Annotated in this window: 40 protein-coding genes (1 of these 40 only partly in view); 33 read left to right on the top strand and 7 right to left on the bottom strand. The window is 65.6% G+C overall.

Going from position 1 to position 48,926, the window contains the following annotated elements:
* Positions 1 to 157 precede the first annotated feature (157 nt).
* From EJV47_RS14445 to EJV47_RS28900, 20 genes are all read left to right on the top strand, one after another.
* A complete protein-coding gene (locus EJV47_RS14445) occupies positions 158 to 640 on the top strand; it encodes a DinB family protein (protein WP_126693864.1) in 483 nt (160 codons plus the stop codon).
* Between the two features lie 21 nt (positions 641 to 661).
* The gene (dapF, locus tag EJV47_RS14440; protein ID WP_126693863.1) at positions 662 to 1,450 is read left to right on the top strand and encodes a diaminopimelate epimerase; all 789 of its coding nucleotides are present in this window, start codon (positions 662 to 664) and stop codon (positions 1,448 to 1,450) included.
* 3 nt (positions 1,451 to 1,453) lie between these two features.
* Positions 1,454 to 1,981 carry a GNAT family N-acetyltransferase gene (locus tag EJV47_RS14435; RefSeq protein ID WP_126693862.1) on the top strand — a complete coding sequence of 176 codons (528 nt, stop codon included), beginning with the start codon at positions 1,454 to 1,456 and terminating at the stop codon, positions 1,979 to 1,981.
* A 176-nt stretch (positions 1,982 to 2,157) separates the two neighbouring features.
* A complete protein-coding gene (locus EJV47_RS14430) occupies positions 2,158 to 3,369 on the top strand; it encodes a glycosyltransferase family 1 protein (RefSeq protein WP_126693861.1) in 1,212 nt (403 codons plus the stop codon).
* A gap of 97 nt (positions 3,370 to 3,466) precedes the next feature.
* Complete coding sequence (gene glf, locus EJV47_RS14425) at positions 3,467 to 4,651, top strand: UDP-galactopyranose mutase (protein ID WP_126693860.1); 1,185 nt, start codon at positions 3,467 to 3,469, stop codon at positions 4,649 to 4,651.
* 67 nt (positions 4,652 to 4,718) lie between these two features.
* Complete coding sequence (locus EJV47_RS28435; RefSeq protein ID WP_207895895.1) at positions 4,719 to 6,008, top strand: family 1 glycosylhydrolase; 1,290 nt, start codon at positions 4,719 to 4,721, stop codon at positions 6,006 to 6,008.
* Positions 6,009 to 6,021: 13 nt separating this feature from the next.
* Positions 6,022 to 6,933: an SDR family oxidoreductase gene (locus EJV47_RS28430; RefSeq protein WP_207895893.1), complete on the top strand. Its 912-nt coding sequence runs from the start codon at positions 6,022 to 6,024 to the stop codon at positions 6,931 to 6,933.
* 357 nt (positions 6,934 to 7,290) lie between these two features.
* Positions 7,291 to 10,692 (top strand): preprotein translocase subunit SecA, encoded by a 3,402-nt coding sequence (gene secA, locus EJV47_RS14415; protein ID WP_126693859.1) that lies wholly within the window; start codon positions 7,291 to 7,293, stop codon positions 10,690 to 10,692.
* 248 nt (positions 10,693 to 10,940) lie between these two features.
* Positions 10,941 to 11,654 (top strand): deoxyribose-phosphate aldolase, encoded by a 714-nt coding sequence (gene deoC, locus EJV47_RS14410; RefSeq protein ID WP_126693858.1) that lies wholly within the window; start codon positions 10,941 to 10,943, stop codon positions 11,652 to 11,654.
* Entirely contained in the window at positions 11,635 to 12,198 is a 564-nt protein-coding gene (locus EJV47_RS14405) for a sporulation protein (protein WP_126693857.1), read from the top strand. The genes deoC and EJV47_RS14405 overlap by 20 nt, the downstream gene beginning before the upstream one ends.
* 4 nt (positions 12,199 to 12,202) lie before the next feature.
* On the top strand, positions 12,203 to 12,598 hold the full coding sequence (locus EJV47_RS14400) for a hypothetical protein (protein ID WP_126693856.1): 396 nt from the start codon (positions 12,203 to 12,205) through the stop codon (positions 12,596 to 12,598).
* 202 nt (positions 12,599 to 12,800) lie between these two features.
* The gene (locus tag EJV47_RS14395) at positions 12,801 to 13,400 is read left to right on the top strand and encodes a macro domain-containing protein (RefSeq protein WP_126693855.1); all 600 of its coding nucleotides are present in this window, start codon (positions 12,801 to 12,803) and stop codon (positions 13,398 to 13,400) included.
* A gap of 160 nt (positions 13,401 to 13,560) precedes the next feature.
* Positions 13,561 to 14,754: a M20 metallopeptidase family protein gene (locus tag EJV47_RS14390; RefSeq protein WP_126693854.1), complete on the top strand. Its 1,194-nt coding sequence runs from the start codon at positions 13,561 to 13,563 to the stop codon at positions 14,752 to 14,754.
* A 28-nt stretch (positions 14,755 to 14,782) separates the two neighbouring features.
* On the top strand, positions 14,783 to 15,601 hold the full coding sequence (locus EJV47_RS14385) for a hypothetical protein (protein ID WP_126693853.1): 819 nt from the start codon (positions 14,783 to 14,785) through the stop codon (positions 15,599 to 15,601).
* A gap of 222 nt (positions 15,602 to 15,823) precedes the next feature.
* Positions 15,824 to 16,264, top strand: coding sequence for an Hsp20/alpha crystallin family protein (locus EJV47_RS14380; RefSeq protein ID WP_165903763.1), 441 nt, complete (start codon positions 15,824 to 15,826; stop codon positions 16,262 to 16,264).
* A gap of 202 nt (positions 16,265 to 16,466) precedes the next feature.
* Complete coding sequence (locus EJV47_RS14375) at positions 16,467 to 17,975, top strand: S1C family serine protease (protein ID WP_243651163.1); 1,509 nt, start codon at positions 16,467 to 16,469, stop codon at positions 17,973 to 17,975.
* A 386-nt stretch (positions 17,976 to 18,361) separates the two neighbouring features.
* A complete protein-coding gene (locus EJV47_RS14370) occupies positions 18,362 to 20,107 on the top strand; it encodes a T9SS type A sorting domain-containing protein (RefSeq protein ID WP_126693851.1) in 1,746 nt (581 codons plus the stop codon).
* A 193-nt stretch (positions 20,108 to 20,300) separates the two neighbouring features.
* Positions 20,301 to 23,378, top strand: coding sequence for a pectinesterase family protein (locus EJV47_RS14365; RefSeq protein WP_126693850.1), 3,078 nt, complete (start codon positions 20,301 to 20,303; stop codon positions 23,376 to 23,378).
* A 303-nt stretch (positions 23,379 to 23,681) separates the two neighbouring features.
* On the top strand, positions 23,682 to 25,280 hold the full coding sequence (gene amaB / locus EJV47_RS14360) for an L-piperidine-6-carboxylate dehydrogenase (protein WP_207895892.1): 1,599 nt from the start codon (positions 23,682 to 23,684) through the stop codon (positions 25,278 to 25,280).
* 242 nt (positions 25,281 to 25,522) lie between these two features.
* On the top strand, positions 25,523 to 25,654 hold the full coding sequence (locus EJV47_RS28900; protein WP_279389062.1) for a hypothetical protein: 132 nt from the start codon (positions 25,523 to 25,525) through the stop codon (positions 25,652 to 25,654).
* A gap of 64 nt (positions 25,655 to 25,718) precedes the next feature.
* Here the strand turns inward: EJV47_RS28900 and EJV47_RS14355 are convergent, their stop codons facing one another.
* A complete protein-coding gene (locus EJV47_RS14355) occupies positions 25,719 to 26,291 on the bottom strand; it encodes a hypothetical protein (protein WP_126693849.1) in 573 nt (190 codons plus the stop codon).
* Positions 26,292 to 26,385: 94 nt separating this feature from the next.
* Positions 26,386 to 27,111 carry an FkbM family methyltransferase gene (locus EJV47_RS14350; RefSeq protein ID WP_126693848.1) on the bottom strand — a complete coding sequence of 242 codons (726 nt, stop codon included), beginning with the start codon at positions 27,109 to 27,111 and terminating at the stop codon, positions 26,386 to 26,388.
* Between the two features lie 212 nt (positions 27,112 to 27,323).
* Between EJV47_RS14350 and EJV47_RS14345 the strand changes: the two genes are divergently transcribed.
* From EJV47_RS14345 to EJV47_RS14315, 7 genes are all read left to right on the top strand, one after another.
* Positions 27,324 to 27,890 (top strand): RNA polymerase sigma factor, encoded by a 567-nt coding sequence (locus EJV47_RS14345; RefSeq protein WP_126693847.1) that lies wholly within the window; start codon positions 27,324 to 27,326, stop codon positions 27,888 to 27,890.
* Between the two features lie 89 nt (positions 27,891 to 27,979).
* Positions 27,980 to 28,729 carry a hypothetical protein gene (locus EJV47_RS14340; RefSeq protein ID WP_126693846.1) on the top strand — a complete coding sequence of 250 codons (750 nt, stop codon included), beginning with the start codon at positions 27,980 to 27,982 and terminating at the stop codon, positions 28,727 to 28,729.
* Between the two features lie 31 nt (positions 28,730 to 28,760).
* Positions 28,761 to 30,011 carry a DUF4097 family beta strand repeat-containing protein gene (locus tag EJV47_RS14335; protein WP_126693845.1) on the top strand — a complete coding sequence of 417 codons (1,251 nt, stop codon included), beginning with the start codon at positions 28,761 to 28,763 and terminating at the stop codon, positions 30,009 to 30,011.
* 357 nt (positions 30,012 to 30,368) lie between these two features.
* A complete protein-coding gene (locus EJV47_RS14330) occupies positions 30,369 to 30,926 on the top strand; it encodes a PPC domain-containing DNA-binding protein (protein WP_126693844.1) in 558 nt (185 codons plus the stop codon).
* Between the two features lie 114 nt (positions 30,927 to 31,040).
* A complete protein-coding gene (locus tag EJV47_RS14325; protein WP_126693843.1) occupies positions 31,041 to 34,400 on the top strand; it encodes a toxin-antitoxin system YwqK family antitoxin in 3,360 nt (1,119 codons plus the stop codon).
* 55 nt (positions 34,401 to 34,455) lie between these two features.
* Entirely contained in the window at positions 34,456 to 36,408 is a 1,953-nt protein-coding gene (locus EJV47_RS14320) for a DUF3857 domain-containing protein (RefSeq protein WP_126693842.1), read from the top strand.
* Positions 36,409 to 36,452: 44 nt separating this feature from the next.
* Complete coding sequence (locus tag EJV47_RS14315; RefSeq protein ID WP_165903762.1) at positions 36,453 to 38,438, top strand: DUF3857 domain-containing protein; 1,986 nt, start codon at positions 36,453 to 36,455, stop codon at positions 38,436 to 38,438.
* A gap of 266 nt (positions 38,439 to 38,704) precedes the next feature.
* Here the strand turns inward: EJV47_RS14315 and EJV47_RS14310 are convergent, their stop codons facing one another.
* Positions 38,705 to 39,214, bottom strand: a complete 510-nt coding sequence (locus EJV47_RS14310; RefSeq protein WP_126693840.1) for a hypothetical protein — start codon at positions 39,212 to 39,214, stop codon at positions 38,705 to 38,707.
* Between the two features lie 132 nt (positions 39,215 to 39,346).
* Between EJV47_RS14310 and EJV47_RS14305 the strand changes: the two genes are divergently transcribed.
* The 3 genes from EJV47_RS14305 (at position 39,347) to EJV47_RS14295 (ending at position 43,053) form a co-directional block, all read left to right on the top strand.
* On the top strand, positions 39,347 to 39,859 hold the full coding sequence (locus EJV47_RS14305; RefSeq protein WP_126693839.1) for a DUF4442 domain-containing protein: 513 nt from the start codon (positions 39,347 to 39,349) through the stop codon (positions 39,857 to 39,859).
* 268 nt (positions 39,860 to 40,127) lie between these two features.
* A complete protein-coding gene (locus EJV47_RS14300; protein ID WP_126693838.1) occupies positions 40,128 to 41,144 on the top strand; it encodes an MBL fold metallo-hydrolase in 1,017 nt (338 codons plus the stop codon).
* A gap of 85 nt (positions 41,145 to 41,229) precedes the next feature.
* A complete protein-coding gene (locus tag EJV47_RS14295; protein ID WP_126693837.1) occupies positions 41,230 to 43,053 on the top strand; it encodes a WG repeat-containing protein in 1,824 nt (607 codons plus the stop codon).
* 10 nt (positions 43,054 to 43,063) lie between these two features.
* Here EJV47_RS14295 and EJV47_RS14290 read toward each other — a convergent pair whose 3' ends face one another.
* Both EJV47_RS14290 and EJV47_RS14285 read right to left on the bottom strand, forming a co-directional pair.
* Positions 43,064 to 44,608, bottom strand: a complete 1,545-nt coding sequence (locus EJV47_RS14290; RefSeq protein ID WP_126693836.1) for a DNA integrity scanning protein DisA nucleotide-binding domain protein — start codon at positions 44,606 to 44,608, stop codon at positions 43,064 to 43,066.
* Between the two features lie 83 nt (positions 44,609 to 44,691).
* Positions 44,692 to 45,501, bottom strand: coding sequence for an energy transducer TonB (locus EJV47_RS14285; protein WP_165903761.1), 810 nt, complete (start codon positions 45,499 to 45,501; stop codon positions 44,692 to 44,694).
* 192 nt (positions 45,502 to 45,693) lie between these two features.
* Here EJV47_RS14285 and EJV47_RS14280 point away from each other — a divergent pair, with 192 nt between their 5' ends.
* A complete protein-coding gene (locus tag EJV47_RS14280) occupies positions 45,694 to 46,146 on the top strand; it encodes a RidA family protein (protein ID WP_126693834.1) in 453 nt (150 codons plus the stop codon).
* Positions 46,147 to 46,578: 432 nt separating this feature from the next.
* Positions 46,579 to 47,466, top strand: coding sequence for a cyanophycinase (locus EJV47_RS14275; RefSeq protein ID WP_126693833.1), 888 nt, complete (start codon positions 46,579 to 46,581; stop codon positions 47,464 to 47,466).
* Positions 47,467 to 47,585: 119 nt separating this feature from the next.
* Here EJV47_RS14275 and EJV47_RS14270 read toward each other — a convergent pair whose 3' ends face one another.
* Together EJV47_RS14270 and EJV47_RS14265 are read right to left on the bottom strand one after the other, a co-directional pair.
* A complete protein-coding gene (locus EJV47_RS14270) occupies positions 47,586 to 47,888 on the bottom strand; it encodes a KGG domain-containing protein (RefSeq protein ID WP_126693832.1) in 303 nt (100 codons plus the stop codon).
* A 183-nt stretch (positions 47,889 to 48,071) separates the two neighbouring features.
* Positions 48,072 to 48,416, bottom strand: coding sequence for a hypothetical protein (locus EJV47_RS14265; RefSeq protein WP_126693831.1), 345 nt, complete (start codon positions 48,414 to 48,416; stop codon positions 48,072 to 48,074).
* 288 nt (positions 48,417 to 48,704) lie between these two features.
* Between EJV47_RS14265 and EJV47_RS14260 the strand changes: the two genes are divergently transcribed.
* A protein-coding gene (locus EJV47_RS14260; protein WP_126693830.1) for a response regulator crosses the window boundary here: on the top strand, positions 48,705 to 48,926 show its beginning. 429 nt of this gene lie beyond the right edge of the window; the window shows 222 of its 651 coding nt (coding positions 1-222); the start codon lies at positions 48,705 to 48,707; the stop codon falls past the right edge of the window.

Here is a 48,926-nt window from a genome sequence, read left to right as displayed (position 1 = left end):
CATTGCCACGGTCTGTTCCGTCATGGTCGGGGAAGGAGTGAAGCGTCAGATACTTCAAACCTACCCTGTTCCGGGCGGAACAGATTTCTTTTTGCCCCAGCTTTAGTACCCCGCAACTTGGGTTAGCTAGATTAAGCGGTGCTGTACCTTTAGCCTCATGCCCGAACTACCCCGCCTGCTCGACCAGCTCGACCGCGCCTTCCACGGCGACGCCTGGTCCGGTCCCTCGCTGCTGGCCAATCTGATCGGCTTGTCCGGCGCTCAGGCGGCGGCCTTGCCGCTGCCCACGGCCCACAGCATCTGGGAGCTGGTGCTGCACCTGCGCACCTGGACGGACACCGTGCGCGTGCGCATCGAGCAGCGCTACTGCGTGGCCATCGAGGGCGAGGACTGGCCCGCCGTGCCCTTCCCGCCCGACGAAGCCGCCTGGCAGGCCGCCCAGACCGAACTTTCCAAGGCCCACGAGCAGTTGGTGGCGGCGGCCGGGGCGCTGACGGAACAGGATTTAGACCAGCTGCTCGGCGCCGAGCGCAACCGGCCCGACGGTTCGGGTGTTTCCATTTACGTATTGTTGCACGGCACCGCGCAGCACTACCTCTACCACGCCGGCCAGGTGGCGCTGCTGCGCAAGCTGGTCTGAGCGCCTTTTCTTCGCTTTCTCATGCACTTTCATAAGTACCAGGGTACCGGCAACGACTTCGTGATGATTGACGACCGGAGCCGCACGTTTCCCGCCGACGACTACGCCCTGGTGCGCCGCCTCTGCGAGCGGCGCCGCGGCATCGGGGCCGACGGCCTCATCCTGCTGCGCACCCTGCCCGGCTACGACTTCGAAATGGTGTACTACAACGCCGACGGCTACCTGGGCTCGATGTGCGGCAACGGCGGCCGCTGCACCGTGGCCTTTGCCCGCCAGCTCGGCGTCATCAGCGACAAAGCCCATTTCCTGGCCGCCGACGGCCCGCACGAGGCCACCGTGGATGCCGACGGTACCGTGCGCCTGCGGATGATGGACGTGGCCGGCCAGCAGGAAATGCCCGACGGCATTTTCCTCAACACCGGTTCGCCCCACATCGTCCGCTTCCTGCCCGCCAGCACCCTGGCCGAGCACAACGTGTACGCCGAAGGCCGGGCCATCCGCTTCGGCGAGTTTTTCGGCAGCAAGGGCGGCACCAACGTCAACTTCGTGGAGGAACCCCAGCAGGCCGACCAGCCCTGGCAGGTGCGTACTTACGAGCGGGGCGTGGAGGACGAAACCCATTCCTGCGGCACCGGCGTGACGGCCGTGGCCCTGGCTGCCGCCCGCCGTGGCGCCCTCAGCCCCGTGCCCCTGCGCACCATCGGCGGCGACTTGTCGGTGAGCTTCCGGCAGCACCCGGATGGCTCGTTTACCGAGGTGTACCTGAACGGCCCGGCCGAGTTCGTGTTCGAGGGCGAGATTCTCCTCTAGCCCATGCTGCGCGGCGACACCGTTTTTCTGCGCGCCCTCGAAGCGGAAGATTTACGCTTCCTCTACGACATCGAAAACGACGCGAGCGTGTGGGGGCTGGCCTCCGACACGCTCACGCCGATTTCGCACTACTCCCTGCAGCGCTACCTCGACGCCGCCGCGGCCGATTTCTACGAGGTGCGGCAGCTGCGCCTGGTCATCTGCACGCAGGCCGATGGGGGCGCCGTGGGCACGGTCGATGTATTCAATTTCGAGCCCCACCACCGCCGCGCGGCCGTGGGCATTATGGTGCAGCAGGCCCACCGCCGCGCCGGCTACGCCGCCGAAGCCCTGCGGCTGCTGCTGGATTATGCCCGCCGCACCCTGCGCCTGCACCAGCTCTACTGCACCGTGGCGGCCAGCAACCAGCCCAGCCTGCGGCTATTCCGGCGGGCGGGCTTCCGGCGCGTAGGCCTGCGCCAGCAGTGGCTCAATACGGACTCGGGCTGGCAGGATGCAGTGGAAATGCAATGTGTGTTAACGGGCGAATAGGCTCGTTTTTTGTGTGTTATCCTGCTATTTTATTGTTGAGTTAGCCGGATAGTATCCTTTTATGGTGGGGCTGCGTATGCTATCCTGCCGCGCTTGGTTGAGAGAGGCCGTCGTGACCGAGCCGACCAAACATTTACTACTGCACCGATCCGCCAAATTTTTTGACGCTCTCTCGCATGTCCTTACTCGACGCCCCGACCTACGCCTCGGCGCCTTCCGCCACGCCTGATTCCGCGGCTCCGAAAACTACCAGCAGCAACGAGCAGCTGCCCGACTTGGTCTGCTTCGCGCACCTGCACTGGGACTTCGTATGGCAGCGCCCGCAGCATTTGCTTTCCCGTTTTGCCAAGCACACCCGCGTGTTCTACGTGGAGGAGCCCTGCACGCACTGGGGCGACAAAACCATGGCGCCCTGGCTGGAAATCAAGGACCGCGAAGAGGGCAAGCTGAAAATCGTGGTGGTGCACCTGCCCGAGGGCATGGCGGAAGAAGCGGCTGACAAGGCGCAGGCCGACATCCTGGCCGAGTATTTCCAGAAGGAAAACATCAAGGACTTCATTGCTTGGTACTACTCGCCCATGTTCGTGGCCAAGACGCGGCAGCTGAAGCCGGCGCTGACCATTTACGACTGCATGGACGAGCTGGCCAACTTCAAGGGCGCCCACCCCGAGCTGCGCAGCCGTGAGCAGGAGCTGTTCCAAAAGACTCAGCTGGTGTTTACCGGCGGCCAGAGCCTGTACGAGGCCAAAACCAAGCAGCACCCCAGCGCCCACGCCTTCCCCAGCAGCATCGACAAGGCCCACTTCGGCCAGGCCCGCCAGGCGGCGGCCGACCCCGCCGACCAGGCCTCGATTCCGCACCCGCGCATCGGCTTCTTCGGGGTGGTGGATGAGCGCCTCGACATCGAGCTGGTGCGTGAGCTGGCCGAAGCCCGCCCCGAGTGGCAGTTCGTCATCATTGGCCCGGTGGCGAAAATCGACCCGGCCACGCTGCCCAAGTCGAGCAACATTCACTACCTCGGCGGCAAGGACTACAAGGAGCTGCCGCATTACCTGCGCGGCTGGGACGTGGCCACCCTGCTCTTCGCCGACAACGAAAGCACCAAGTTCATTTCGCCCACCAAAACGCCGGAATACCTGGCCGCCGGCCGCCCCGTGGTCAGCACGCCCATCCGCGATGTGGTGCGCCCCTACGGCGAGCTGGGGCTGGTACACATTGCCGCCACCGCGCCGGAGTTTGAGGCCGCCGTGGAGCAGGCACTGCAGGACGAATCCGACCCTACCTGGCTGAAACGCGTAGACGAATACCTGGCCACCATTTCCTGGGACCAGACCTGGCAGGGCATGGTGGACCTGATGCAGGCTGAATTGCAAAAGGCCCGCCGCTAATGAAGCCGCGGCGCCCCTACCGTGACCGTGAGAAGTATCCCGCCGCTTACCACACCAGTCCTTCCCCCCAACCAATCACCTAACCGTCCCCCGAGCTATGTTTGATTACCTCATCGTCGGAGCCGGCTTCGCTGGCAGCGTGCTGGCCGAACGCCTCGCCACGCGCTCCAACAAGAAAGTGCTCATCATCGACAAGCGCAACCACATTGCGGGCAACGCTTACGACCACTACAACGAGGAGGGCATCCTCGTGCACAAGTACGGCCCGCACATCTTCCATACCAACTCGAAGGACGTATTCGAGTACCTCTCCAACTTCACCGAGTGGCGCCCCTACGAGCACTGGGTACTGGCCTCGGTGGACGGGCAGCACGTGCCGATTCCGATCAACCTGGACACCATCAACAAGCTCTACGGCACGAACATGACCTCCTTCGAGGTTGATGCCTTCTTCGAGTCGCAGGCCGAGGCCGTGCCGGTTATCCGCACCTCGGAGGACGTGGTGGTGAGCAAAGTCGGCCGCGAGCTGTACGAGAAGTTCTTCCGCAACTACACCCGCAAGCAGTGGGGCCTCGACCCCTCGGAGCTGGATAAGTCGGTGACGTCGCGCGTGCCTACCCGCACCAACCGCGACCGGCGCTACTTCACCGACACCTACCAGGCCATGCCCCTGCACGGCTACACCAAGATGTTCGAGAAGATGCTCGACCACCCCAACATCAAGGTGATGCTGAACGTGGACTACCACGAAATCATCAACGTCATTCCCTTCAAGGAAATGATTTTCACCGGCCCGGTGGACGAGTACTTCGACTACAAGTTCGGCAAGCTGCCCTACCGCTCCCTGGAGTTCAAGCACGAAACGCTGAACAAGGAGCAGCACCTGGAAGCGCCGGTGGTCAACTACCCGAACGAGCACCTCTACACGCGCATCACCGAGTTCAAGGCCCTCACCGGCCAGCAACACCCGAAGACCAGCCTCGTGTATGAGTTCCCGCGCGCCGAGGGCGACCCGTACTACCCGATTCCGAAGCCCGAAAACGCCGAGCTGTACAACAAGTACAAGAAGCTGGCCGACGAGACGCCCAACGTGCACTTCGTAGGCCGCCTGGCTACCTACAAGTACTACAACATGGACCAGGTGGTGGCCCAGGCGCTGACGCTGTACAAGAAGCTCACCGAGAAATCGGAGGAGGCCCAGCCGAAAAAGCCCGCCATTACCGGCTCGGCCACGCTGATGGAGAAGCTGCTTCCCCGCGACCCGGACAAGCAGCAAGCTTAGGTTTTCCACTGCCCGCGGGGCGTAGCAACTTGCCGTGCCTGCTACGCCCCGCGGCTTTTTTTCGCGCATGGCAACTGTTGACCTGTGGGGCGGCGTCGAATGCAGCATTCGACGCGTGCATGATGATTTTTCGGACCAGACGCGCCTGAGCGGCCACCGCCAGCGCCTGTCCGACCTTGACGAAATAGCCGAGCTGGGCCTGCGCAAGCTGCGCTACCCCGTGCTCTGGGAAAACGTAGCGCCCGACAGCCTCGACCGGCCCGACTGGTCGTGGACCGACGAGCGGCTGAACCGCCTGCGCGAGCTGGGCATAGCCCCCATCGTGGGCTTGGTGCACCACGGCAGCGGCCCGCGCTACACGGCCATGGACCAGCCCAGCTTCGTGACGGGCCTGGCGCGCTTTGCCCGCATGGTGGCCGAGCGCTACCCCTGGGTGACGGACTACACGCCCGTCAACGAGCCGCTGACCACTGCCCGCTTCAGCGGCCTCTACGGCCTGTGGTACCCGCACAGCCACGATTCCGCGGCCTTTGTGCGCATGCTCCTGCACCAGGTACAGGCCACCAAGGCGGCTATGCTGGCCATTCGGGAGGTAAACCCGGCGGCCCGGCTGGTGCAGACGGAGGATTTGGGCAAGATTTACAGCACGCCGCGGCTGACCTACCAGGCCGACTTCGAGAACCAGCGCCGCTGGCTGACCTTCGATTTGCTCTGCGGCCGCGTGACGCCCCGGCACCTGCTCTACGGCTACCTCCGGGAACACGGCGCCACCGCGGAGGAGCTGGCCGCGCTGGAAGAAGCCCCGCTGCCGCCCGATGTGCTGGGTATCAACTACTACGTGACCAGTGAGCGGTTTCTCGACGAGCGGCTGGAGCACTACCCCTCGCACAGCGTGGGCAGCAACGAGCTCGAGCACTACGCCGATGTGGAAGCCGTGCGCGTGGCGCCGCTGGAGCTGGCGGGCCTGCGCAACCTGCTGCTGGAAGCCTGGCAGCGCTACCAGCTGCCGGTAGCCGTGACGGAGGTGCAGCTGGCCTGCACCCGCGAGGAGCAGATGCGCTGGCTGCAGCAGGCCTGGGACGCCGCCAACGCCGCCGCCGACGCCGGGGCCGACGTGCGCGCCGTTACCGTCTGGGCCCTGTTCGGGGCCTACAACTGGGATACCCTGCTCACCCGCGACGGCACCTACGAAAGCGGCGTGTTTGACGTGCGCAGCGGGCAGCCGCGCCGCACGGCCTTGTTCCGCATGGTGCAGCAGCTGGCCCGTCACCATTCGTACCACCACCCGGTGCTGCACGGCGCGGGCTGGTGGCAGCGCCCGGGCCGCTTTGCCTACCGCCACTTCCAATCTGCCTAACCCTTACCTAGCCATGAACGCATTTCAGCTATCCGCAACGGCCGCGCCGCCGCTGCTGATTACCGGTGCCCAAGGCACCCTGGGCCGGGCGTTTCAGCGCATCTGCGACATCCGCAACCTGCCCACCGTCTGCCTCAGCCGCCACGAGCTGGACATCACCGACCCCGTGGCCGTGGAGCTGGCCCTGCAGCGCCACCAACCCTGGGCCGTCGTCAACGCCGCCGGCTACGTGCGCGTCGACGAGGCGGAGAAGGATGCCGCCCTGTGCTACCGCGTCAATGCTACCGGGCCCAAGGTGCTGGCCCGGGCCTGCGCCCACCGCGGCGTGCAGCTGCTGGCCTTTTCCTCCGATCTGGTGTTCGATGGGCAGCAGTCGGTGCCCTATACCGAGGGCGACGCCAAGCGGCCGCTGAACGTGTACGGGCACAGCAAGAGCCTGGCCGAGCGCGACGTGCTGGCGGCCCTGCCCCGGGCCCTGGTGGTGCGCACCAGCGCCTTTTTCGGCCCCTGGGACGAGTACAACTTCGTGCACTACGCCCTGCAGGCCCTGCGCGGCGGCCGCGTGTTCGAGGCCGCCGACGATTTGCAGGTGTCGCCCACCTACGTGCCCGATCTGGTCAATACCGCGCTGGACCTGCTCATCGACGAGGAAAGCGGCATCTGGCACGTGGCCAACCACGGCACCTACACCTGGGCCCGGCTGGCGCAGCTGGCCGCCGAAGGCGCCGAGCTGAATACTGCTCTGGTGCGTCCGCGCCCCGCCGCCGCTTTCGGCTGGGCGGCCCCGCGGCCGGCTTTCAGTGCCCTCAGCAGCAACCGCGGCATCGTACTGCCTTCGGTGGAAGACGGCCTCGGACGTTACCTGCGCGACGTCAGCGTTGCCAGTCCCGACGAGTGCACGCTGAAAGGGGAGGCAGTGGCATAAGCGTCAGCTTGTGCTGCGGCCAACGGCCGCAATTCGGATCTGCGTAGCTTGGATTGTCTGAAGCCACGCCGGCCGCCTGAAGTGACCCTGACTGCGCATATCTGCCTTGGCGCTTTCAGCGCCAGCACAAGCTGAACCGAAGGTCGACGTAGTCAAGCTTATGCCACTTGGGCACCCGCGCCGCCCGGCCGCCCATTCAAACCTGACAATAATGCTTTCTGACTCAACCCCGCACTCTTTTTGAGGGAGCGGGGTTGTTCATTTCTGGGGCATCTGATAACGCGTCGGGGGCTTTTCCCTCAGAAAACGTATTTTTGAGGTGCGCCCCAGCGCATTCAGTACATTTTCCTCTACAGCATGTTCGATTTTATCGGGAAGGCCGTCACGAAAGTCTTCGGCACCAAGTCGGAGCGGGACTTGAAAGGCATCATCCCCTACGTGGCGACCATCAACGCCGAATACGCCAAACTGGCAGGCATCTCCGATGACGAGCTGCGCGGCCAGTCCGACGAGCTGCGCGGCATCATCGATGAGCGCCTGCAGGCCGTGGATGCCCAGATTGCCGGCTTGCACGCGCGGATCAACGACCAGCCCAACCTCGACATTCAGGAAAAGGAACAGATCTTCGACCAGATCGACGCGCTGGAAAAGCAGCGCAACGTGCAGCTGGAAGAAGTGCTGATGGAAATTGCGCCGCGCTCCTTCGCCATCGTGAAGGAAACCGCCCGCCGCTACAAGGAAAACGGCCAGCTGGTGGTAACGGCCACTGAGCACGACCGTAGCCTGGCGCGCGTCCGTCCGCACATCCGCTTCGAGGGCGACAAAGCCATCTGGCCGAACAAGTGGATGGCCGGCGGCGCCGAAATGACCTGGGAGATGGTGCACTACGACGTGCAGCTCATCGGCGGCCTGGTGCTGCACCAGGGCAAGATTTCGGAAATGGCCACCGGTGAAGGTAAGACGCTGGTGGCTACGCTGCCCGCCTTCCTCAACGCCCTGGCCCGCCGCGGCGTGCACGTGGTAACCGTCAACGACTACCTGGCCAAGCGTGACTCGGAGTGGATGGCCCCGCTGTACGAGTTTCACAACATGCGGTGTGACTGCATCGACAAGCACCAGCCCAACACCGACGCCCGCCGCCAGGCCTACCTCGCCGACATTACCTACGGCACCAACAACGAGTTCGGCTTCGACTACCTGCGCGACAACATGGCGCGCGACCCGGAAGAGCTGGTGCAGCGCAAGCACCACTACGCCATGGTCGACGAAGTGGACTCCGTGCTCATCGACGACGCCCGGACCCCGCTTATCATCAGCGGCCCGGTGCCCCGCGGCGACGTGCACGAATTCCAGATTCTGAAGCCGCGCATTCAGCGCCTGGTGGAAGAGCAGAAAAAGCTGGTGCAGCAGTACCTGCTCGACGCCAAGCGCCAGCTCAAGGAAGGCAAAGACGGGCCCAAGGAAGGGGAGGGCGGCCTCGCGCTGTTCCGCGCCTACCGCGGCCTGCCCAAGAGCAAGCCGCTCATCAAATTCCTCTCGGAAACCGGCAACCGCGCCATCCTGCAGAAGGTGGAAAACCACTACCTGCAGGACAACTCGCGCCAGATGCCCCAGGCCGACCAGCCGCTGTTCTTCACCATCGACGAGAAGAACAACCAGATTGAGCTGACCGAGCGCGGCATCGACCTGATTACCGGCCAGGGGGAAGACCCCAACTTCTTCATCATGCCCGATATCGGCACCGACCTGGCCGCCATCGAGAACAACAAGGCCCTGACGGCCGAGGAGCGCCTGCAGCAGAAGGAGCACCTGATGCAGGACTTCCAGGAGAAGTCGGAGCGTATTCACACGGTGAACCAGCTGCTGAAAGCCTACACCCTGTTCGAGCTGAACGATCAGTACATCATCAGCGAGGACAACAAGGTGAAGATTGTGGACGAGCAGACCGGCCGCGTGATGGAAGGCCGCCGCTACTCCGACGGCCTGCACCAGGCCATCGAGGCCAAGGAAAACGTGCGCATCGAAGACGCCACGCAGACCTACGCCACGGTGACCTTGCAGAACTACTTCCGCATGTACCACAAGCTGGCCGGCATGACCGGTACGGCCGAAACGGAAGCGGGCGAATTCTGGCAGATCTACAAGCTGGATGTGGTGGTCATCCCGACCAACCGCGGCATTCAGCGCAAGGACCAGCACGACAAGGTGTACAAGACCACGCGCGAGAAGTACAACGCCGTGGCCGAGGAAATCCAGGAGCTGGTGAAGGCCGGCCGCCCGGTGCTGGTGGGTACCACCACGGTGGAAAACTCGGAAATCATCAGCCGCCTGCTGCAGCTGCGCAAGATTCCGCACCAGGTGCTGAACGCCAAGCAGAACCAGCGCGAAGCCGAAATCGTGTCGAATGCCGGCTACCCCGGCACCGTCACCATTGCCACCAACATGGCCGGCCGCGGTACCGACATCAAGCTGCGTGAAACCTCGCGCGAGGCGGGCGGTCTGGCCATCATCGGCACGGAGCGCCACGAAAGCCGCCGCGTCGACCGGCAGCTGCGCGGCCGCTCGGGCCGCCAGGGCGACCCGGGTACCTCGCAGTTCTTCGTCTCGCTCGAAGACAACCTGATGCGCCTGTTCGGCTCCGACCGTATTGCCCGCCTGATGGACCGCATGGGTCTGGAAGAGGGCGAGGTGATTCAGCACTCGATGATTACTTCGTCGATTGAGCGCGCCCAGAAGAAGGTGGAGGAAAACAACTTCGGTATGCGCAAGCGCCTGCTGGAGTACGACGACGTGATGAACGCCCAGCGCGAGGTGGTGTACCGCCGCCGCCGCAACGCCCTGTTCGGGGAGCGTCTGGAGCTGGACGTGTGGAACATGATCTACGAGGTGTCCGAAGACATCGTAGCGGGCCACAAGGCCAGCGGCGACTTTGAGGACTTCAAGCTGGCCATCATCCGCGTGTTTGGCTACGACACCCACATTGCGGCCGGCGAGTTTGCCGCCCAGCCGGCCCCGGCCCTGGTGCAGAAGCTCTACGACGAAGCCTTGGGCTACTACCACTCCAAGAACGAGGTCATCGGCGAGTCGGCCCTGCCGCTGGTGAATGACCTGCTGGCCCAGAACGCCCCGTTCGAAAACATTGCCGTGCCCTTCAGCGACCAGCGCAAGCAGGTGACGGCCGTGGCCAGCCTGCGCAAGGCCCAGCAGACCAACGGGCAGGAGCTGATCCGCGCCATGGAGAAAGTGGTGGTGCTGTCGCTCATCGACGAGGCCTGGACCCAGCACCTGCGCCAGATGGACGACCTGAAACAGGTGGTGCAGAACGCCGTGTACGAGCAGAAAGACCCGCTGCTGGTGTACAAGTTCGAGTCGTTCGAGCTGTTCAAGCGCATGATCAGCAAGGTGAACGAGGACACCGTCACCTTCCTGTTCCACGCCGACATTCCGGCTACCACGCAGGGCCCGGGCCAGGAGCCGGAAATCTTCTTCGAGGAGGCCGACACCGTGCCGCGCATCCCGCAGCCCCGCGTGAAGGCCGAGAAGGAGCAGGTGCACTCCCAGCTCGAATCGGGCTACGCGGCCGAGGACGACAACGCCGAGGGCATCGTGGAGCGGCAGGAGCCGGTTCGTTCGCAGAAAATTGCCAACCGCAACGACAAGGTGAGCGTGCAGTACATGGACGGCCGCATCGTGCGCGACGTGAAGTTCAAGAGCGTGGAAGAAGACGTGCTCAGCAACCGCGCCGTGATTATCGACTAAATCACGGATTTCTGCGGATTCGACGGATTTCGCGGATTTTGTGGACGATTGTCGTTCAGTGAATCGGAGCCACGGCTACAAGCCGTGGCTCCGGCTTTTTGGGACTACTTTTGTCCTCTGATTTCAGCGTTGACTATATTGAATGGGGCAAGTATATACCTGCCGCGAATTGTTCATGTAATCCGTTTCATCCGGATGAATCCGCAGAAATCCGTGATTTAATCGTCCACAAAATCCGCGAAATCCGGATGAATCCGCAAGAATCCGTGATGCTGGCTTCCCGCATCGACCACACGCTGCTGAAGCCCGACGCTACCCGCGCCCAGATTGAGCAGCTCTGCGCCGAGGCGCGGGCGGCGCACTTCGCCAGCGTGTGCGTGCCGCCCTGCTACGTGGCCGTGGCCGCCAACGAGCTGTACGACTCCGGGGTGAAGGTGTGCACGGTGGTGGGCTTTCCGCTGGGCTACCAGCTCACCAAGGTGAAGTTTTTCGAGGCGCACCAGGCCCTGAGCGAGGGCGCCACCGAAATCGACGTGGTGATGAACGTGGCCGCGTTCAAATCTGGCCGCGACGCGGAGGTGGAGGACGAGCTGGGGCAGCTGGCCGAGCTGTGCCACTTCCGCGGCGGCATTCTGAAGGTCATCATCGAAACGGCTTTGCTGGACGAGGCCGAAATCCGCCGGGCCTGCGACCTGTGCGCGGCGGCCGGCGCCGACTTCGTGAAAACCTCCACCGGCTTTGCCAGCCGCGGCGCCTCGGTGGCGGATATTCAAATCATGCGCGACCAGCTGCCCGCTCATATCCGTATCAAGGCTTCGGGCGGCATCCGCACGCACGCGCAGGCCGTGGCCCTGGTGCAGGCCGGGGCCGACCGCCTCGGGGCCTCCGCCGGCCTGGCCCTGCTCGCCCCGCCCGATTCCGACCAAGCCGCCGCCTCCACCCATGAACCGACTGCTTACTAACGTGCCCGCTCTGCTTGCCACGCTGGCGCTGGCCGGCTGCGCCGCCTCCGGGCCGGCCACTTCCGCCGCTACCACCGCCGCCCCCGACACCACCCGGCCCGCCGCGGCCACCGGCACCGCCAAGGCCAGCCAGCCGGCCGAGGACCTGAGCCGCTACCGGCCCAAGTTCAGCGCCCCGCCCGCGCCCAAGCCGCTGACCGCCAAAACCGCCGCCACGCCCACGGCCCACGTCAACGCCCTGATTGACCAGCGCCTGCGCGACCAGGCCTACACCAACCAGAACGTGAAGTACACCGCGGGCTTCCGCATTCAGGCCTACGTGGGGCTCGACCGGGAGCAGGTCATGGCCATTCGCCGGGCCGTCATCAGCCGCTACCCGGAGGAGACGGACTACATGACCTTCAAGAACCCGGTGTACCGCCTCCACATCGGCGACTACCCGACGCGCCTGGAGGCCGAGCGGGCCATGCTGCGCATCCGGCCGCTGGCGCCCAAGGCGGAGCTGCAGCCGGCCCAGGTGCTCATCAACAAAACCCGCTTCTAGCCCTATGCCGCTCATTCGTCAGCTGCAGTGGCAGGAGCTGGATGTGTTGCAGGGCCTGGAAGGCGTGCCGGTGGAGGACGCCAACGGCGGCCTGCACTTCCGCGTGCGCCACGAGGGGTTGATGCTGCTCGTCTCGCTGTGGTCGGAGCTGGGCATGGTGGACCTCACGCTGGTGCAAACCACCACCGAGGCCATTCTGCTGGACCTCACGGTGGCCGTGCGGGGCCGCATCCGCTACAACAACGACAAGCGCGGGCAGTACCTGGAGTTTGCCGACTGCGTGCTGGTCAACCGCCTCACCCTCTCCGACGAGCAGCTCGACGCCGCTTTCAGTCCCAACCTATTGGGCCGCACCCTGCTGCTGTCGGTGAAGCCGCACATCAGCCTGCTGTTTGAATAGGCAGCTGGCGCCGGTTTAGCCGTCGAAGACGGCGTAACCGGTGCCTATTATCAGGTAGGCTTTCAGCCTGCTTCCGGAGCTTGGACGAGCAGAGTCAGGATACCAGAGCAACGTCTCGCGCAGGTTGAAAACCTGCTTTATTTTCGGCACCGGTTACGCTGTCTTCGCCAGCTAAACCGGCGCCAGTTTTAGTACCCAGCCGATGCACTACTTACTTATCGACCAAAGTCCGCGCATGGTGGAGGCCTGGCGCGCCGCCTTCGACGGGCAGCCCAACGTGGAAGTGCAGCAGGGCGACCTGACTCGCGTGAGCTGCGACGCCATCGTCAGCCCGGCCAACTCCTTTGGCTTCATGGATGGCGGCGTCGATTACGCCATTTCCGAGCGGCTGGGCTGGGGGCTGCAGGACGAGCTGCAGCGGCAGATTTGGGCGCTGCCCGAAGGGGAGCTGCTGGTAGGCCGGGCCCTGGTGCTCGAAACCGGCGACGCGCAGATTCCCTACCTGATTTCGGCCCCGACCATGCGGGTGCCCACCAATTTCAACATCCCGACTTCCATCAACGCTTATCTGGCCATGAAGGCGGTGCTTATTCAGGCCCGGGCCCACGAGCGGATTGCCACGGTAGCCGTGCCCGGCATGTGCACCGGCGTGGGCCGCATGCAGCCCGAAATAGCCGCCCGGCAAATGCTGGCCGCCTATTGCGAAATCGAGCTGGGCCAGCGCCTGAGCTTCCAAAACTTCGGCGACGCCCAGCGCTACCACTGGCAGCTGAACCCGCAGGGCATGATTTACACGCACTGAGGCGGCTGGTGTTGTACGGGTAGTTTTCAACTTTAGAAAGTAGCCGTACAAAAATCAGTGAGGGAGTTGTACGGCTACTTTTCAAGTGTTGAAAACACCCGTACAGCGGCCACCCTTCCCACCCGCCCCGCGGCCGCCGTTTCCGCCGTACCTTGCGGGCATGCAGCATTTGCTTTCCCGCATCCAAGAACTGGCCGCCGCCCAGGCCACCGACGTGGTAGCCCAGCGCCACCACCTGCACGCTCACCCCGAGCTGTCGTTCAAGGAGTTTGAAACCGCCGCTTACGTAGCCGCCGAGCTGCGCAAGCTGGGCCTGGAACCCCAGCCCATTGCCACCACCGGCCTCGTAGCCCTCATCGAAGGCCGCAACCCCGGCCGCCGCACCGTGGCCCTGCGCGCCGACATGGACGCGCTGCCCATTCAGGAGCAGAACGAGGTGCCCTACCGCTCCCAGAACCCCGGCGTGATGCACGCCTGCGGCCACGACGTGCACACTTCCTCCCTGCTGGGCGCGGCCCGCATCCTCACCCAGCTGCGCGATGAGTTTGAAGGCACCGTGAAGCTGATGTTTCAGCCCGGCGAGGAGCTGGTGCCCGGCGGGGCGTCCATCATGATCAAGGAAGGCGTGCTCGACAACCCCGCGCCGCAGTCGGTGCTGGGCCAGCACGTGTTTCCGCAGCTGCCGGCTGGCCAGGTGGGCATCCACGCGGGCCGCTACATGGCCTCGGCCGACGAGCTGTACCTCACGGTGCGCGGCAAGGGCGGGCACGGCGCCATGCCCGAGCAGAACATCGACACGGTGCTGGTGGCGGCCAACCTGATTGTGGCCGCCCAGCAACTGGTGAGCCGCCGCGCCAACCCCAAGATTCCCACCGTGCTGTCGTTCGGCAAAGTCATTGCCCAGGGCGCCACCAACGTCATTCCGAACGAAGTCTACATCGAGGGCACCTTCCGCACCATGGACGAGCAGTGGCGCGAGCAGGCCCACGGGCACCTGCGCCAGCTCTGCGAAGGCCTGGCCGCCTCGATGGGGGCAACCTGCGAGCTGGAAATCCGCCGCGGCTACCCCTGCCTCGACAACGACCATACCGTCACGGGCCGCGTGCGGGCCGCCATGGTTGATTACCTCGGCGCCGACAACGTAGTGGACATCGACCAGTGGATGGCCTCCGAGGATTTTGCCTTTTACTCGCAGCAGGCCCCGAGCTGCTTCTACCGCCTTGGCACCCGCGCCCTCGACGGCCGCTTTGCTTCTTCCGTCCACACCCCCACCTTCGACGTAGAAGCCCACGCCCTCACCGTGGGGCCGGGCCTGATGGCCTGGCTGGCCCTGCACGAGCTGGCCGCCGAATAATCTGCCCGATACCTCGCCTCTGCCGCGTATGAACCTATTCCGACCCCTGTTAGTAAGCGGCCTGCTGGTGCTGACTGCCGCCGGTACCACGCTGGCCCAGCGTAAGCTGTCTACCCCGCTGATTGAGCGCACCGAGCTGCAGCTGGAATTGCCCCTGCGCAACGGCGACTATTTCTGGACCAGCCTGCACGCCCAGCACAGCTTCGGCAACGGGCTGGACGGCGGGGCTTTTCAGTTCAACTGGCTGCAGGGCGGCTACGAGCATTTTCTGTCCGACGGCTGGAGCCTGGGGGGCAATGCCCGGCTGAATTTCTACGAGTCGTTCGGCAACATCGACGTGAGCCGCATCCGGACGGAATTCCGACCCGAAGTGCTGCTGCGGCACCGCGGCGACGTGTTCGGTCTCACCTTCGGCCAGCGCTTGAGCGTGGAATACCTCACGCAGAAAGCCCCGGCCCGCAACCTGGGCATGGCCCGCCTGCGCCTGGATTTGGAGCGCGTGGTATCGGTGGGGGAGAAGCTGAAGCTGCGCCCGCGCCTGGCCTACGAAGCGGCCATGAACATCCGCCTGCAGCCCCCCGACGACGCCCCCGAGGAGCGCACCGTCGACTACGCCCAGTGGCGGGCCGAAGTGGGCCTGCGCCTGTCCGACCACTTCGACCTGACGCCCTACGTGGCCCGGCAGAGCACCTTCGCCGTGTACCTGCCCCAGTACGACCCCGCTGGTAACCTGATATCGGGGGGGCGTACCAACGTGCGCACGCCCGTCGTCGGGCTGGACTTGCGCTACACCTTATTCCCCGGCGGTTCCCCCTTCGAGCGGGTGCAGCTGCCCACTCAGCACTAGATTGGTGTCATTTTGTCTGATCGTTTGAAGGCCGAAATAGTACGTTTAGAGTAGATGGGCTGAATAAGTGTCTTTGGCTTTGGTGCAGGTGAAATTCTGGTCAGGACTTTTTAAGACATTTTGTCTGGTGTAAACGGTTGGTACGAAATTGATAGGAAGGAAGTCGTCCGCACGATGCCGGACGCCTCTCCAACCTTGAACTCAACCCAACTTAATACCACTATGGCAACCTTGTTCAACACCCTTCCGGCCCGCCGCGCAGTTCGTCCCTTCGACGCCGTGTTCAGCCAGCTGCTGAACGACACCCTGCCTGGGTTTACTCCCAACACCGGCTTCCACCCCGCCGCCGACGTGCTCGAAACCGCCACCGGCTTTGAGCTGCAGCTGACCCTGCCCGGCGTAGCCAAGGAGGCCCTGACCATCGACGTGCAGGAAGGCACCCTGACGGTGAACGGTGAGCGGAAAGCTCCCGTGACCGAAGGCGAAAACGCCGTGAAAGTGCGCCGCGCCGAGTCGAGCTACGGCACCTTCTCGCGCAAGTTCCGCCTGCCCGACACCGTCAACCAGAACGCCATTCAGGCCGAAATGACCGACGGGGTGCTGCGCCTGACGCTGCCCTTCGACACCGATAAAACCACCAAGCGCCAGATTGAAGTGCGCTAACTGTCAGCGTCCACTGCAAAAAAGGCACCTTTCGTTGGTGCCTTTTTTGTTGGCCCGCGTGTTGCTGTAGCAGCACTCGATGCAACTCTGTACGAAGCCGCGGGTATCTTACGTTTAAAGCCCCGATGGCGCATTGCAGCTTCACGAAAGGCTTCGTACTTTAACCGCCGACTCTCAAGTTTTCCTTCTCTTACATTACCCCATGCAAGCCAAACAAATGATGCTCGGCCTCCTGGGCTCCGCCGTACTGGGCGGGAGCGTGGCCGTGGGCGGGTACAAGCTGCTGGAACCCGCGCGTACTGATGCGCCGCAGGTCGTAGCTGCCGACCCCAACGTGCGCTACACCAGCGCGTTGCACAACTCCACTTACAACGTGCCCGAAGGCCTGAACTTCGTGGCGGCCGCCTCGGCCGTGACGCCGGCCGTAGTGCACGTGATGACTGAGTACGCCCCGAAAATGGCGCAGAACGACCAGATTCGCATGGACCCGTTCCTGCGGCAGTTCTTCGGCGACGATTTTGACGGCGGGGGCATGCGCCGGCAGCAGCAGGGGCCGCAGGTCGGCTCGGGCTCGGGCGTTATCATCGCGGCCAACGGCTACATCGTGACCAACAACCACGTCATCGACAAGGCCGACAAGATTGAGGTGGTGCTCGACGACAAGCGCAAGTACTCCGCCACGCTGGTGGGCGCCGACCCCACGACCGATCTGGCCCTGCTGAAAGTCAACGCCGACAACCTGCCCTTCGTGCGCTACGGCAACTCCGACAACGTGAAGGTAGGGGAGTGGGTACTGGCCGTGGGCAACCCCTTCAACCTGAACTCGACCGTGACGGCCGGCATTATTTCCGCCAAGGGCCGCAACATCAACATCCTCAACCGCGAGGACCGCATGGGCATCGAGTCGTTCCTGCAGACCGACGCGGTGGTGAACCCCGGCAACTCGGGGGGCGCCCTGGTCAACCTGAACGGCGACCTGGTGGGCATCAACTCGGCCATTGCTTCGCACACCGGCTCGTTTGAGGGCTACTCCTTTGCCGTGCCTTCGGCCATCGTGAGCAAGGTGGTGGACGACCTGCTGAAGTACAAAGTGGTGCAGCGCGCCCTGCTGGGCGTGAACATCCGCGAGGTGGACGCCACGCTGGCCTCGGAGAAAAAGCTCAAGTCGCTCGACGGGGTGTACGTGATGGGCATGAGCGCGAATAGCGCCGCCGCTGATGCTGGCCTGAAAGAGGGCGACATCATCACCGAAATCAACGGGGTGAAGGTGAACACCTCCTCGCAGCTGCAGGAGCAGGTGGCCCGCTTCCGCCCCGGCGACAAAATCAAGGTGAGCTACCTGCGCGGCGACGACCGGAAGACGGCCACCGCCACCCTGCGCAACGCCTCGGGTACGACCGACATCGTGCGGGAGGAAAGCACCGCTTCCATCGAGTACGAGGGCGCCAAGTTCTCGTCGCTGAGCCGGCAGGAGCAGAACAAGCTGGACATCGAAGGCGGCGCCAAAATCAGCGGCGTGCGCGGCTCCAACTTCCGCGCCACCGGCATCGGCGACGGGTTTATCATCACCCGCATCGACAAGAACAAGGTGACCAAGCCCCAGGATGTGAAGCGCTACCTCGACGCGGCCAAGCAAAGCCAGGGCGCGCTGGTGGAAGGCGTGTACCCGGATGGCCGCAAGGCGTACTACCCCATCGGTCAGTCGGAATAACCGGCTGCTGAATTGACTCTAAAGCCCCGCCCAACCCGGCGGGGCTTTTTTGTTGGGCCTGGGGGGCAAACAAGGCCGGGGCGGGTAGTAGTAAGGCAGAAGGAAGAACGGGAAGGCACAGTTGCGCTGCAGTCAAGCAAAATGGACTGGCCGCAACTGCGACTTGGGGAACGAAGAGTGCGTAAGTGGCTGAATTTCCGGCATCGTTGCCGATAACGTTGCCGACATCGATTGCGCAAATAAAGCGCCGGTTGGTAGGACAAAACCGGGAGCTGGCGCCCTAACATCGGGTCTGCCCGGCGCCGAAGGGCCCGTTTTCAGCACGCCCGGCCGGGGCGTGCGGGCCGTTGGCGCCGGGGCCGATTCCCACCTCCTGCTCCCTTTTTATGGTTTTGATTTTTACAGTCCGCGGCCTGCGCCGCAGCGGGCTGGCCGCGGCGTGCGTGCTGGCGGCCCTGGGCGCGCAGGCGCAGCTGCCCTCGTTTCCGGGTGCGGAAGGCGCCGGCAAATTCACCACCGGCGGCCGCGGCACCACGGCTACGGCCACCACCGTTTTTGAAGTCACCAACCTGCTCGACGACGGGCAGCCGGGCTGCCTGCGCTACGCCCTGACCACTGCGGCGCCCTATCGCACGGTAGTCTTCCGGGTGTCGGGCACGATTCACCTGCAATCGGAGCTGCGCATTACGCGGGCCAACACCACCGTGGCGGGCCAGACCGCGCCCGGCGACGGTATCTGCCTGGCCGATTACCCGGTGACGCTCAGCGCCGATAACGTCATTATCCGCTTCGTGCGCTTCCGGCTGGGCGACAAAAACCAGAATCAGGGCATGGTCAACGGCAGCGGCAGCGGCGACGCTTTCGGCGGGCTGGGCCGTAAGAACATCATGGTGGACCACTGCACCATGAGCTGGTCGGCCGACGAGGCCTGCACGGTGTACCGCGGCGACTCCACCACGCTGCAGTGGAACATCATCAGCGAGCCGCTGGACTACTCCTACCACTTCGAAACCGGCGACACCGACTTCGAGCGGCACGCCTACGGGGGCATCTGGGGCGGGCGCACGGCCTCGTTTCACCACAACCTGCTGGCCCACATGCGGGGGCGCATGCCGCGCTTCGACGGCAGCCGCAACCTCACGCCCAACACCGCCGGGCAGGAAAACGCCGACTTCCGCAACAACGTCGTCTACAACTGGGCCAGCTACAACGTGAACGGCGGCGAAGGCGGCAACTACAACGTGGTGGGCAACTACTACAAGTACGGCCCGAGCACCAGCACCGGCTCCTCCGGCGGCGTATCCATCCGCACCGAGGTGCTGAACCCTTACAAGCAGACTTCCGCGCCGGTGCTGCCCTACGGCCGCTTTTACCTGGCCGACAACTACGTGGACGGCTCCCCGGCGGTAACGGCCCGCAACTGGCTGGGCGTGGTGATGAACGGCGGCACCCGCGCCGATACCGCCCTGGCCAAGGCCACCACGCCCTTTCCGCTGCCCGCGGTGCCCACGCAGAGCGCCCCGGCCGCCTACGCCCTGGTGCTGCAGCAGGCCGGCTGCGTGCTGCCCACCCGCGACGCCCTGGACCAGCGCATCGTGCAGGACGTTATCAACCGCACCGGCGCGCTGATTGACGTGCAGGGCGGCTTCCCGCACGGCACGCCCTACGCCCAGACCACCGGCGCCTGGCCCGTGCTCAACTCCCTGCCCGCCCCCGCCGACACCGACCGGGACGGCATGCCCGACGCTTGGGAGCTACAGAACGGGCTGAACCCCAACAACGCCGCCGACCGCAACAACCGCGGCGCCAGCGGCTACACCCAGCTGGAAAACTACCTAAACGGTCTGGTGAGCGGCCTGGTCACGGCCGCCAAGGAAAAAACCGCCGCCGCCACCGTGCTGCAGCTGTTTCCCAACCCCGCCACCGACCGCCTGACCCTGCTGCACCCGCCGGCCGGCCGCGGCGCCAGCGTGCAAGTGTACAGCCTGCTCGGCCAGCTGCTGCTCACTCAGCCCGCCGCCCCCGGTACGCAGGAAACCCGCCTCTCGGCCGCGGCGCTCAAGCCCGGTAGCTACCTGCTGCGCTACGCCGACGGGGAAACCCAGCTGACCACGCGCCTCGTGCGCCAATAGGTTTAGGGTAAGAGGGTGTGGGGGTAGGAGAGTAGGAGTTTCGGGGACGACCAGGCAGTGACTCCATGCGAAGCATGGCTTACAACTCCGTTTCCATTGCCCCATTTCATTCGCCCGACTCCTACCCTCTTACCCTCACACCCTCCTGCCCTGAAGAACTCCTGTCCTCATACCCTAACCAATTCCCACGCGCATGACCCACACATTTACTCCCCGAGCCTGGCTCACCCTCTGCTTACTGGCGCTGCTGAGCCTCGTCAGTGGCCGCGCCCTGGCTTACGACCTGGTGGTAGCCAAGGACGGAACCGGCAACTACACCACCGTGCAGGCGGCCATCAACGCCGCGCCGACGGGCCGCACCGCGGCGTTTACCATCTTCATCAAAAACGGCCGCTACAAGGAAAAGCTGACGGTGCCGGCCAATAAGCCGTTTCTGCAGCTGGTGGGGGAGAGCGTGGCCGGTACCATCCTGACCTACGACGACGGGGCCAGCACGCCCGCGCCGGGCGGCGGCACCCTGGGCACCCAGAACTCGGCCAGCTTCGCGGTGAATGCCGACGACTTTTCGGCCCTGAACATCACGTTTGAAAACTCCTTCGGCGACGGGTCGCAGGCGGTGGCGGTGCTGGTTAATGCCGACCGCGCCGCCTTCAAGAATTGCCGCTTTCTGGGCAACCAGGACACCCTGTACACCAAGGGCAACGGCACGCCGCGGCACTACTTCAAGGACTGCTACATCGACGGCAACGTGGATTTCATCTTCGGCTCGTCGGTGGCGTTGTTTGAGAACTGCGTGGTGTACGCCAAGGCCCGGGGCAACACCGGCAGCTCGTTCATCACCGCCGCCAACACGCCCGCGGGGCAGGCCTACGGCTACGTGTTCAAGAAAACCAAACTGCCGGCCAATACCGGCGGTACGCTCTACTACCTGGGCCGACCCTGGCAGAATTCCACCGGCTCCTCGCCGCTGGCCAATAACAAGACCGTATTCATCAACAGCACGGTGGGCGCGGGGCTGCTGCAGCCGGCCGGCTGGACTACCTGGGACGCGGGCACCAACACCAGCCTGATTACCTACGCCGAGTTTCGCAGCCGCTACTACGGCGGGCAGCTGCTGCCGACGGGGCAGCGCGCGGCCTGGTCGCAGCAGCTGGCCGTGGCCGATACCGCCCAGTATTCCCGCGCCACGGTGTTTGGCAGCTGGGACCCGTGCACCGTGGCCCCCGGCTTCTGCACCGGCGCCGCCCCCGACATTGCCGTGGCCAACTTCCGCGCCGTGAAGGGCTCGGCCCAGACCACCCTGAGCTGGAACATCAGCTGGGCCATCAACCAGGTGAAGTACGAGCTGTTCCGCTCGGCCGACAACGTTACGTTCAGCAAAATCCACGAGGTAACGGCCACCACCGACTCGCTGGTGAACTTCCAGACCACCGACGCACTGCCCGCCGCCGGCACGGCTTATTACTATTACCTGCGCGCCTCCAAGGCCGGCCTGGCCGGGCACACCACCGAAACCATCCAGGTGTCGAGCATTCCGACCATCACGGCGGCGGCCGGCCTGGGCGCCTTCGCGCAGTACCAGACGGGTACTTCGGCAGTGCAGAGCTACGCGGCTTCGGGTGTGAACCTGACCGGCAGCGTGACGGTGACCCCGCCCGCCGGCTACGAGGTTTCGGCTGATGGGGGCGCCAACTGGTTTTCGGCCGCTGCGCCGCTGGTGCTGCCCCAGGCCAACAACGCCCTGGCCGCTACCACCATCAGCGTGCGGCTGAATGCCACCACGGCGGGTACTTACGCCGGCAACATCGTGCACAGCAGCCCGGGCGCTACGGCGGTCAACGTAGCCGTGACTGGCAGCAAGGTCAATTCCCCGCAGGTGGTGTCGGGGCCGCTGAAGTGGTGGCCGCTGGCGTTGTCGACCCAGGACAGCGCGGCGGTGCGCTCGGCTGGCGCCACGGCCGGGGCGGCCACGCTGCGGCGCCTCACCGTGTCGGACGCCTCCACCGTCACGACCATCCGCGGCTACTCCAACAAGTTCGGACAGGCCGCGGCGCCCATTGCGGCCGGCTCCTGGTCGACGGCGGCCAACCCGCCCGCGCCGGTGACGGTCAGCGCCAACCTGGACCGCCGCTACTACGAGCAGTTCACCCTCACGGCCGCCGCCGGCCGCACCCTGCGCGTGGATTCGCTGCTGATGACGGCCGCCTTCTACAATACTTCCAACGGCCGCCTGGCCATCGTCACCTCGCTCACGGGCTTCACCACGGCCGATTCGACCAACATTCCGGCCGGCGGTAAGCTCGGCTCGACCACCCTGCCCACGACCAATAACGGCGGCTTCACCACGCCCATCGTCCTGGCCAACCAGACGGCCGGGCCCACCAATACCTACCGCTTCGCCGTGAGCAGCGCCGCTACCGGCCTCACGCTGACCGCCGGGCAGACGCTGACCGTGCGCGTGTACGTGGGCGCCGGCACCACCAGCCCGGGCCGCTACGCCTTCCTCAAGGACGTGCTGTTCAAGGGCGAGGACGTGACCCCGGCCGCCTGCAACGCCGCCTTCAGCTACCCGGCCGCCGCGTTCTGCCAGTCGGCCACCAACCCCGCGCCCACCGTCACGGGCACCACGGGCGGCACCTTCAGCGCTGGCACCGGCCTGAGCCTGAACGCCACGACCGGCCTCATCAACCTGGCCGCCTCCACGCCCGGCACTTACACCGTGACCTACGCCGCCACGGCCAGCTGCAACAGCACCGCCACGGTGACCATCAACGCCGCCCCGGCGCGCCCGACGGTAACGGTGGCCTACGGCGCGCCCGGCACGGCCACGCTGACCAGCTCGGCCAGCAGCGGCAACCAGTGGTACCTGAACAACCAGCCGATTACGGGCGCCACCGGCCCGACCTACACCGTGAGTGCCGCCGCCCAGTACGGGGCCTACACCGTGGTGACGACGGGGACGAACGGCTGCGCCTCGCCGGCCTCCGCGGCCCTGACCATCACGGCTGCCGCCAAGCCGCTGGCCGGCACGGCGCTGCAGCTGTTCCCGAACCCCACGCCCGACGGCCGCCTGACCCTGGAACTGACCGGCTACCGCCAAACCGTGCAGCTGACCGTGTTCAACAACCTGGGCCAGGCCGTCTGGCAGGGTGAAGTGCCCGCCGGCACTACTCGTCAACACCTGAACCTCGGCCAGCTGCCTGCCGGCGTGTACACCCTGCGCGCCGTGACCAGCGGCGGCACCGACGTGCGCCGCCTGGTGCGCGAGTAAGCCGGGCCAGGGTTACATACGTTCAGGAGCTGTCATTCTGGGCGCTGCAAAGGACCTTACCACGTCTGGACAACTTGTTCACGCGTGGTAAGGTCCTTCGCGTTACGGACGCCAGATCAGCATGACGGCTGATTTCAGCTAAGCCAACTTTCCGGTTAACTCTGCTTCTGAGAATGCCGACCAGACTGAAAATTGTAGCAAGGCGCGAGGTTGCGGCAGGGCCGGGGTAGGGGCCAGGGGCTTTGTCGAATTCGCTAGCTTTGTCCTCCGGCCCCCGACCGGCCGCATTCCCCTACCATTCCCATGAAACAAGCCATCGAAGAAGCCACCGCCACCGGCACCGACGTCATCGACCACGACCACCACGGCATCCGCCAGGTACTGCAGGAGCTGGGCATCCAGGAAATCAACGCTGCTTACAGCACCGGCCTGCAGTGGGGCGGTGAAAGCAACGAGCAGGTGCGCAGCATCAGCTCGCCCACCGACGGCAAGCTCATCGGCAAGGTGCGCATGGCCACGGCCCAGGACTACGAGCAGGTGGTGACGACGGCCCAGGAGGCCTTCAAGAGCTGGCGCCTAGTGCCGGCCCCTAAGCGCGGCGAAATTGTGCGGCAGATCGGCAACAAGCTGCGCGAGTACAAGGAGCCGCTGGGCAAGCTGGTGAGCTACGAAATGGGCAAAATCCTGCAGGAAGGCCTGGGCGAGGTGCAGGAAATGATTGACATCTGCGACTTCGCGGTGGGCCTTTCGCGCCAGCTGCACGGGCTGACCATGCACTCGGAGCGCCCCGCCCACCGCATGTACGAGCAGTACCACCCGCTGGGCCTAGTGGGCATCATTTCGGCCTTCAACTTCCCGGTGGCCGTGTGGAGCTGGAACGCCATGCTGGCCGCCGTGTGCGGCGACGTGAGCATCTGGAAACCCTCCGAGAAAACCCCACTGGTGGCCGTGGCCGTGCAGCACATCATCAAGGACGTGCTGGCCGAAAACGAGCTGCCCGAGGGCATCTTCAGCGTCATCATCGGCGACGCCGAAATCGGCGGGCTGATGGCGGCTGACGAGCGGGTGCCGCTGGTATCGGCCACGGGCTCCACGCGCATGGGCAAGAAGGTTGGGGCCGTGGTGGGCGCCCGCCTGGGCAAGGCCCTGCTGGAGCTGGGCGGCAACAACGCCATCATCCTCACGCCCCACGCCGACCTCGACATGGCCATCCGCGCCGTGCTGTTCGGGGCCGTGGGCACCGCGGGCCAGCGCTGCACCACCACGCGCCGCCTCATCATCCACGAGGACGTGTACGAGGACGTGAAGCAGCGCCTGCTCAGTGCGTATCCGAAGCTGCCCATCGGCCACCCGTTGCAGGACGGCAACCTGGTAGGCCCGCTTATCGACACCGACGCGGTGCAGGGCTTCACCAAGGCCCTGGAGGCTGTGCAGGCCGAAGGTGGCACGCTGCTCACCGGCGGGCAGGTGCTCAGCGGCCCGGGCTACGAAACCGGCACCTACGTGCAGCCCGCGCTGGTGGAAGCCAAGAACGAGTACCACACCGTGCAGGAAGAAACCTTCGCCCCGATTCTGTACCTGATCAAGTATTCGGGCGGCGTCGAAAACGCCATCGAGCTGCAGAACGGGGTGCGGCAGGGCCTGTCCTCGTCCATCTTCTCGCTGAACCTGCGCGAGACGGAAGCCTTCCTCTCGCACGCCGGCTCCGACTGCGGTATTGCCAACGTGAACATTGGTACCTCGGGCGCCGAAATCGGCGGGGCCTTCGGCGGCGAGAAAGAAACCGGCGGGGGCCGCGAATCCGGCTCCGACGCCTGGCGCATCTACATGCGCCGTCAGACCAATACCCTCAACTTTGGCACTCAGTTGCCGCTGGCTCAGGGTATTAAGTTTGATATTTAACGTCAGCTTAGAAAATGCAAAAAAGCCCCGGGCGGCGCAGGGGGAGTTTTCCGATTCTGAGGGCATCGTTGTATGCAGCACAAAACCTAAGTATTCAAACGGCGGAATCTCCCTCAACTATCATCAGCATCGATTTGCTGAAAACCGACACCGAAGGCGCGGAGCGCTACCTGTTTGCCGACGACGCCTCGGCCCGTAAGATGCTGGAGCACGCCCGCTTCGTGGCCATCGAAATCTAAGGCATGTACAACATCCGCCCGCGGATTTACAACTGCCAGTCGAAGTTTGGCAGCGGGTTTTTCGACCAGGGCGAGCTGACCATCGGCCGCAACAAGCACCCGGTGCCCCGTCGGCAAACGGCGGTAGTCAGCTAAAGGCCCCTTAACCGCAAACACCGGGCGGCCCCTGCGCAAGGGCCGTCCGGTTTGCATTTGAGGGTTAGCGGCTGATTTTGATGTCGCCGTGGCCTTTGGCCAGAAAGCTAGGGCTGGCGGCGTCCGGATGCTGGTCGGCCAGGACGTAGTACATGCGGTAGGTTTTGCCCTTTTTCAGCTTATCCTGGTCCAGCGCCAGGCCGAGGCGCAGGGTATAGCCCGGCAGGCTGCTGTACAGGGAATTCTCCGCGTACAAGGTGCCGCGCTGCTGCACCCGGTAGGCCCGGTCGACAATGGCAAAATGCACGCGCGCCCGAATCGACTCGGTGGCGCCCGGAAACAGCGCTACGGCAAAAACGACGTGCTTAGGCGCCGGATTGGGATAAAGCAGAAACTGCGGCGCGGCAATGCGAGGCGAGGTAGGCCCGGCGAAGCTGAACGGCAGGTCCGGGAACAGCTCGGCTTCCCGCTTGCTCCAGCTGGCATCCGTGGTCCAGTCACTGTCATCTACCGCGCCGGTCTGCTGGCCCTGGGCGTTGGTCTGGGTGATGCTGTCGTCGCCAAAATCGATTTTGTCGCAGCCCGCCAGCAGCAACGCCGCGGGCAGTAGCAGGTGCAGTAAGTGTACTTTCCTCATAAGTGAAGGGAAAATAGTCAAACTCTCCGACTAGAAAACGGTAGCCCGCTTGCCGGGGCCGCTTTTTGATCAGCAGGCACGCGGGCCGCAATAATTAAGCCGGATAGGCAATGAAATAGTAGTTTTTGCCCTGCTCGAACTGCTGCACGAACTCCTGCCGGGTGAGCGGAGCCTCGCCCTTCAGCCAGCGCTTCATCAACGACACCCGCAGGCCGGCTTGCTCAGTCAGCAGGTCGTACACCTGCTCGGGGCGGGTGCCATAGCAGTCGGCCGCGCCCAGGCCGTGCTCGAAGATGATGACCGGCCGGGTGCGGCGCAGCGTTTCCACCGCGCCCTGCAGCACCTGCAGCTCGGCGCCTTCCACGTCAATCTTGATCAGGTCCACGCGCTGGGTGTCCGGGATGACGTGGTCCATCAGATCCGTCTGCACTTCGATGGTGGTGTCCTGCTCGTCGGGTTTGTCGTAGTTGCGCTTCTGCAGGCCGCTGTAGGCGGGGTTGCTGATGACGTAGTTGAAGGTGGCCGTGCCTTTCGAGTTGCTCAGCGCCACGTTGGAAATAACGGCCCGGCCCGCGTCGTGGTAGCGGCGCTTCAGCTCGGCGTACAGGTCGGGGAGAGGCTCGAAGCCGAAATGCCGGCCCTGCGGGGCGGCGGCCAGCATCAAATCCAGCACCTCCCCCTTGTGGCAGCCGATGTCGATGCAGGTGGAGTCGGGGCGGCACACGCGCTTGATTACGGCCAGGCTCTGCTCGTCGTACTGCTGGTTTTTGGTGAAGGCAATCGGCAGCCGCTTGAGGAGGGACTTGAGCAATTCTTTCATGGCCGGAGGGCAGGGGCAGGGAGAAATCGGCTTTAAAGTTGGGAAAAAGCCGCCGCATCCGCCGTGTTTGCACGCCGTGCAACCCTCGCAAAGTCAGCGGGGTCTTTGAGGTGCTAACGGTTAAGGGAGTAGAAAATCTGCCGGCTATGTCTGAACTTTACCCACCCCCTGCCGCCGTTAGTGATTCGCTGACCCCTCCAACTGCTGCGCCTATGGAAGCCGTTGCTTACGTTGATATTAATGCTCCGCTGGTGGAGCGCTGCCGCCTCGGCGACCGGCGCGCCCAGGCCGAGATTTACAAGCGCTACGCCAAGGCGATGTTCAACGCCTCCTTGCGCATCACCGGCGACTACGCCGAGGCCGAGGACGTGCTGCAGGAGTCGTTTCTGAGCGCCTTCCGCGAGCTGCACACCTACAAGGGCGACTCCTCGTTCGGCTCCTGGCTCAAGCGCATCGTCATCAACAAGAGCATCAACTGCCTGCGCAACCGCCGCCTGCAGCTGGTGCCCCTGGCCGAGCAGCACGACGGGGCCGCCTCGGAGGACGCCAAAACCCCGGGCGAGCAGGACGACGTACAGTGGCGCGCCGACGTGCTGCGCCGCTGCATTCAGGAGCTGCCCGACGGCTACCGCCTCGTGCTGACCCTGTACCTGCTGGAAGGCTACGACCACGGCGAAATTGCCGGCATCCTCGGCATCACCGAATCCACGTCCAAGTCGCAGTATAGCCGCGCCCGCAAGAAGCTGCTGGAGCTGGCCCGCGAACAAGGATTGTCTTAACTCGTTTCATCAACAGCGGCCACCCAAGGGCGCCCCACCCAATCAGCGCCCCGGCCGCGGGGAGCCCCGTGCGAAAGAACATGACTGTCATGAAACCCAACTCCGGACTTGAGGCCTTCGTCGAGCGCAACCGCGCCGACTTCGACGCCTTCGAGCCGCGTCTCGACCTCTGGGACGCCATCGAAGCCCGCCTGGATGCGCCGGCCGACCAAGACGACGAGACGCCCACCCACGTCTTGCCGCTGAACCCGCCCGCACCCGCCACCCCCGAACCCAAAGCTGCGCCCGGCTTCGGCTGGCAGCGCTACGCCGCCGCGGCCGCCGTGGCCCTGACGCTGGTAGCCGGCGGCTACGGCCTGCGCCGCGCCGACCAGGCTGGCACCGCCGGTACCCTGGCCAGCGCCGATACGAGCACCGAACTGGTCAACGAGTTGGACCCGCAGCCGGCCGCCGTGGCCGAGGCCCTCGGCTCACCCGAGGCCATGACGGTGGGCACCAACTCGCCGGCCCGCCGCCTGAACGCCGCCGTGCGCCGCATGGAAGCCTACTACGCCGCCCAGATTCTGGAAAAGCAGAATGAGCTGAAGCAGGCAGACGCCACTGCCGCCCCCGGCACCGTGCCCCAGGCCGCCGACTGGAAAGTAGAGCTGGTGGCCCTGGACTCTTCGTACCAGCAGCTGCGCACCGAGCTGTACCAGAACCCCGACCCCAACGCGGTGCTGGACGCCATGAACCAGAACCTGCAGACGCGCCTGAGCATCCTGAACCAGCAGCTGCGCACCCGGGAGCAGATTCGCCAGTACCACGACGACGCCTACTCCCTCGCCGCCGATAAGTAATTTCCCCGCTTACCTGCTGCTCGCCCCACCCATGCGCTCAATTCTCCGCCCCCTTACGCACGGTGCCCTGGCACTGGCCGCCCTGGTCGCCACGACCGGGCCCCTGGCCGCCCAGACGCGCCCGGCAGCCGTAGCCGCTGGCTACGCGCCGCCCTGCCCCCCGGCGGCCGACCGGTACTGGGACCAGGCCGCCGACGCCCTGTTTCAGCAGCAGCCCGACGGGCCGCAGCAGCAGAACGGCGGCCAGCCCGAGCCCGACAACAACGGCACCTTCACGGCCGAGAAGACCCGCAAAATCACCCGGACCTTCAAGGCCGGCGCCGGCCGCCCGCTGACGGTGGAAACGCGCTACGGCCGGGTGCAGGTAAACACCTGGACGCGCGACGAAATCAAGGCCGAAGTCAACATCGTGGCCCGCGCCGACGAGGACGACAAAGCCCAGCGCCTGCTCGACATGATTCAGGTGCTGATGCAGGAGCCCGCCGGCCAGGAAGGCGCCCTGCTGATGAAAACCCAGCTGGGCGAAATGCCCAAGGAGTGCTGGAGCCGCCAGCGCATCTACGAAATCAACTACACCATCTGGATGCCTAAAAGCACGCCGCTGAAGGTGCGCAACTCCTTCGGCGACGTGAGCCTGACCGGCGACCTGACCGGCAACGCCGACCTGGCCGTGTGCTACGGCAGCCTGCGCACCGGCCGCCTCGACGGGCCCCGCAACAGCGTGCGACTCAACAACGGCGCCGCCGTGCTGCCCTACGCCCGGCAGGCCACCATCGAGGCCAACCACTCGCGGCTGCGGCTGGAAGAGGCCCAGACGGTGGAGCTGCGCAACAACGGCTCCGACATCGACATGGGCACGGTGCAGAGCCTGGCCGTGCACAGCAAGTACGGCGACGTGAACCTGGGCACGGTGTACAACCTGCAGGGCTCGACCGGCTATTCCCGCTTCAGCATCGACAAAGTGGGCGAGCAGCTCGACATGAAGGTGCAGTACTGCCCGGCCTTCGAGGTGCGCACCACCGGCCGCAACTTCCGCCGCATCAGCCTCGACGGGGGCTACAGCACCATTCTGCTGAACTTCCCCGACGACGCGGGCTTTACCTTTGATGTCAATTCGGAGAATGGTAAGGTGTTGATGGACAAGCGCCTGGTGAAAGTGCGCAGCGAGGAAAACAGCCCCTCCCTGACGGAAATGCAGGGCCAGTACGGCGCCGCGCAGGCCAAGCCCGGCGGCAACGTCAACATCAAGGCCCGCTACAGCAGCGTGAGCTTCAACCGCTGATAGACCCCACGGAAGGATTTGCCGCTCGGACTGCTTCGGAAAAGGCAGGAAGCGCGGAGTGAAGGGAAAAAGCCGGCTGCAACCGGCTTTTTCTGTTTTGGGAGGAATTGGGAATAAAGAAAATCAGCCCGTCATCCTGAGCAGAGCGAAGGAACTTCCTCCCGCCCTGCACCGGCTGCAAGGCGCAGCCGCTGGCGCCCAATCGTGTGGGCGGCGGTGGCTGCGCTTTTCTTTTATTGTTCTGGTCAACTAAGGAGCATTGCTGTCAGCGCTGGTGCAGGGCGGGAGCAAGCTTCTTCACTCCGCTTTGCTCCGCTCAGGATGACTGGGAAGGAGCTGCCGCGCTACCTTAGCCGCATGCGTTTTCTGTTCCTTGCCGGGGCCGGCTGCCTGCTTAGTGCGGCCGCGCTGGCCCAAACTTCCGCCGCCATGACTACCCCCGCCGTTGCGCCCGTTGTCGGGCAACCTTCGCGCATGCACACGCTCAGCCTGCGGCTGCGGCCGGGCCAGGATTTGCGGCAGCAGCTCACGGCCCTGGCCAAAACCCACCCGCTGCCCGCCGGCGCCGTGCTGACCTGCGTGGGCAGCCTCACCCAGGTGACCCTGCGCCTGGCCAACCAGGAAGGCCCCACGGTGCTGCGCGGGCACTTCGAAATCGTGTCGCTGGTGGGCACGCTGGGCGCGGCGGGCAGCCACCTGCACCTGTCGGTAGCCGATTCGACGGGGCGCACCATCGGCGGGCATCTGCTCGATGGCTGCCTGGTGTACACCACCGCCGAGCTGGTGCTGGCCGTGCTCGATGAGGTGGAATTCCGGCGCGAAACCGACCCCACTTTCGGCTACCAGGAGCTGGCCGTATACCCGGCCGCACCCGCCAAATCCGCTACCAAAAAGCCGGGACGCGGGAAAAAATAAGTGGGTTGGAGCTGTACAATTTGCTCCCGTTTTCCTAGTATTATTGTAGTAATATCCGCGTGCCGACGCGCGTTGACGGCGGGTAGATTCTGGTGTTTTTTCGACTTGTTTTCTATGCCCCACCGCTACGCCGGTTCCACCCTGCTGCTTAGTCTGCTCGCCCTGAGTGCCGCCGCCCAGCCCTCGGCGGCCCCCGTACCCGCCACCGCCTTCCGCCCGGCCAGCGGCCCGGCCAATGAGCTGCCGCTCGTCGGCCGCGAGGCGCTGCGCCAGGGCATTGCCCTGCACGACAAGAACGAGTACGGCAGCGCCATTGCCACTTACCTGCGCGTGGCCCCCAGCGACTCGGCCTACGCCGACGTGCAGGGCGAGCTGGCCTTGTCGTACTGGGCCAACGAGCAGTACGCCGAAGCCGCCGTGGCCGCCCAGCGCGCCCTCGATCTGGGCATGCGCAGCCCCTCGCCCTACGCCGCACTGGCCAACTCCCTGGAGGAGCTTAAGCAGGTGGATAAAGCCCTGGCTACCTTCCAGACCGGCCTGAAACGCTACCCCTACGCCGGCTCCCTGTGGTTCAACCAGGCCGTAACCCTGGCCGGGCAGACCGATAAGACGGCCGCCGCCGCGGCCTCGTACCAGCGCGGGCTGGAGCTGCGGCCCCTGCACGCCTCCAGCCACCTGCAGCTGGCCCACCTGGAGCTAAACCAAGGGCACCCCGCCCACGCCCTGCTGGGCCTCGTTACCAGCCTGATGCTGGAGCCCGAAGGCGGCCGCAGCAAAAGTACCCTGCTCACGGCCGAGCAGCTGTCGATGGGCAGCCTGGAGGTGGCGGACAAGGACAAGCGGGCCTCGACCACGCCCAACGACGCCTTTGCTGAGCTGGACCAGCTGCTGACCGCGCGGGTAGCCCTGCGCAAGGACTACCGCAGCCCGGTGAACTTCCAGGCCGCCGTGGTGAAGCAGACCCAGCTGCTGGTGGAGAAATTTCCGTTGGCCAAGGACGAGGCTTCGGCCGATTTCTGGCAGCGTACCTACGGCCCTGTAGTGGAAATGCTGCGCCAGGGCGACAACCTGACCACCTTCACTTACCTCATCCTGTGCTCGGCCGACGACCCCAAGGCCGGCAAGTGGGTAAAGGGCAACCTGCCCAAGGTGCGCAAGCTGCTGACCGACGGGCACAACAAGCTGGCTTTGCTGCGCGACTTTCAGATGGTGGAGCGCAACGGCAAGCCCACGCGGGTGGAGGCCTGGTTTTACGACTCCGGGGAGCTGAGCGGCCTGGGCGACGCCCGCCGCGACGCCGCCGGCAAGCCCATGAACGAGGGCTTCTGGCAGTACTACGACGAGCAGGGCAACCCCGCGGCCGAGGGCAGCTACGCCGCCGGCGAAAAAACCGGCCCCTGGCGCTACTTCAACCCCGACGGCACCCTGCTGCGCGAAAGCAGCTACGAGCGGGGCAAGCTCAGCGGCAGCTACCGCCAGTACTACGACTCGGGCAAGCTTGAAATCGAGGCTACTTACCGCAACGGCGAGCCGACGGGCCTGGCGAAGATTTATCACCCCTGCGGCGCCCTGCGCGAGGAGCGGCGCTACAACGACGCCGGCCAGATGGAAGGCGCTTTCGTGCGCTACTACAGCAACGGGCAGGTGGAGGAGCGCGGCACCTACCGCCTCGACAAAACCGAGGGCTTGGTAAGCGGCTTCTACTCCGACGGCACGCCCGAGGGCGACGCCACCATGAGCGGCGGGCAGATGAGCGGCGAGGCGGTAACCTACTTTGGCGGGCCGGGCAAGCGCGTGGAGCGCCGCGCCCAGCGCCTGAACGGGGAGCTGCACGGCCTGTGCACCGACTACTTCCCCAACGGGCAGGTGCGCGAAACGGGCACCTTCAGCAAGGGCAAACGCACCGGCCAGTGGAAAACCTACTACGCCGACGGCAAGCTGTCGATGGAGAACAACTACGACAAGGACGGCAAGCTGCACGGCACGTTCCGCGACTACGACGTGGACGGGGTGCTCTTCTGCGAAATCAGCTACGAGCACGACCGGGCGCGCAAGTCGGTGTACTTCGACAAGCAGGGCAAGCCCCTGCAGCAGAATACCGTGGGCAACGCCGACGCCAACGTGCGCGGCCTGCGGCCCGACGGTACGCCCTACTACAGCGGCGCCTACCGCCAGGGCCTGATGCACGGCGAGTGGACCTACGTGTACCGCCACGGCCAGCCCTCGGAGCGCCGCCGCTACCTCAACGACCAGCAGGACGGCGTGCAGGAAACCTACCACCCCAACGGCAAGGTGAAAACCCGCACCACCTACGTGGCGGGCGAAAAGCACGGCCGCTTCGAGCAGTACGCCGCCGACGGGGTGCTGCGCCAGGACGGCTGGTTTGTGCACGGGCAGGCCCACGGCCAGTGGCGCGAGTATTACCCCGACGGCTCCTTGAGCGAGGAATACGGCTTCTACCAGGGCGACCGGAACGGGCTGAACCGCACCTACTCGCCCACCGGCAAGCTCACCGGCGAGGTGTGGACCAAGGCCACCCTGCCCACCCACATCATCGAGTACGACTCCGTGGGCCGGGCCCTGGCCGACGTGCAGCTCAAGCCCGACGCCGACGGCTACGTGCTGAACTACCCCTCGGGCAAGCCGCGCCTGCGCATCAAGCTCAACTGCGGCCTGTACACCGGCAACGAGTGGTACTTCCCCTCGGGGCAGGTGCAAACCACCGTGCCCATGCGCAACGGCCAGCGCGACGGGGCCTACCGGCGCTACCTCGCCTCGGGTAAGCTGGCCACCGAGGGCAGCTACCTGAACGACGAGGAAGTCGGGGAGTGGAAATACTACCACGCCGACGGGCAGCTGCAGCGCAAGGGCAGCTTCGAAAGCGGCAACCGGCAGGGCGAGTGGACCACTTACCACCCGAATGGCCAGGTGGCCAGCCGGGAAACCTACCGCGACGGCGACCTGCACGGCGACGTGCGCACCTTCGATGAGGCCGGGCAGCTGGTGTACGAAAAGCGTTACCACCTCGGCACCATCATGGCCTGGCGCCACCTGCAGCCGAACGGGCAGCCCGGGCCCTGGCAAGACCTCAGCAGCCAGAACGGCACCGTGAAAAGCTACTTCGCCAACGGCAAGCTGGCCGCCGAGGAAACCTACCGCAACGGCGTGTTCGACGGCACCTGTCGGGTGTACCACAGCACCGGCCAGCTGGCCCGCGAGTGGACCTTGCGCGACGGCCTCGACGTGGGCGTGCACCGGCGCTACTCGGCCACCGGCCAGCTGCTGGCGGAGGAAAGCTACCAACACGACGAGCTGCACGGCCTCAGCCGTTACTTCCGCCCCGACGGCACCCTGCAATCGGCGGAAAGCTGGCGCAACGGGGAAATGAGCGGCCCCACCGTGTACTACAACGCCCAGGGCAAGCCCGAGCACACCGACATCTACTGGAACAACTACGTCTATGGCAGCAAATAGACCGCCGATGGGAACGGATGTTAAACGGATGGAACAGCCGCCGCAAGGAGCCGTTGTGGCCGTCCGTCGGCTGACCTTTCTGACCGCGCTGGGACTGGCCGCGCTGAACGGCCCGACTGCCCGCGCCCAGCAGCCGGCGCAGCTGCTGGCCCAGGCCAAGGAGCAGTTTCCGGGGCAGCCCGCCGTGTTCCTGGAGTACCGCCAGGACGTGACCCTGGAGCTGCGCGGCGACTCGCTGGTCGTGGTCGGGCGGCACCACCACGACTTGCTGCACGTAGCCGAGGGCACCGGCGCCTACGCGGCCGACCGGGTGTTCAGCTCGCACTTCTCCAAGCTGCAGAAGATTGAGGCCAAGACCCTGGTACCCAACGGCACGAGCTACCGCACCCAGAAAGTGCAGCACTTTCAGGACCAGTTCGAGGTGCGGCCGGGCATCTTCTTCGACGACGTGCGCACCACGCGCTTTACCTATCCGAACGTCGGCCCCGGCGCCCGCACCATCAGTGACTACGCCCTGCGCTTCCGCGACGCGCGCTTTCTGCAGCCGTTTTACTTCGCCACCGGCGTGCCCGTGCGCCACGCCGAGCTGACGGTGACGGCCCCGCGGGCGGTGAAGCTGAGCTACAAGCTTTTCGGCGCCGAGCAGGCCAAGGTGCAGTTCAGCAAGGAAGAGAAGGGCAGCACGGTGGTCTACCGCTGGTCGGCCGACAACCTGCCCGCCCCGCCCACCGACGATGAAGCGCCCGAAGACGCCTGGTACCTGCCCCACGTGGTGTACTTCGTGGAGGAAGTGCCGGCGGCCAAGGGCCCGCAGCGCATGCTCTCGGGCGTGCCCGAGCTGTACACGCTCTACCGTTCCTTCGTGAAGGACCTCGACCAGCCCGCCCCCGCGCCGGTGCTCAAGCACCTCGTCGACTCGCTCACGGCCACCGCCAAAACCCCCGACGACAAGGCCCGCAACATCTACCACTGGGTGCAGGAGCACGTGCGCTACATTGCCTTCGAGCAGGGCATGCGCGGCTTCGTGCCCCACGCGCCCGCGGCCGTGTACACCCGCCGCTACGGCGACTGTAAGGACATGGCCAGCCTCACCCACGGCATGCTGCAGCTGGCCGGGCTGAACTCGCACCTGGCCTGGATTGGTACCCGCGACCTGCCCTACCGCTACTCCGAGCTGGCCACGCCCGGCGTCGACAACCACATGATTGCGGTGTACGAGCGGCCCGGCGGCGAGCTGGTGTACCTCGACGCTACCGACCCCTACAACCCCTTTGGCCTGCCCACGGCCATGATTCAGGGCAAAGAAGCGCTGATTGGCCTCGATAAGGAGCGCAGCCGCGTGGCCGAGGTGCCCGTGGTGACGCGCGAGCAGAACACCCGCCGCGACGCCACCAAGCTCACCCTCGACGGTACCGCCCTGCGCGGCAGCGGGCAGCTGAGCCTGGCCGGCTACGCCCGGGGCCGGGCCACCGCCGCCCTGCGCGGCGCCGACCAAACCGCCCAGCAGCGCACCGTGCGCAGCATGCTGGAGCGCGGCTCCAACAAATTCTTCGTCGATAAGTACACCGTGGGCGGGCTGGCCGAGGCCGAGCAGCCGCTGACGGTGGACTACCAGTTTCACCTCGAAGACTACGTGCAGCGCATCGACGACGAGCTGTACGTGAACCTGAACCTGGAGCGGGAGCTAACCAATGACCGCATCGACGTGCAGCGCCGCCGCCTGCCCCGCGCCAACGAATACCGCCGCCACTCCCGCCAGCAGACCGAGTTTGAAATTCCGGCCGGCTACGACCTGAGCCACCTGCCCGCCAACGTGCAGGCCGACGACCCGGTGGCCGGTTTCCGCATCAGCTACCGCCGCGAGGGCAACAAGGTGGTGCAGGACAAGGAAGTGTACGTGAACTACCTGCTGCTCGAGCCCGGTCAGTTTGCGGCCTACAACAAAGTGGTGGACCAGCTCAGCGAAGCCTACCGCGACGCCCTCATCCTCAAACGCAAGCCGCTGTAGCGCGAAGTACAACTTCGCGCTACATGTGCTCCGCTTTCCCGCGTATGATTAGACAATTTACCCTGCTCGGGGCCGCGCTGCTCTCGGCCGCCGCGCTGCCCGCGCTGGCGCAAAAAACGGGCGCCAAAACCAAGCTGCCCGCCGACCTCACGTACGCCGACTACAAGTGGCCGGAGCGCAAGGCGCGCCTGCCCATCACGGCCGCCGACGAAAGCCAGCCGGCCGTTATCCTGCGCGACTTCACCGCCCACGAGTACGCTTACGCCGGGGAGCGGCCCGTCACCTACACCGTGGAGCACCGCATCATCCGCGTCAATACCGACGACGGCATCGAGCGGTACAACAAGATTTACCTGCCCATCGAGGGCGAGGTGGTGCAGCTGCGGGCCCGCACCATCAGCCCGCGCGGGCAAGTGGTGGAAGTGGCCGAAAAGGACATGAAGGAGCTGAAGGACGGCGACGGCAGCCCGCGCAACTACCGCATCATCGCGCTGGAGGGCGTGGAAAAGGGCAGCGAGGTGGAGTACGTGTACGCCCGCGTATCGGGCGCCGACTACTTCGGCCGCGAGTGGCTGCAGAACACCGTGCCGGCCCACGACGTGGATTTCGAGCTGATTGCCCCGCGCAGCGTCACTTATGAGGCGCGCACCTACCACGGCCCCGAAGCCAAAGTCGACACGCTGAGCGGCAGCAAGCGCCGCCTGCGCGTGCAGCTCACCGACGTGCCCGCCCTGCGCGACGAAGCTTTTGCCCACACCGCCGCCCAGCGCATGCGGGTGGAGTTCAAGCTGGCCTACTCGGCCCAGCGCGGCCGCACCCGCCTCTTCACTTGGAACGACGCCAGCCAGCTGGTGTACCAGCAGGTGTGGGAGCTGAGCAAGGACGAGAAAAAGGCCGTGGAGAAGTTCGACAAACAGCTCGGCGTGGCGGCTTCCCTGCCGGTGGAGGAGCAGATTCGGGCCCTGGAGCAAGCAGTGAAGTCGACCATCAACGTGGGCGGGGGCAGCTACCAGGTGGCGCAGGTGGTGGGCACCCGCACGGCCTCGGAGCTGGGCATGGCCCGCCTGCTGGCCGGCCTGCTGCGCGCCCACGACATTCTGCACGAGGTAGTGGTGGTGTCGGACCGCAGCGAGGTGCCCTTCGACGCCGAGTTCGACACCTGGAACCAGCTCGACCACTACGCCTTCTACTTCCCCACCACCAAGCAGTACCTGGCCCCCGGCCGCCCCGACTACCGCTACGGCATGATTCCGGCCGAGTGGACGGCCAGCAAGGCGTTGTCGGTGAAGCTGGTGCAGCTGGGCGCGGCCGAGTCGGCCGTGGGTACGGTGCGCGAGGTGCCCGCCCTGGCCGCCGACCTCAGCCCCAGCGACCTGGACATCAGCGTGACCTTCGCGCCGGCGCTGGACAAGGCCACCGTGGCCCTCACGCACCTGATGGGCGGCTACCAGGCCCAGGCCATTCAGCCCTTCTTCCCGCTGCTGCCCGCCGACAAGCGCACCGAGGCCCTGCAGGCACTGGTGAAAAGCTCGGTGCCCGACGCCACGTTTAAGAGCCTGGACGTGAAAAACGGCGAGGCGGGCCGCAACGCCCTGCAGCACCCCTTCACCATTGCCGCCACCGTGGAGTCGGCCGCCGTGCTCGACCGCGCCGGGCCCAAGTACCTGTTCAAAGTCGGGGAGCTGATCGGGCCGCAGTCGTCCCTGTACCAGCAGGAGGAGCGCAAGCTGGACGTGGAAAACAGCTACAACCACCGCTTCAACCGCACCATCACCTTCGACATTCCCGAGGGCTACCGCATCCGCAACCTGGCCGACCTCAACATCAAAGCCGATGCCGGCCCCGCCGACAAGCCGGTGTACTACTTCCACTCCGGCTACCAGCAGCAAGGGCGCAAAGTGACGGTACAAATCGAGGAAAGCTACAACCAGATATACTGGCCGAAAAAGGACTTCGAAGCCTTCCGCAACGTCATCAACGCCTCCGCCAACTTCAATAAAGTAGTGCTGGTGCTGGAAAAAGGGGCGTAGGCGAGGAAAAAGCCTGTCATCCTGAGGCAACGCCGAAGGACCTTCCTCGCGGCCCGCACCGCCGCTGATGCCAATGTGCGGATGCTATTTCACAGCGGGTAGTAAAAAGCGCAGCCACCGACGCCCTGGCGTTAGTGGCTGCGCTTTTGTCGTTCTACCGAAAAAGCACCTGCACGTTGGTATCAGCGTCGGTGCAGGGTAGGAGGAAGGTCCTTCGCTGCGCTCAGGATGACGTTCATCACCTAATCACCTAATCACCTAATCTCCTACTCCCGCAGCCAGCGCGTCATGCGCGGGAAATCCTCGTTGGTGGTCAGGCCCATCCAGGCTAGCAGAGGCAAACCGGGGTACTGGCCGCGCTGGTAATTCTCCACGAACCAGGTGCTGGAGCCGTGGTAGCCATCGGCGTGAAACACCACGGCGGACGGCAGCTCCAGCGCCACGCTGGCGGCGTAGCTCCAAAGCTGGGCGGCTATTTCATCGCCCTGCGCCTCATCGGCGGAGCGGTAATCGGCAATGTTGGGGCCGAGGCCGGCGCGGACGCTGGCCGGCACCACGGCCAGGTGCCCGGCCTCGTGCAGGATGTCGCCGGGGTAGCGCAGCCGCTGCCGGTCGACCAGCAGCGCCCCGTCCTCGATGCGCAAGCCGGGCAGGAATGAATCGGCGGGCAATGGCGCTTCACGCACCGTCAGGCCGATGCGGCGCACGAAGTGGATGAGCTGGTCGGTGAGGGCCGTATCGGCGGGCGTTGGCGCGGGGTGGGATAGGGGCAGCATAGTCGGCGGGTAAGTAACGGCGGCAAAGAAGCAAAGGAAGGCGGTAAGCGCAAACCAGGTTAGGTAACTATTCGGCATGCCGACTAATTGCCGGGTCTTCGTATCTTCGGCAGCACTCATCCGCCCGAAGCCATGAACCCGCCCGCCGCCCCGCCCGTCGATACGCCCCAACTGGCCGCATTCCGCCGCCAGCTGCTGAATCCGCTCAAGCAGCGGCTGTTTCTGCTTACTCGACTGCCCGCCGCGGGCTTGGCCGGGGTGCGGGTGCAGAGCCTGACGCTGGCCGCCGCTACGGTGACGGTGCCCTTCAAGTACCTCACCCAAAACCCGTTCCGCAGCATCTATTTCGCCTGCCTGAGCATGGCCGCCGAAATGGCCTCCGGCGTGCTGGCCATGATGCACACCAGCACCGGCAGCCCAGTGTCCATGCTGGTGGTGGGCCTGGAGGCCGATTTCGTGAAGAAGGCCGTTACGCGCATTGCCTTCGAGTGCCCCGACGGCGCCGCCATTGCCCAGGCCGTGGCCGAAAGCCGCGCCACCGGCGAAGGCCGCACCGTGCAGGCCACCAGCACCGGCCGCGACGCCAGCGGCGACGTCGTGGCCGTGTTCCGCATCACCTGGTCGTTCCGGGCGAAAAAGCGCTAGAATCAGCAGTTGCGGAGAAAAAGAACGTCATCCTGAGTGCAGCGAAGGACCTTCCTCCTACCCTGCACCGCCGCTGACAACAATGCTCTGACTTGAGTTGAGCACCAACGACAAAAGCGCAGCCACCAACGCCCTGGCGTTAGTGGCTGCGCTTTTGTCGTTGGTGCAGGATGACGGACTTTATTCAGCAGCACAAAGTATTTCCCTGCCTCCTGCGTCTGCCCCGGTAAATCCGGCGGCCCGTTGCCGGCCGGTTATCCGCTCCGCTATGTCCCTGTTGCAGCGCGCCCGTCGTGATGGTGCCACTTTTCAGAACCCCGTACCCACCGCCAGCGGCTTGCAGGGCAATACTATAGCCACCGTCTGGCGGCTGCTGCGCGGCCCGGAGGAGCGCGTGCCCCGGCCGGCGCTGCCGCCCTTCCGCACCGACGCCAGCGCTTACGCCGGCCCCGCCGCCGACTTGCGCGTGACCTGGCTGGGCCACAGCACCGTGCTGCTGGAGCTGGACGGCCGCCGCATCCTCACCGACCCGATGTGGGCCGGCTACGCCTCGCCGCTGCCCTTTGGCTTCGGCAAGCGGTTTTTCCCGGTGCCGCTGGCCCTGCAGGACCTGCCCCCGCTCGACCTCATCATCCAGTCGCACGACCACTACGACCACCTCGACCCGGCTACCCTGCGCCAGCTGGCCCGCCTGCAGCCCACCGTGCCGGTGCTCTGCCCGCTGGGCGTGGGCCGCTACTTCACCGCTGCCGGCTTCGCGGCGGCGCAGGTGCGGGAGCTGGACTGGACCGACGCGGCCGAAGTGGCCGGCCTGCGCGTGACGGCCGTGCCGGCCCGGCACTTCTCCGGCCGGGGCATGACGGGCCAGAATCAGACGCTGTGGGCCTCTTACGTGCTGCAGGGCCCCGCGCACCGCGTATTCTTCGGCGGCGACACCGGGCCCTTCCTCGCTGGGCACACCGAAATCGGCCAGCAGTACGGCCCGTTCGATCTGACCATGCTGGAAGTCGGGGCCTACGGGGAGGATTGGCCTGACATTCACCTGGGGCCCGAAAACGCCGTGCAAGCCCACCAGGCCCTGCGCGGCCGGGTGCTGCTCCCGATTCACTGGGGCACCTTCAACCTGGCCTTCCACGCCTGGCGCGAGCCGGTGGAGCAGGTGCAGCAGCTGGCCGCCGCGGCCGGTATTCCGCTGCTGCTGCCCGTGCCGGGCGTGCCCACGGCCGTGGAGCCGGCCGGGCTGATTTCGGGCTGGTGGGAGCGGAAAGCCGCGGTAACGGCGTAAAGACGGCCGCCGGGGATGAGTCGCCGACAGGTTCGAAAGTCGGCGGCGGGTTATCTTTATCAGTCTGTTCCAGTATGAAAGACTGATGCTTAAAGGCTTTACCCTCGGATTGCTGCTACACCTGCTCGGGCTGACGCTACGGGCTCAGGAGCTGCCCCCGCCCGGCGGCTGGCCCCTGCGCCCCGTGACGGCGCTGCCGGTGGTGCCCGAGCCGCCCGGGGGCCTGGTTCCTTACCGCAAGGGGCAGCTCTGGGGCTACGCCGACACCACCGGCCGCGTCTGGATTCAGCCGCAGTTCGAGCAGGAGCCCCCGCTGTTTGGGCAGGGACTGCTGCTGCGCACCGGCGAAGGCAGGCAGCCCTGGTGGCACCTGCGCTACGGCATGGTGTGGTGGGAGCTGCGCAACGGGCAGAACGAAATGCAGTGGAGCCTGGCCCGGAGCCACAACCAGCCGCCGCGCGCCGCCCGCAGCTACTTGCTCAACGCCCGCGGCGAACAGCTGGTGGCGGAGGCGGCCCAGGCCATCGTGACCGACTCGACGGGCCGCTACCGGGCGGTGAAGCGGGCCGGGCACCGCGGGCAGCCCGAGCTGCTGGTGGTGCAGCCGCGGCTGCTGGACGAGCCCCGAAGCCAGGGCCGCCGGCTGGTCCGGCCCATCGAGCCGCAACTACCCCGGGTGCCCGGGCGCCTGCGCAACGGGCGGCGCTACGGTTTGGAGCACAGCTTTAACGAGCGGCAGCCCTACCGCTTTGCCGCCCGGAAAGTCGACTGGCTGCGGCCCAAGCGCCTGATGTGGGTGCGGGGCCGCTGCGGCGACCAGCGCCAGCAGCCCCGCACCCGCTACCGGTACGGCGGGCGGCAGGCGCTGTTCGACGAGCGGGGCCGCCGCCTCACCGCTTACCAGTACTACGCCCTCAAGCCGCTCACGCCCGGCCTGGTGCTTTACGACAGCCACGGAGCCGCCGAGCACTGGACCGACTACGAGGCCTGTCGCGCTGCCGGGCTGCCCCAGCCCTGGGCGCTGGAAGACGGCCAATACAACCACCGCTACGGCCTGCTGACGCTCGAAGGCCGGGAGCTGACGCCCTGCGACTTTCTGAGTATCCGGGCAATCGGCCGCGGCCGCTTCTGGGTGGTAGCCACGCGCCAGGAAACGCTGCACTACGGCGTCATCGACTCCTTGGGCCGCTTTGTGGTGCCGCTGGCGCCCCAGCCGCTGAGCCCCGCCGATGCCGCCGGGCTGCTGCGCCGCCGCAGCGCCGCCCCACGTCCGCAGCAGCCGAGTACTTCCAACTACGACACCGCCGAATACCCCGACACGGCCACCATCAGCTACCTGCGCCCCGACGGGCGGCTGGCGTTTCCGGGCCGCTTTCAGCAGGCCGGCGCCTTCTGGCAGGGCCGCGCCCTGGTGCGCCAGCACGGCCGCTGCGGCATCATCGACACGCTGGGCCGCTGGGTGCTGCCGCCCCAGGACGACGAGCTGAGCTACTACAACCACTCGAGTGAGCAGCACGAGCGGGGCGAAGCCGCCGACCCGCTGAGCCTGTTCAACGCCTTCGACCGGGGCCCGAGCTACGTCACTGCCCCCGCCGACAGCGTGCTGCTGCTCGTGAAACGCCGCGGCGCTTACGGGCTCATCGGTTTCCGCTCGGGCCGCACGGTTATCGAGCCCTGCTTCGACAAGCGGCCGGAGCAGTGGCGCGGGGCCGTGTACGGCCTGAGCCGCGGCGAGGCGCTGGTGGTGACGGTGAAAGGGCAGCGGCTTCGTCTACACGCGCAGGGCGAAACCCTGCCGGCCGACGTCGGGCCCTACAACTGGTCGACTATGGGCTGGAGCCGGCCGGCGCTGGAGCGCACCCCGCAGGGTTACCGCACCCGCGGCGGCCGGCAGCTCTGGGAAAACTAAGCCAGCGGGCCTACTCGTGCCGGGCGGGCAGCGTGTCTTTGGTCAGGATGTCGACCAGGCCGTCTTCGCTCACCACGATGGCCATGCAGGGGTAGGGCGAGCTTTCCACGTAGCGCAGGGCCGAGTTGTAGCGCGCCCCGCGCGTGCTGGAGCCCCGGCCCGAGGCGGTGCCGTCGAGAATCACGCCGATGGAGTAGCAGTAGGATTCCGGGTCGATGAGCACGGCCCCGTCGATGGCGGTGACCAGGCGGGTGATGAGCGGGGTCAGTGGCACCGGCTCGATGAGGGTGCACTGCAGCTTCAGGCGGTCGGCCTCGGCCAGGGCTTCGGTGGTAATGACCACCAGCGTGCCGTGCTTCTGGCGGCTGGCTTCGAGCAGCACGTCCCAGAGCCGCTCCACTTTCTCCGGCTCCGCCACCCCGAAAGTGTGGCGCAGGCCCCGGCGAAACTCCGAGCGGCTCAGGCGCGACTGGGGCAGGCTGGGCTGGCCGTAGGAGGCGCGCACCAGCACCTGCCCGTCGTGGCGCAGCTCCCACACGTAGTGGTGCAGGAAGCTGATGACGAACAGATCCTCGCGGGTGGCGTCGTACTGGCCCACCATGCGGCCCAGCGCGTACACGTTTTCACCGTCGGCCAGCAGGCTTACGTCGGGCGTCGACATCTGCAGCAGCTTGCGCACGGCGCGGTAGTCGCTGAGCGGGGTGGGACAGGTGAGGGCGAAGATTTCCTGCACGTTGGGGTGGCCGCGGCGGGCCAGCACCATCTGGCCCACGCCGGCCGTGCCCTCGTAGCGCAAGGACGACACCGTGTTCAGCACGTTGAAGAGCTTGGCGCCGGCCGGGTCGAGGCCCAGGGCCTGGGCGGGCGTGTCCATCAGCAGCTTGCCGGCGGCGCGCACCACCTCGTCAGTGTCGCGGGGGCGGGTGAGCAGGCCGGCGCCGGGCTCGGGCTCCGTGAGGGCCTTCACGCACTCCTCGTTGAAGCGCACGATGGCCGCCTCAATCAGCGAGGAAGCCAGCGGCCGGCCGTCGGTGTAGTAGCGGTAGGGGCGCAGGGCGGGGTGGTGGCGCAGGGCCTTGCGGCGCACCTGTAGCACCGTCACCACGAAAAAGTCGCCGATGAGCACCGGCCAGCCGGCAAAGGAGCGGCGGGCACCGTTGCGGGGCGTCAGCTCGTCGAGCACCTCCTGCACGGCCAGCTTGATGCCCTTGAACTCGTGGCGCCGGCGCTGGATTTCGGCCGTGTCTCCCTCGCGCACCGGCCAGCTGTCCGACTCGGTGCGGCGCAGGTACTGCCCGCGGGCAATGACGCTGGTAAACGCCTCGGGGGGCAGGCCGCAGCTTTCGGGCTCCAGGCACACGGCCGCGCCGCCCTCCAGCGGAATGCCGATGAGGATGACGTGGGGCGCCAGCTCGGCGTCGAGGTCGTCGAAAATGCCCTCCGCCATGAGCTGCGCCGCCCGCTGAAAGCGGTGCTGATAGGGCCAGATGGAAAACTCGGCCGCCGGCGGCACAATGATGGCGTGGGGCGAGACGACGGGTAGCGGGCTGAACATGGGGCGGCGTGGGGGAGGAATGGTGCTACAAGTACCCGCCGCGCCCCGAAATGTTTCGGCGGATACTACGGCGGGGCGGCTACCTACAACTGGAACAGAATCGGTAGTACCATCTTCTGACGGATGGGGGCCCCCTTATACTTTGCGGGCTGCCACTTGGGGCTCAATTTTACGATGCGGATGGCCTCTTCGTCGAGGCCCGAGCCCAGGCGCTTGACGGGCTTGATGTTGGTGAGCGAACCGTCTTTTTCAATCATAAATTCCATCATCACCTTGCCCTGCACCTTGCGCTGCCGGGCCTGGGCCGGGTACTGCTGCACCTGCTGCACCCACTCAAACCAGGCCTCAGTACCATTGACGGGCCGGGCCGGCTCGTCGGGCGTGATGACCTGGGGGCCAGCTTCGGTGGGGGCGGCGCCGGGCTGCGTGGTGCCGGTGGCGGTGGTGCTGGCGCCTTCGGCGCCGGCCGGAATCTGGAAGGAGATGGGCAGCGTCACGCGCTGGCGCACCACGCCGCCCTTGTGCTCGGCGGGCTTCCAGCGCGGGCCGGCCTTCACCAGGCGCAGGGCTTCGGCGTCGCACTCGGGCGAGAGGCTTTTGGTGACCTGCCAGTTGGAGGTAGCACCGGTTTTTTCCACCACCATGGTTACTTCCACGGTGCCCTGCACGCCGGCCTGCAGGGCGGCGGTGGGGTAGTTGAGTTTGTCGCCGAGGTAATTGCCGTAGGCTTCGGCGCCGCCCAGCGGCTCAGCGGGCTTTTCGGTGGCGTCGTAAATGTCGGCGGCGGGCTCCTGCTTGGGGTATTTCAGCTTGGTTTTCTGGGCCAGCGCGGCCGGAGCGGCGGCCGTACTGAGGGCGGCAAGGAGGAAAGTCAGGCGGAGGAAACGGCGCATACGGTAGGGTATGAGGGTAGGAGGGTGTGGGGGCTTGGTTGTGGGGCTGCCCGAGTAGGCGTACCGGAGCAGCGGATAATACGTTGGCCAGAGGCAGGCGGCGGTACCCGGCATTAATGGAACAACAACCCAAAACGCCCCCAGACCCTAAGCCCCCAAGCTCCCAAGACCCAAAATAGCTATTTTCGGCCCATGACCACCCCCGACGCCACCCCCGCCACCGATTCTTCGGCCCTGAATTCCTCGCGCGCCCCCGAGCCGGTGGGCCTGTACCCGCACGCCCGGCGCGTGGGCAACCTGCTGTTTCTCTCCGGCGTGGGGCCGCGGCAGCGCGGGCAGAAAGCCATTCCGGGCGTGGAGCTGGACGCCGCCGGCCGCATCCTGCGCTACGACTTCGAAAGCCAGTGCCACGCCGTGTTTCAGAACGTGCGCTACATCGTGGAGGAAGCCGGGGCCCGTTGGGAAGACCTGGTGGACGTGACCGTGTTCCTCACGAACATGAAGGACGACTTCGCCACCTACAACCGCCTGTACGCCGAGTATTTCGCCAGCAGCCAGCCCTGCCGCACCACCGTCGAAATCAACTGCCTGCCCACGCCCATTGCCATTGAGCTGAAGTGCGTGGCCTGGGTGGGAGAGCGGTAAACCGGCTGGATTCTTCCATCACCAAAGCAGGGCCGTTCGGAATTGTTCCGGGCGGCCCTGCGTCGGGTTGTGGCACCTCGCTGAGTACCGAAACGGCGGCGGGAAGCCGGCCGGCGCCGGCTTAGCCGGGGTGCCCTGGAGGTCAGGAAAAACCACCCCGCCGCCGTACGTGTAGGCGGGCACCCAGCTCAGTATCTTAAACGCACCGGGCGGCCCCGGCGGCATAGCGGTTAATACGGAATGTGCGGCCGGAAAACGCGTAATTATCATATTGGCCGGTGGGGGCGCGCTGCCACTGGTGAAGCTGATAGCGAAATGGATAACGCAGCGGCCAAGCGGCGCACGGGCCACATCTGACCGCCCGACAGTCGGCAGTATGCGGGGCGGCTGCGTATACGGGAATGCCGCTCAATTTTTTTACCTCACTTGGCTATGTCCAAAAGCAAAAAAACAGCGCCGCATCGCCCCGCCTCCGCCTATTGCCCGGAACCCAAGGGCACGCTCATTGCCATCGGGGGGCACGAGCAGAAATCCAATGAACCCCTGGCCGACGATGGCGGGGCAGAGTTTGCCACCGAGGGCATTCTGAAGCGCTTTGTGGACGAACTCCGGGGCAACGGCCCCGTGTTGGTCATCCCGACGGCCTCCGAAGAGCCGCAGGAAGCCGGGCAGGACTACATCAAGGCCTTTGGGGCACTGGGCGTCGAGCGGGTGGAGGTGCTCAACATCCAGACCCGCGACGAAGCCAACAGCGAAGAGTGCATCCGCCTGGTCGACGAAGCCGCCGGCGTAATGTTTACCGGCGGCGACCAGCTGCGCCTGACGGCCATCCTGGGCGGTACCGAACTGATCCGGCGCCTCAAGGAGCGCTACGCGCACAGCCAGTTCGTCATTGCCGGTACTTCGGCCGGTGCGGCGGCCATGTCGACGCCGATGATTTACCAGGGCCGCAACGACGCGGGCTTCCTCAAGGACGAAATTCACGTGACCACCGGCCTGCAGTTCATGCACGACGTGGCCATCGACACGCACTTTGTGGCCCGGGGGCGCATCGTGCGCATGGCCCAAATCATTGCCACCAACCCCGGCTGCATCGGGCTGGGGCTGGAGGAAGACACGGCCGTAGTAGTCACCGAAGGCCGGGAAATGGAAGTTATCGGCAACGGCATGGTGGTGGTGGTCGACGGGCGCCACTGCCAGGGCAACACCATTCACCAAATCAAGCCCGGGGAGGTGTTTTCCATCCGCAACCTGCAGGTGGATTTGCTGGCCCGCGGCGAGCGGTACACCCTGCCCGTGCAGGAGCACCAGTTCGGCTAAGCTGCCCGGCCCTGCTGCCACCAAAAAATCGGCCCCCGGAGAAGCTCCGGGGGCCGGTTGCGTTTCATAGCTCAGCCGGAAGTGGGGGAGGCGAAGCAGTGAAAAAAGAGGAGGGAGAATTAAGCTTGCTTGTTGTTGCCGGCTTTCTGGCTGCTGCGGCTGCTGCTCTGCCCGCCCTTGCGGCCGGCTTCGCGGGCTTCGGCGGAGGTCCACTCGTGGCCGCGGCCGCTGGCGTGCGAGGCTTTGCCACCCTCGGAGGCAATACGGCGCTGCTCGGCCGGGTCCATGCTGGCGAAGCCGCGGCGGCTGGTGCCGCTGCTCTGCGTTTTGACTTGGTTGTTGGTGGCTTCGGCCCCGAGGCGGCCGGCCTGGGCGCGCTGGTTGGATTCGGCGCCGCGGGAGGATTGATTGTTGGTTGCCATGTTGGTCGAAGTGTTGGGGTTGTGGAAAATGAGATTAATGTCTGTGGGCTTCTTAACGGCCGGGCCGCAGTCGGCGCCGGGTTTGACGAGCGAAAAATGGCCTTTACGGGCATTTTTACCGCTTTTTACGGATGAGGCGCGGGGCTTAAACTGGGCCGTATCCGTACTAATCCCGTGGGGCAACTAGGCCGCCGCGGCCGGCTGCTGCCCGTCGGCGGGGCGCGCCAGCTCCAGCACGGTATCGAGGCGGAGCAGGCGCAGCCGGCGCGCCAGGGGCGGGGCCACATGGTGGAGCAGCAGCCCCACGCCCAGCAGCCGAATCAGCAGCAGCTGGGAGGCGAAGTGGCCCAGGCCGTGGGTGCGCAGGCACTGCAGCTGCCGGCAGTCGATGAGCAGGCACAGGGGGCCGGGCCGGGTGCCGGCGGCGTTCTGCACCAGGCGGCGGGCCTGCTGCACCGGGTCGGGGCCGTTGAGGTCGAGCTGTAGCAGGTGCGCCGTGGGCTGGCGGTAGGAGTAGAATCCAAGCATGTTTTCGGAGCAAGAGTGGAGGAAAACGGCGCGGCTATAAAAGGACTGACTACCAGGGTGGTAAGGCGGTAGCTTCAGTACCAAAGTTACCTCCTGAGTTTCGCACGGCACTGCGCGTTAATCCTCATTTAATGGCTACGTATAAATACTGACGACGTCAGCCGATTAGCCCCGGGGCCTCCGGTTTAGTGCTGAAAAAACGGCCCTGAGGTTAACTATTACGCCCCGGACTGCTTGTTTTGACGTTACTGCTGGCAACCGGCCGTCCCACCTTTTTCCCTTACCGCCATGATCCGTCTTCTGCTCGTCGATGACCACACCATTATCCGCGACGGTATGCAGGCCCTGCTGGCCGACGTGGCCGATTTGCAGGTGGTGGGGCAGGCGCGCAACGGCCGCGAGCTGCTGGACATGCTCGTAGACACGCCCACCGACGTGGTGCTGATGGATTTGAACATGCCCGAGCTGTCGGGCTTCGACACGGTGCCGCTGCTGCGCCAGCAGTTTCCG

Origin of the sequence: Hymenobacter gummosus (assembly GCF_003970915.1) — a bacterium.
Classification (GTDB): Bacteria; Bacteroidota; Bacteroidia; order Cytophagales; family Hymenobacteraceae; genus Solirubrum; species Solirubrum gummosum.
This window is presented reverse-complemented; position numbering and strand designations above follow the sequence as displayed.

What these genes read in the sequence shown, in the direction of transcription:
- EJV47_RS14285 (WP_165903761.1), bottom strand. Translation starts at nt 45,501, where the DNA reads ATGCGCCGTTTCCTCCGCCTGACTTTCCTCCTTGCCGCCCTCAGTACG.
- EJV47_RS14355 (WP_126693849.1), bottom strand. Translation starts at nt 26,291, where the DNA reads ATGAGGAAAGTACACTTACTGCACCTGCTACTGCCCGCGGCGTTGCTG.
- EJV47_RS14430 (WP_126693861.1), top strand. Translation starts at nt 2,158, where the DNA reads ATGTCCTTACTCGACGCCCCGACCTACGCCTCGGCGCCTTCCGCCACG.
- EJV47_RS28435 (WP_207895895.1), top strand. Translation starts at nt 4,719, where the DNA reads ATGGCAACTGTTGACCTGTGGGGCGGCGTCGAATGCAGCATTCGACGC.
- EJV47_RS14375 (WP_243651163.1), top strand. Translation starts at nt 16,467, where the DNA reads ATGCAAGCCAAACAAATGATGCTCGGCCTCCTGGGCTCCGCCGTACTG.
- EJV47_RS14280 (WP_126693834.1), top strand. Translation starts at nt 45,694, where the DNA reads ATGACCACCCCCGACGCCACCCCCGCCACCGATTCTTCGGCCCTGAAT.
- EJV47_RS14270 (WP_126693832.1), bottom strand. Translation starts at nt 47,888, where the DNA reads ATGGCAACCAACAATCAATCCTCCCGCGGCGCCGAATCCAACCAGCGC.
- EJV47_RS14400 (WP_126693856.1), top strand. Translation starts at nt 12,203, where the DNA reads ATGCCGCTCATTCGTCAGCTGCAGTGGCAGGAGCTGGATGTGTTGCAG.
- EJV47_RS28900 (WP_279389062.1), top strand. Translation starts at nt 25,523, where the DNA reads ATGTACAACATCCGCCCGCGGATTTACAACTGCCAGTCGAAGTTTGGC.
- EJV47_RS14365 (WP_126693850.1), top strand. Translation starts at nt 20,301, where the DNA reads ATGACCCACACATTTACTCCCCGAGCCTGGCTCACCCTCTGCTTACTG.
- EJV47_RS14315 (WP_165903762.1), top strand. Translation starts at nt 36,453, where the DNA reads ATGATTAGACAATTTACCCTGCTCGGGGCCGCGCTGCTCTCGGCCGCC.
- EJV47_RS14390 (WP_126693854.1), top strand. Translation starts at nt 13,561, where the DNA reads ATGCAGCATTTGCTTTCCCGCATCCAAGAACTGGCCGCCGCCCAGGCC.
- EJV47_RS14335 (WP_126693845.1), top strand. Translation starts at nt 28,761, where the DNA reads ATGCGCTCAATTCTCCGCCCCCTTACGCACGGTGCCCTGGCACTGGCC.
- EJV47_RS14310 (WP_126693840.1), bottom strand. Translation starts at nt 39,214, where the DNA reads ATGCTGCCCCTATCCCACCCCGCGCCAACGCCCGCCGATACGGCCCTC.
- deoC (WP_126693858.1), top strand. Translation starts at nt 10,941, where the DNA reads ATGAATCCGCAAGAATCCGTGATGCTGGCTTCCCGCATCGACCACACG.
- glf (WP_126693860.1), top strand. Translation starts at nt 3,467, where the DNA reads ATGTTTGATTACCTCATCGTCGGAGCCGGCTTCGCTGGCAGCGTGCTG.
- EJV47_RS28430 (WP_207895893.1), top strand. Translation starts at nt 6,022, where the DNA reads ATGAACGCATTTCAGCTATCCGCAACGGCCGCGCCGCCGCTGCTGATT.
- EJV47_RS14435 (WP_126693862.1), top strand. Translation starts at nt 1,454, where the DNA reads ATGCTGCGCGGCGACACCGTTTTTCTGCGCGCCCTCGAAGCGGAAGAT.
- EJV47_RS14340 (WP_126693846.1), top strand. Translation starts at nt 27,980, where the DNA reads ATGAAACCCAACTCCGGACTTGAGGCCTTCGTCGAGCGCAACCGCGCC.
- EJV47_RS14295 (WP_126693837.1), top strand. Translation starts at nt 41,230, where the DNA reads ATGCTTAAAGGCTTTACCCTCGGATTGCTGCTACACCTGCTCGGGCTG.
- amaB (WP_207895892.1), top strand. Translation starts at nt 23,682, where the DNA reads ATGAAACAAGCCATCGAAGAAGCCACCGCCACCGGCACCGACGTCATC.
- EJV47_RS14395 (WP_126693855.1), top strand. Translation starts at nt 12,801, where the DNA reads ATGCACTACTTACTTATCGACCAAAGTCCGCGCATGGTGGAGGCCTGG.
- EJV47_RS14345 (WP_126693847.1), top strand. Translation starts at nt 27,324, where the DNA reads ATGGAAGCCGTTGCTTACGTTGATATTAATGCTCCGCTGGTGGAGCGC.
- EJV47_RS14445 (WP_126693864.1), top strand. Translation starts at nt 158, where the DNA reads ATGCCCGAACTACCCCGCCTGCTCGACCAGCTCGACCGCGCCTTCCAC.
- EJV47_RS14300 (WP_126693838.1), top strand. Translation starts at nt 40,128, where the DNA reads ATGTCCCTGTTGCAGCGCGCCCGTCGTGATGGTGCCACTTTTCAGAAC.
- dapF (WP_126693863.1), top strand. Translation starts at nt 662, where the DNA reads ATGCACTTTCATAAGTACCAGGGTACCGGCAACGACTTCGTGATGATT.
- EJV47_RS14265 (WP_126693831.1), bottom strand. Translation starts at nt 48,416, where the DNA reads ATGCTTGGATTCTACTCCTACCGCCAGCCCACGGCGCACCTGCTACAG.
- EJV47_RS14350 (WP_126693848.1), bottom strand. Translation starts at nt 27,111, where the DNA reads ATGAAAGAATTGCTCAAGTCCCTCCTCAAGCGGCTGCCGATTGCCTTC.
- EJV47_RS14380 (WP_165903763.1), top strand. Translation starts at nt 15,824, where the DNA reads ATGGCAACCTTGTTCAACACCCTTCCGGCCCGCCGCGCAGTTCGTCCC.
- EJV47_RS14330 (WP_126693844.1), top strand. Translation starts at nt 30,369, where the DNA reads ATGCGTTTTCTGTTCCTTGCCGGGGCCGGCTGCCTGCTTAGTGCGGCC.
- EJV47_RS14305 (WP_126693839.1), top strand. Translation starts at nt 39,347, where the DNA reads ATGAACCCGCCCGCCGCCCCGCCCGTCGATACGCCCCAACTGGCCGCA.
- EJV47_RS14275 (WP_126693833.1), top strand. Translation starts at nt 46,579, where the DNA reads ATGTCCAAAAGCAAAAAAACAGCGCCGCATCGCCCCGCCTCCGCCTAT.
- secA (WP_126693859.1), top strand. Translation starts at nt 7,291, where the DNA reads ATGTTCGATTTTATCGGGAAGGCCGTCACGAAAGTCTTCGGCACCAAG.
- EJV47_RS14405 (WP_126693857.1), top strand. Translation starts at nt 11,635, where the DNA reads ATGAACCGACTGCTTACTAACGTGCCCGCTCTGCTTGCCACGCTGGCG.
- EJV47_RS14370 (WP_126693851.1), top strand. Translation starts at nt 18,362, where the DNA reads ATGGTTTTGATTTTTACAGTCCGCGGCCTGCGCCGCAGCGGGCTGGCC.
- EJV47_RS14325 (WP_126693843.1), top strand. Translation starts at nt 31,041, where the DNA reads ATGCCCCACCGCTACGCCGGTTCCACCCTGCTGCTTAGTCTGCTCGCC.
- EJV47_RS14385 (WP_126693853.1), top strand. Translation starts at nt 14,783, where the DNA reads ATGAACCTATTCCGACCCCTGTTAGTAAGCGGCCTGCTGGTGCTGACT.
- EJV47_RS14290 (WP_126693836.1), bottom strand. Translation starts at nt 44,608, where the DNA reads ATGTTCAGCCCGCTACCCGTCGTCTCGCCCCACGCCATCATTGTGCCG.